Here is a 57,671-nt window from a genome sequence, read left to right as displayed (position 1 = left end):
AGGTGTATCCATTTCTACTGTAGATGGAAGATTTATTATTACTTTATTATCATTACTAGCTCCCCATGTATCTAATACAGCTTCACATACTTCAAGTGCATAGTCAACCTCTGTTCCTGTAAAACTTTCTGGTGAATATTCTAAGTATAACTTTCCATTAAAAGAGTTTGCATACTCTTTTACTAATTTTGTTCCCTCTACTGCTATAGACTTTATTTCATCTTTGCTCATATTAAATACAACATCTCTTTGTAATATAGATGTGGAATTATATATATGAACTATAGCTTCTTTTACTCCTTCTAAAGCTTCAAAAGTCTTTTGTATTAAATGTGGCCTAGCTTGTGTTAAAACTTGAACCTTTACCCCTTCAGGAATCAAGTTATTTTCTACTAAAGTTCTTAAAAAATCAAACTCTATTTGAGATGCTGATGGAAATCCAACTTCTATTTCTTTAAATCCTAATTCTATTAAAAGATTAAACATTTTTATTTTTTCTTCTACTGTCATAGGATTAATTAATGCTTGATTTCCGTCTCTTAAATCAACACTACACCATATAGGCGCTTTTTTAATTTCATTATCTGGCCATGTTCTTTCCTTTAACTTGATTGTTTGAAACCTTTTATACTTTTGATAATTCATTTTAATGCCCCCTTATTTATAAATACGGAAAGTTAAAAACCGCATAAACACACTCCTAATTGGAGCGATTTACGCGGTACCATCCAAGTTTTAACTTAATTGAAATAACGGCATAACAATGCCGACAAAACCTACTTCCCCATTCAGTCTTGTAGCTCCTGAGCGAGTTCAAAAGCGATAATATGCGGGCTCTCACCATCTCCCTACTCTCTTTAACATCTCTTACTTTCTACTATTCTCATTCTAAGCCTTTCAATATTGAGTTAATTAGTAATATACTATAATTTTATTTTTTTGTCAAATATTTCTAACTATAATTCTATTATATTTATAGTTCTACTCTTCCTCTTATTTCATCATTATAGAAAGCTCTAATATTTTTAATCACTTCTTCAAACAATCTTTCTCTTGCTTCTACACTTGCCCAAGCAATATGTGGTGTTAAAACTAAATTTTCTTTATTTTTCATAGATATTAATGGATTATCTTCTTTAATAGGTTCTACTTCAAATACATCTAAAGCAGCACCAGCAATAAACTCTTCATCCATTGCCTTTGCTAAATCTGCCTCAACCACTATTGGACCTCTCCCCATATTAACTAATATAGCCGACTTTTTCATTTTTTTAAGAGCATCATAGTTAATTAAACCTTGAGTATCTTTATTTAGTGGCGCATGAACAGAAACTATATCAGACTTATCTAATAATTCATCAAAGCTTACTCTATTATACTCACTATTTGAATTTTTTCCTGAAGTAGAATAGTAAATTACATTAACTCCAAAAGCTTCTGCTATCTTTGCTACTCTTTTTCCTATTGCTCCAAAACCTATAATTCCCCATGTTTTACCTTCTAATTCATAAAATGGCTTACTAACATTAGTGAAAAGACCAGACTTTGCATAATCTCCAGATTTAACATAATTATCATAATAAGATAATTTATCATATAAAGATAAAACTGTTGCAAAAGTATGTTGAGCTACTGTATTTGTTGAATATCCTGCAACATTTGTAACTGCAATATCATTCTTCTTTGCATATACTATATCAATATTATTAAAGCCTGTAGCAGTCTCACATATAAGTTCTAGGTTCTTAGCTTCTTTTAGATTATTTTCATTCAATACTACTTTATTAGTTAAAATTATATTAGCATCTTTTATTCTTTCTACTACCTCTTCTGGTCTCGTAGTATCATAATAAGCTAATTCTCCAAATTCTCTTAATTTAGTAAAATCTAGTTCCCCTAAAGTTTTTCCATCTAAAATTACTATTTTTTTCATTTTACCCTCCTAATTATAATAAAGTTAAAATCTCCATTGGCTTATCTATAAAATAATCTGGCTCAGATTCTTCTAATTTATCTATTCCTATAAAAGTATAATTTACTGCACACGTCTTGCATCCTGCTGATTTTCCACAATATATATCATAATGACTATCTCCAACCATAATAGCTTCATTTGGTTCTATCCCTAATTCACTACATGCTTTAAGTGCTGGATCTGGATTTGGTTTGTGAAGCTCTGTTGATTCTGGAGTTATAATTATATCCATAAAATCATATATTCCTGCTATCTTCATTCCTCTTATAGCAAGCTCAGCTCTTTTTGATGTTACTATACCTATCTTAATTTTCTTTTCCTTAAGACTAGTTAAAAGTTCTTTAACTCCATCAAAAGCAAAACACATAGTATCATGTATTGCTTCATTATACTCTCTATAATAAGCTACTAAATCTGCAACATCTTCTTCTTTAGCATGCTTTTTAAATGGCTCTCCTAGAGGCCTTCCAAAAAAGTCTACTATTTCTTCTCTTTTTAATTCTATTCCTAATCTATCTTTAAAAGTTTTATCAAATGAATTATATATTAATTCGTTTGTATCTAATAATGTTCCATCTAAATCAAATAATACTGCTTTAATCATGTTTATCCTCCTAAATTTAACCTTTATCATATGCTAATAAACTTTATAATTATAATAACATATAAAAGATGCTTGTACAAAATTAACTATATTAATTGAAATAAAAAGATGGACATATGTAAATTGGCTTATTACCTAGTGACTTAAACTAAGTACAAATTTACATATATCCACCCAAATATGAAGTAATGAAATTATAAATAAGGAATACATAATTAAAATACTTAAACCTTATATTTAAATATTAAATAAGCTTAATTGCTCATTATTATATTCCCTTTTATAGACATAAATTATATCCTCCATATTATAAAGTAACCCCAATCTTCTACATTCATTTGTAAAAACTTTATATAAGTTTCTAGCATTAGGGCTACTACATCTATACTCATTCCCAAAATTTCTTATATATTTGTCTTTAACTCCTGGGAAAGATTTATCTATCATATCAAAAAAGTAGTTTCTTTGATTAGATCTTAAAGTTACACCAAATGCAGGATATATAAATTTAGCTCCGTTTTCTTTTGCTAGCCTTACAATATTAATTATATTTTCTTCTCTATCATTAATAAATGGTAAAATCGGCATTAATAAAATTCCAGTATAAATGCCTTCTTGTGATAATTTTTTTATTGCTTCAAATCTCTTAGATGTAACTACTACATTAGGTTCAATTTTTCTGCACAAGTCATCATCTGCTGTTGTAATTGTAATTTTACAAAGCACAGGTGAATGCTTTTTAATTCTTTTTAAAACATCAATATCTCTTGTAATTAAATCACTTTTTGTTGCAATTGCTATCCCAAATCCATTATTATCAATGCTTTCTAATGCACTGCGTGTTAAAGAAAGCTTCTTTTCAAAAGGATTGTAAGGATCACTCATAGCCCCTGTTCCAACAACTCCTTTTTTCCTTTTAGATTTTAATTCTCTTCTTATTATTTCTGAAGAATTTTCTTTAATTCTAACAATATCAAAATTTTCTATTCCATAGCATTCACTTCTACTATCACAGTATATACATCCATGACTGCATCCCTTGTATATATTCATGTTATAATTAATCCCAAACCAATTATTACTTTCCCTATATCCTGATATAATACTTTTTGAAGCTATATAATCCATATAAATCTCTCCTAAACAAGCCCTTTCTCTATAATAAATTTATTAAACTTGCTTTCTGATAATATTTCATTTGTTATAAATTCTCCATTATAAAATAAGCTATAAGTTGTAGATAGACATGGAGAATTTTGTGCCTGTTCTTTAGTTTCAAACTTAATTACCTTTATATCAATTCCATTTTCTCTTGAAATCTTCTTTATTAAATCAACATATTTGCTTGTATAAGGACATTGATCCGAATAATATACTATTAGTCCATTCTCATCACATATTCCATACTTTGCATAACTTTTAAATTTAGGTACATTATATTCATCTGAAAATGGTAAATATAATAACTCATAATAAGGATTAGCTATATCACATACTTTAAAACCTTTATACTTTAGGTATTCTGGATCTGATAAAAATGGCATTTTCTTTTTTGATGAAAGAGTTATAATACCATTCTTTCCTTTTCTTTTTGAATCGTCAATGCATTCATTTAATAATCTGTTAGCATACCCTTTGCCCTTAAATTTTCCAGATATCCAAAAACAATTTATATACATATAATTATCGCCTTCAATAGGTACCCATGCATTTTCTATTGTAATATATTCAATAAATGCTTTACCCCTCACATTTATTTTATTAAATATCAATCCATCATTAAATCTTTCTTTTAACCATTCCTTCTTTAAATATACTCCACATTCACCTTTTTTATCTGATAAAGAGCAGCAAATATGTTCACAATCAATATTGTTATAACTTAATGTTATAATTTCCTCCATTACTTCCTCCTAACAGGATGTCTTATAATAGTTTTCATCTTTTCTTTATTAACTTTTCTTGGATCTGATAAATAAATTTCGTGGTGTCTTCTAATTTTACCCTCTCCGTCAATTCCACAAATATCATTAATTAAGTTATTTTCTTCAATATATTTATCAATTTTTTCAGTAGTTATGTGCTCTTGGTCAAATGGTCCAATATGCATACATTGAACACATAATCCTTCATTAAATATTTCTAATCTAGCTTTCGATACATCAATATTAGACTTTTTCTTTTTAAGTTCTTCACAAGCAAGATTAAATATTTCCTTTGTTACAAAATCCGGTTGTCTTATCATAGAAGTCCAAATATATTTATCCTTTTTACTAAAATCCATATCATCATCTTTTAACCACCATAGTCCTTCAAGAGGTAGTACAACATAATCGAAATAGTTCTCTATTTTATTTCTTATGTCTTTATTCATCTTTATTGTATAAGACAAAGAATATAATAATTCAATGGCAGCTTGGTATTCTCCATCTTTATCATTCGGATTTCCCTTTCCATCTACTATTATAAATGTCATTGCAGGTACAGTTATTTCCATAGGTTGTGTTTTAGGTAAGTATAAATCCTTAAAAGCTTTTTTATAATCTAATTTTTCCATTTCTATTCCCCCTAGCTTATCTTTTATAATATATCTAAGTATCAATTGATAAAGTAATTTTAGTAACTATAGTTATATTATATAAGCTTTAATATGACACCATTCTGTCATATTAATATTTATTTAAAGCAGATATTAGCCTTTTTTTTATTTCTTCTCTTATATGTAAAGGCTCAAGAACTTCTATATTTTCTCCAAAAGACATTAGATATCCAAATAGCCAATCCCCTGATGGATAATCTAAATCAACTATAAACTCACCATTATCATCTAAAGAATGATTTTGAAATTCATCATATATCCTAAAGCCTAGCTTCTTATTTACTCTTAATTTAAGATGTATTAATTTATTAGAATATCCTATATCTTCTTCTGAAAATAATTTATTAGGAGCAGTTCTAGTAAACTTCTCTGAACTAATCTTTACATTATTCATTCTTGTAAGCTTAAAGAATCTATTATCTTTTCTTTGCTTACAATAAGCATATAAATACCATCCTTGGCCTTTAAAAACTAATTTCAAAGGTTCAACACTTCGTTCTAGTGATTCTCCCTTTGAATTAAAATACTCAAAGGATATTAAATTTTTATTTATTATAGAATTCTTTATAGATGTGAATTTATCTCCTAAATCATTATTTTTATCCCAATTTGAAAAATCAACTTCTATCCAATTTTCATTATTACCGCCTAAAAATGAACTTAATTTAGATAATGCTCCATTAAACTCATTTTGGTTAACAGCATTAAGACCTTGCATAGCTGCTAATATCTCTTTCTTTTCTTCATGTGATAAAACTGTTTTATTTAATATAAAGTCAGATAAAAGACTTATTCCTCCACCTTTACCTTTAGCCATATAAATAGGAACCCCAGCCTGAGATAAATCTTCTATATCTCTATAAATAGTTCTTTGTGATACTTCAAAATACTCTGCTAACTCTTTTGCCTTAACATTCTTCTTATCTAGTAAAATATATATTATTTCAAATAGCCTATTTCCCTTCATATTATCACCCAAACACAATTTATTAATAATATATAGGTTCTATCCTTTCCCATATATTAAAAAGACTACACTCTATAATTAATTATTAGAAATGTAGTCTATAAAATTCATTTTTTATTTTTTCCATATTAAATATTATATTATAAATATAGTAATGTTCATATTATAAACTCTTAATATTTATAATATTTTAAAAATTATTATTAGATTTTACTACTGGTATCCAAATTTCACTTTTAAAATCCTTCTTACTTTTGTCTGGACCTCGTTCCAAAGAATTTTAGGACCGCCTGCTGATTCATAACCTTAAATATCAATCACTAAATAAATTATAGTATAAGTGATATAATTTGGAAATATATTTATATTTAATAATATATTTATATTAATTACTAATTAAAAAATTAATTTAACGTGGAGTTGTATTTGAGTGAAAAAAAAGATTTTAAAAGTTATTTTAATATTATTAGGAATAGTTGTTTTAATCGGAATAATAATATTTATCAACAAAATGTATCAATTAAGTCGGCTAGAAAAAATGAGTTCGAAGGATATGATAAAATATGTAACTAAAGATGATGATAATAGTAAAATTTCTGTTGCTATAATAAAAGATGGAACAATAGATTATGAAATTTATAATAAAGATGGAAAACAAGAAAAATATACAAAATATGATTATGAAATTGGCTCAATTAGTAAAACTTTCGTATCTCTAATTCTTTCAAATGCTATGAGTGAAAACAAAATAGACATTAACGATTCTATTAATGAATATTTAGAACTTGACAAAGATAAGTATTATCCTTCAATAAAAAGACTTATAACCCATACATCTGGCTATAAATCCTATTATTTTGATAAACAAATGATAAATAATCAGTTTAATGAAGATAACGACTTTTATGGTATTGGCAAAGAAAAAATACTAAACAAAGTAAAAAATATTGATTTAGAGGATAAAGATTATAAATTTCAATATTCAAACTTTGGCATATCTGTTATAGGACTTGTTTTAGAAAAAGTCTATAACAAAGACTTTGTAACTCTAATGAATGAATTTATTACCAACGAATTAAATCTTGAAAATACAAAAGTTGCTACTTGTACTGGAAATTTAAAAGGTTATTGGAATTGGAAGCAAGATGATGGATATATTCCAGCTGGAGCGATTATATCTGATATAGAAGATATGGCAAAATACTTGGAATTATATATGAATTCTGATACAGATTATATAAATAATACTAGTAAAGAATTAAAAGAAATAAATGCTAATAATTTTATGTATGAAAAAATGAATATAAAAATGGATAAGATAGGAATGGCTTGGATTATTGACACAAAAAATGATATTATTTGGCATAATGGAGGAACGAGTAATTTTAATAGTTATATTGCATTTAATAAAGAAAAAAATACTGGAGTAGTTATTTTATCTAATACGTCTCCAATGAAAAAAATACCTATGACTGCTATAGGTGCAAAAATAATGAACGAACTAAATTGCATTTACTAATTTAGGATAAAATTTTATGATTATCTGTTAAATTTATTATAGAAAGGTAGGGAGAATTTATAAAAATAAACATTTTATTTTTTATAATGTTTTTTATTGATGGGTTAGTTTTTTTATTGTTAGCACTAATTTTTAAGAATAGAGATACAAATATTCTTAAAAGATGTACTCAAGTTGCGAAAGGAAAAGTTGTTAAATATACATTATGGAGTAATAATGGAGTATATTTTCCTATTGTTGAATACATTGTAAATAATATAACCTATAATCAACGTTTAAGATATAGCTTCGTTATTAGCAAATCATCATCTTTTAAAAATGTGAATTCAGAGGTTGAAAATAACATTTCAGATACTAATTTAGTTATTAGTAAAAATGTTCACACTTCTACAAATGTATTAAAAGATAAATTTCCAATAGGAACTGAATTAGATGTTTACTATAATCCAAGCAATCCAAAAGAAAGTTATGTATTAAGATTTCTAAAAAGTCCTTGTATAAAAATATTTTTAATAGTAAGTATATTATTTATTGTCTTGTCATTTATTGGTTTAGTGTTTTTACCAACTGCTTTAATAAAGTAATACTAGTACAGAAAATAAAAAACTAGACGATAACGTCTAGTTTTTTATTAATCTCGAATAGAAAGTTCGAGCTTCCTATAAATCTGGTGCAGATGGCGGGACTTGAACCCGCACGAGGAATTCCCCGTCACCCCCTCAAGATGATGCGTCTGCCATTCCGCCACATCTGCATAATAATTACTTTACTTAAATACTATCAATTATAAATATAGTAAAGATAAATGTAGAATATTTACTACAACTTATATAGTCTATTTTAATTTATCTAATACAACTTTTCAATCATTTATTAAATTATTTAACTTATAAAATCCTTATATAAAAAATATAACAACCATGTATAAGAAAGATTAATATACTTTTTCATACATGGTTGTTCATTTATAAATATGTTTAAAACAACACTTATTTATTTAAAGAAACCACTATGCATCCATAAGGTGCTAAAAATATCTTATCTTCAACAATTTTATTCTCGTCTGAATTATTTAACATTACAGTAGTTTTTATATTTTCTATCTCCTTTAAAGATGCCATAGTCTTTTCTCCATAAAAATTACATGCAACTAAGATTTTCTCACCTTCATACTCTCTAATATAAGCCAGTATCTTTGAATGGTCCTCTAATACAGGGAGAAAACTTCCTTCAGATATTATTTCATTATTCTTTCTTAAATCTATTAAAGATTTATAATAATTTTATATCAAATCACTTCTAAAATTATTAATTGATATGTTCTACTAAACTCTAATAGAAATATAAGGAATTCAGATATTCTGAATTCCTTATATTTCTTTATTATTACTAATTATTAATGACCTACTAATCCACTTTCATTTAATTTTTCAATAAACTTTTTACTTATCTTATTTATAGGTCCCTTTAGGAATAATCCTATTATTACAGATATTACTCCATAAATAACTATCATAGTTATATCTCTAGTTAAATTTGACCTTACAATTCCTGCTACAGACTCCCTCATAGCTGAAATTGAATATGTAAATGGTAAAAATGGATTTACCTTTTTGAAAAAGCTAGGCATAACTTCAACTGGGAAAGTTCCTCCTGCTCCAGCAACTTGAATAACTAATAGTATAACTGCTATTGCCTTACCTACATTTCCAAATATAGAAACTAGAGTATAAACTATTAATATAAATACTAAGCTACTTAAAATACTTATTCCTATAAATAACCACTTATTTAACACATAACATTTTAACAAATATATATCTCCTAAGCTTAATATTAAAGATTGGCATATTCCTATAAATGCAAAAGTTAAAAACTTTCCAAAATATTTTTCGTAAGGTTTAAAATTTATTTCTTCATTAAATCCATGCGGATTTGTTGTTAATAAAGAAACTAAAATTAAGGCCCCCACCCATAAAGCAAGTGTTGAGTAAAACGGAGACATTGCAGAACCATAATTAGGAATAGAAAATAATATTTCTTCTTTTATTTCTACTGGACTACCTAAAAAATCACTTATCGCTTGCCAATCATTCTTCATTAAACTTAATATTTTATTTATTTCTTCTTCATTATTTATAGAAGACAATTTTGAAGATATATTAGCTAAACTTGATTTTATAGTTGGCATTTCTTCTTTTAGCTTTCCTATATCTTCTCTTCCTACTTTAAGTCCTTTATCTAACTTTTCTAATAAACTTGCTATATCAGGAATAGAAGTAGTAGCTTCTCCAACTAGTTTAATACTGTTATCAGCAATTGTATTCATTTGATCAATTGCTTTATTAATAGCAGGAATATATTGTGAATCATAATTATTTAAAATATTAGAAATTATATTTTTATTGCTTGTCACTAAATCCTTAATTTGCTGAAGTTTATTTTTATCAATCGGGTTATTGTTACCTACTGAGTTTTGAATTTCACCTATAATACTATTAATTGATTGCAATTTTGAGCTTGCTAAATTTAAATCATTTATCACAGCTTTTAAGTTATCATTAAATTTTGATAACGGCTCTAAAACCTTTATTATATTACTAATCTTATCGCTAACCTCTGTAATATGTAGACTCACATTATCAAGTCTCCTTATTATAGCATCCTTATCAATATTAATATTCATAAGACCATCAATACCAGCTTCTATTCCACTTAACGCATTATTTATAAATTCCAGATCTTCTTTTATTACTGGTGCAACTTCTTTTAAACCTTCTTTAGACTTTTCTAATGCATTTTTAGTGTCAGCTAATAAATCATTACTAGTCTTTAATGTATCTTGTAGCAAAGGCAAAGTATCCTTTACTTTATTAACTAAATCATCAGCTTTAGCACTGCCATCATAAGCTTGATTTATTATATTTTCTATTTCTGGCATTCTGCTATTAATATTTATTACACCATTTATTAGCTTTAATATTTTATCTCTTGATCCTTCAAGACTAACCCCAGCTTCATTTAATATTTTAAAGATAGTTCCATCTACAGTTTCAATTATATTACTATCAACTTGAGATTTAATTGTAGTTATACCTTTATCAGTTATCTTAGGTGCGATAGCATTACTTTTTTGATTTACCTTATATATTAAAGTAGGCCTTTTAATCTCTTTACTAATTATAGATAATGTTTCTTCTGTAAAGTTTTCAGGTATTATTATCGTTGCATAATACTTTCCTTTTTCTACGCCTTGATTCCCCTCTTCTTCGCTAACAAAATTCCATCCAAGACTACCATTTTCTTTAAGTTTATTTACTAATTCATCTCCTACATTTAAATTTTTTTCCTGAAGACTACCACCTTTATCTTTATTTACTATAGCTACTTTTATTCCTCCTGTATTTCCATAAGGATCCCAACTAGCTCTAATATTAAACCATGCATATAAAGATGGTAATATCATAAGTCCAACAATAATTATTAATGCAACCCAATTAGTTGCTATGCTTTTTATATCTCTTGAAAATATTCTAAATATGTTCTTCATTTGTAATCCTCCAATAATGTTATCTGCAACCAGTACTATTTTTCTCATTTTGCATTTAAATTATTATATAAGTACAAATAAAGATTTTTTATTTTGCTAAAATTTCTTTAGAAAATAAAAATTTCTCTAGACAATAATATATTAATAAAGTTATCTTCTTAATAAATAATATGAAAATTAAATAATATTATGGATTTATAATTAAAATTTTTTTACTTTTTATTTATTAAATTTTCTTCTAAATGCTAATAAAGCATTTAAATTATCATAAGAATAAACATCTTCTGTTTGTTCATTACCAAATGCTCCATATATATTACTTTTTTCATTTATTACTTGAAAATTTTTCATTTTGTTAATTGCCATATCATAAAGTTCTTCATCATTTATAACTTTTGCTATTTGCGCTATATTTGCATAAATTGATGTAGATTCTATTCTGCTTTCATCCATAGTATTTACATTATAAGATGTTGATATATAACCAATATACTTCAATCTTTCTTTAATCCAAGCAACACTTTTACTTATATCTTCATTAGCCTCAGCCTTATTAAGAATAACTAAAATTGATAGTAAAGTATCGATATTTTCTTCATTATCAAAACTTTCTACATTACCATCATAGTACTTTCTATATAGAGGTAATTTATCGCTTATATATCCCTCATTTATAATCTGAATTGATTTATTGTACACATCATTCCATTTATCATCAAATAAAGAAAATAACTTTAATGCATATAAATCTAAATAGCATAGTGTAGTTACATTACTTTTCCCATATCCATCATGAAAATCTATTAATCTATTTTCTTGAATTAAATTTTTATAAATTCCATTTGATATTTTTATTCCATAATATCTATATTTTAAATTGTCAAACTCCTCTGCTCCAATTATTAATGCTCTTGCTATTCTTAAATCATCTATAGTTGCAGATACTTCTGAACTTTTATTATTTTCTATTCTCCAACTAATAAGTCCATTTTTTAAAAACATATTTTCCTTTATGTATTTAAATGAATCATAAAACTCATCTTTATTATTTTTATATAAATAATAATTTAATATAAGTCCTTGAGATTCAGATAAAATATCATGGCCTTTAGTTAAATCTCCTTCTGTAGAAATATTATTATAATTAGTGTATATACCACCTAATTCACTCATTAACTTTTTGCTTATAAACTCATTTAATATATTTTCTTCTTTACTTACTTCTTCTCTTGATATAACTGAGTTTATTTCAATATTTTTTATATATTTAAATAAATATATATAACTTAAATAGATGCAGATTGTTACAAATAGTAATATTACTGCTACTATACTAATTAATTTGTTAGTTTTTTTCATATATCTTTTTCTCCTTATAAATGTTATTCTAATTAGTTCTTTTTATCTGATTTTAAAGTCTTTAATGTTTTATATATATTATCAAGTTCAGAGTCAGATAAAGAATCTAGGTTATCTATTTTGTATTTAATAAAATCTATAGTTTCAGTCTTAAAATCTTTTTTTCTCTTCTTTTTTCCATCATTATTTATTATATAGGCAGCTATGGTACTTGTCGTTACCCCTATAAACCCAATTCCAAAAACCATTAAAAAAATTGCAACTACTCTACCTAAATTGGTTGTAAGCAAAACATCCCCATATCCAACAGTTGTAAATGTAACAAAGCTCCACCAAATAGCATCAGCAAAACTCATATTTTCTAATAAGGAAATAATTACAGCTGCCAGTACTATTATAATAGTTGTTAGAATTAACATATGATTAAACTTATTTAATCTTATAGATTCCCTTATTTTATTTTTAAACTTAATTATTAGAATTATCAACATTATAACTTTTAATAACTTTAATAATAATTTTAAGTCTATGGCTCCTCCTATATTTAAAGCATAAATAAATTTACCTACTCCAATAATAGGTATTATAGAAATTAAATCTATGAAATTATTAACTATAAACTTAGTCTTATTCATAGATAAAACTAATCTTAATACATAATCTATAAAAAATATACAGCAAATTATTAAATTTATATAATAAAAGGTTTCTATTACACTAATTGGAAGCTTATACATAAGATCTAATATTATCATTATTGCACTCATTAGCGATAGTAAACCAATAAATATATCATAAGCTAATCTCTTTTGCATATAAATACCTCTCCCACAGTTATATACTTATATTTTATATAGTAACTTTAGAAAAAATGATATTTAACAAAAATATAACTAAAAAAATTAAGTAAACCACTATAGATTAAATTATTTTTTTCTTAATACCAAATATTTCTCTTTATAAAAAAAGACAATACTTTAATAGTACTGCCTTTTATCTTATTATATATTACAGTTTATATAATAGAGAATTTATATATTGTTTCTTTATTATATTCTTCACCTTTTCTTAAAATAGAGTATTTAGCAAAAGTATTATCTTCTCCTATAGGTGGACATTGAGTTTCTATAGCCAATGCACCTCTTCTACCTGGCTTTTTCCCACAATCTAAAAGCTCATTGTCAGGGAAGTTAAGTGAATATAGCACTACACTATTTTGATTTGTATAAACGTCCATTTGTCTACCAGATGCTTTATGATATAATCTAAGCTTTATATCATCTCCTCCATTTAAAACCCATGGATGATCGTATCCTTGTCCAATTTCAAGTTGATAATCATCATCTTCTATATCTCTTCCTATTGTCTTAGGGTTTGTAAAGTCAAATGGAGTTCCTTCAATATTTATAATTTCTCCAGTTGGAACTGAATTTTTATTAAGCTCAATTAAGAAATCACTATCTATATATAAATAATGACTTAGTATATCTTCCTTGCAATTTCCACTTAAATTAAAATAGCTGTGATTTGTTAAATTAACTAGCGTATCTGCATCACTTTTTGCTTTATATGATATTTTAAATTCATTATTTTCTGTAATAGTATATCTTACAGTTAAATTTAAATTTCCTGGATACCCTTCTTCACCAGATGGACTTAAGTAATAAAGTTCAACATATGCTTCATTTTCATTTGCATATGTTTCAATTTCAAAAAACTTCTTACTAAATCCTATATTTCCTCCATGCCCTTGATTTACTCCATAATTTTTATTAAAGTATAAAACGTTGTCATTTAGATGAACTTTTCCATTTGCTATTCTTCCAGCAGTCCTACCTATTAAAGCTCCATAATATGAAGGATTTTCCTCATACTTATTTAAATCTTGATATTTTAAAACTACATTTTCTATTACTCCATTTTTATCTGGCACCAATAAATCAGTTAATATCGCTCCATAATTCAATACATTTATGCCAAATCCTTTTGAGTTCCTTAGATTATAGCTTTCAACAGCTCTTCCATTAAATTCTCCAATTGATACCTTTAAAATTTCCATAGTTTCACTCCTAAAACTTAAACTTTTTAAATATTTTATTAAACTATATTCGATTTCTTACTCTTCATCTTTAATACTAAATTTGAAGGATTTATAATTTATTTCTATACCTAATTTTATTACCATATCCATAATATATACCCATAAAATAGAAGAGTCAATTAGTTAATTAATTTTTCAGTAAAGTTACTATATTCTCTTATTACTTTTTACTTCTTTCATAATAATTTAATTATCTACTATAGATATATTTTCTATATAGTAAATTATTACTATATTTTATATTATGTATATCAAATCCATATTTTAAATTAAATTATATAAAAATTTATTATATATTACTAATTTATCCTAATTTATAACTTCTTTGTTATGTTCTTCTTTTATCATTGTGTATTTAATTTGCACATATTATAATAAATTTGTAAATTATTTAAGCTATACTAATATTATAAACTTTTACTAAACATTTAGTATACACTTAAATGATTAACATAAAAAATAAAATATATGTTTCAATTTTGCACACTATTTAAATGCTATAATTTTTTATAATTTAAAATTAAACTTTATATCATTTTAAAATTGAATCATATATATTATACTGGGGGGTATAATAATATGGGATCTTGGTCCGAAAATTTTTCTGTAAACATAGAGGTTATCGATAGTCAACATAAAGAATTATTCGATATCCTTGATAATTGCTATGAACTATTACTTAAGAATCATGACGATGATAAATATGATAAGATAATAGCAATTTTAGAGCAACTAAAAGATTATACTATTTATCATTTTAAAACTGAGGAAGAATTTATGCTAAAAAATGGGTATTCCAAATTTTTATCTCATAAATTTGCTCATGATTCATTTATAGAACAAATTAATTCTTTTGATATTTATTCAATAGATATCGCTCAAAAACAGTATATTAATAATATACTAGATGTTGTTTCTAACTGGATAAAAGTACATATACTAGAGACAGATAAAAATATACATAAATATTTGAGTTTGTAACAAAAAATAGCTGATAGTAATCTTATTACAAGTACTATCAGCTATTTTTAATTAATATCTAAATAATTCAAATCTATACTCTTGATCTACATTTGGATATTTTTTTCTATCTACTTCACTTAAAAACATTTCAATAGGTCTTGCATATATTCCCTTATCATCATAAAGTGCTTTATATAATACCAATTCTTTTGAGTAATTTTCTAAGTGAAAATATAAATTTCCTTTTTTATAAATATCTATCGTTGAATTTAATTCGGTATGAAAAGCTTGAAGTATCTCACTATCATTAAGAATATTTTTATCTTCTTGAATATTACTAATTCCCATAACGGCATAATAATTATTTTTAAAATGCTTATAAATAGCTGGATATTTTAAATCTCTCATATCATTCTCCTTATTTATTTTGAATGCTTCTTGGAAAGCCTAACTCATATTGTTTAGGTAAATCAGTTTTCTTATTTAGTTTAACTGCTGCTTGCAATGCCCAATATGGATTTCTAAACATAGCTCTTCCAACTGCTACAAGATCTGCTTCTTCATTACCTATTACAGCATTTGCAAGATCTGGCTCGTCTAACTTTCCAACTGCAATTACTTCTGCGTTTAACGCTTCTTTTATGGCTCTTGCATATGGAACTTGATAAGCTGCATGAGTACCTGGTCTTCCTGCTGCTGCTATTGGACCTTCTCCACCTGCACTTATATGGAACATATCTGCTCCTGCTTTTTGATATGCTCTTGCAAGTTCTATTCCTGTTTCTATTCCATATCCACCTTCAACATACTCTCTTCCTGAAATACGCATTATTAGAGGCATGTTTTCTGGCATTTCACTTTTAGCTGCTTTTATAACTTCTGAACCAAACTTTGTTAAATCTTTTCCATATTCATCATTTCTTTTATTTGTTAATGGAGAATGGAATTGATGTATTAAGTACCCATGTGCTCCATGAATTTCTATAGCATCAAATCCAGCTTTAACAGCACGTCTAACAGCTAGTCTAAACTTTTCTACCATTTCCTTTACTTCCTCTGTAGATAATTCCCTTGGAGTTTTACAAGTATCATCAAATGGTATTGGTGAAGGTGCTACAGGGATTTCAGCATCTTCTGCTTTTCTTCCAGCATGAGCAATTTGAACTGCAACCTTTGCTCCGTATTTATGACATTCATCTATAATTCTCTTTAATGGTTCTATTTGCTCATCGCACCATAATCCTAAATCATAATCTGTAATACGTCCATCTGGTTCAACATCTGTCATTTCTACTATTATTAAACCAGTTCCACCTATTGCTCTGCTTACATAATGCATATAATGCCATTCTGTTGCTATTCCATCTTTCTTTTCAACTGAGTATTGACACATTGGTGGCATAACTATTCTATTTTTTAATTCTAAACCCATTATCTTATAGGGTGTAAATAAATCCTTCATCTCTAATCACCTTTCTTTATAAGTTTAATCTATATTTAGTATAAGAAATATACTTTTACAAATCAAGTACGCACTTTTAAGTTAGTATACTTCTAAAGTAATAGAACTCTCACTTAGAGAGTTCTATTACTTTAGAATTTTATAATAATTAAACTAATTAAATCTACATAACTCTTGATGGGAATATAGCATCTAATACTCCTATTACTACTGCAGCTATTAACGCTCCAATTATTGATACTCTCATATTTGGTACCAAAAATTGTGCTAAATATAAAATCACAGCTGCAATTACAAACCCTTTTACTCCTTTTCCAAATGGAGATGCATCTACACCCATAAATGCCTCTACTAAATAATCTAACACAGTTATAACAACTGCTGCTAATAAATAAGACCATAATCCATGAATACTAAATCCAGGAGTTAAAAATGATGTTATTCCTAAAATAACTGCTACTAATATTAATCTTCCAATCCATCCCAAGATGCTACTATTATTCTTTTCTTTTACATTATTATTTTGTCCCATAATAATTCCTCCTTCGTAAGATTTTATTAGTTATTTATAGTATTAACTAAATTAAAAAAATTATTTCTTAAATAAAAAACTTAAAATCTAATTTTAATATAAATTTATTAATATATATTTTTATTATTTAAATACACTTAATATAATAATTAAATTTGTTACTATATTTAATTCTAGATACTACTCCAAAAAAATTATTAAACTTCATATTATTCCTTATATAAAACTAGCTTCCATTTTTATTTATCTTTACTGTTCCTATAGTAACTAAAAGATCGTGTATAAAATTTGATCCTCTGCTTATTAATATTCCAGTCAGTATTATTCCCAGATATGGTATACTTGACTTTATAGTTAAAAGCTCTAACAAGTCTAATTTAGTTGAAAAAGTTATTACTAAAGCTATACAAAGCGCTCCTATTTTATCTATGGATAATTTACCATTTTGCCATATCATTTTTAAAGTTTCCCAAACACTTTCTGCTAATAAAGAAACAAAAATTAATATTATCAAATTTTCCATATTAAACTCACCTCTTTTTATATTCTTTAACTTATTTAATATTGCGAGTTATATTCTAATATTAGGTACCCTTCCTTTATAATTTATATATATTATTTAATACTATTTAAATGCACTTTTTATAACCATAATTTATTATTATTAAAACTAAAATTTCTTAATTTATTAAAGTTCTAATTGACATAAAACTTGTCTTTGATTTATTATCTATATCAAGTAGTTAATTATTTTCCAGGTAGATTTTTTTCATACTGCTTTCTACCTGGTATTCTAAGATACTTAAAGTTCAACTAAAAATAGCACCTAGGATATCAATCCTAAGTGCTATTTATTTTTATCAAGTCAAAATTAAATTTATATGCTAAATATTCACTTTTTCAACTGTCTATTTAAAAGAAAAATATTTTCTATTTCATTACCATTCTCATCATAATATTTCACATTTGCTCCTGCTATGTATCCTACTGTATCTCTATCAAGTACACTGCCTTGAATTTTTAATAATATATCTTCATTCATAGGCAAATCCACTTCTTTTGTTTCATTATCCCTATCACATACAATCTTTACTTTCACAAATATCATTCTCCTTTACATATCTCGTGTACAATTTTAATATGCTTAAACAAAAAACTAATATATTTCTAATAACGATAAATATTATGCTAGTAAAAATATACTCATTAATACTCTTAAGCGAATTAACACTTATCCTAATATAGCCTATGTAATTTGATATTTTTTTAATAAAAAAATATTATTTTTCTCTATTATTTTTATTAAAAATGAGATATCTAAAAATATAGATATCTCATAAAAATTGTTTAAACTATTATACTATCTCCTTAATACCTTTAAAGCTTCTGCAACCTTTCTAGCAAAATCCAATGGTCTATCTATTGATTCAAAATGAATATACATAAGTCTAGGATTATCAAATAGCCAATGATTATGCAATGCAGTTACTAGTATTCCTCTCGCTCTTAACGCAGATATAAAATCATTTATTTCACTTTGAAGTATAACTGTTTCTCCTAAATTAAGAGTTCTACCATTATTATCTGGAGACTCAAAAGAAAATAATGCTGACAAAGCTAATGGTGATCGTGTTCTTCTTCCTAATATTTCTGCTCTTATATTTCTCATAAATGTTACTGTACAGACATTATTATCTTTACTTAAAATATTAGCACCAAGTATCCTAGCAAATTCATTACAAGTTCTACAAAAATTCATCATAAGTTTCCCTCCATAATTAGATAAACTCCTTAATAACTAGAAGGATTCATCTATATAAACATAATATGATATTATGCTTATATTTGTTAAACATTATGGTGCATAAAAAAAGAAAAACACTAGACATCAACCTAGTGTTTTTCATGTTACGAGATAAGCCGTAAGCGGAGTTCTGTATTAAGCAATCATCTATCTAGGCTTATTGTTGCCAATAAGCTCAAGCGGTACACCCGGAAACGGAGCGGGCAACTCCTAATTGTTTCCCTATTCGACCTTGCTCCAGGTGGGGTTTACATAGCCATCATGTCACCATGATGCTGGTGAGCTCTTACCTCGCCTTTCCACCCTTACCTAAAAATTTAGGCGGTATCTCTCTGTTGCACTTTCCTTCAAGTCGCCTTGACTGGACGTTATCCAGCACCCTGCCCTATGGAGCTCCGACTTTCCTCTCCTAGATCTAGTCTAGCAGCGATTGCATGTCTTACTCGCGAAGATTATCTTAACATAATTTAATTAATAATGCAAATGATATTTTTTACAATTTACACAAATTGTAGTATTAATACTAACATAATTAATATAACCCAAGAGTAAAATCCTATTCCAGAAAGTAATAAAGTTAATAATATAAGTATGAATATACATAACCTAGCGCCTGGATTTACGCAGTTTTTAAAAAAGACTCCACCCTTTCCAATATTTTTACCTATACCATCACATATATCTTTAAAACCATCTTGAAATACTTTTGTCCATGATTTGTTTTTCTTTTTATAATATGATTTACTCATAGTTCATCTCCCAATAATATTCTTATTATTAATATTATGCTTAACCTCAAAATTTTGTGTATAAAAAAAGACCTTACACAAATGTGTAAGGATCTTCACTTTTAGTAGATATTAATATTTCTAAGTCTTGTAATTTATCTTTTATTTTGTTTATAACTTCTAAGAAAACAATCCATTCAGATGAAAAATGACCTGTATCTATTATAGATACTCCCATTTCTTTATAATCAGATGCATAATGATAAGTTGTGTCACCAGTTATTATGCAATCTGCTCCTTTTTGGTATGCTCTTTCAAAAAAGTCACTGCCACTTCCATTTATAACTGCAATATTTTTTACTTTTTCGCTACCTCTAACAACCTTTAAAGATTTTATGTTTAACTTTTCTTTAATATCTTTAATTAAATCTTCCAATTGAATATAATCTTCTAATCTAATAATTCTTCCTAGACCTTCATTACTATTTCTAGCCCTCTTATTAACCTCTAGAAGTTCTTTAGATTCATACCCTAATATATTTACTATAGTTTCATTCAACCCCTTCTCAGCTGAGTCTAGGTTAGTATGACTAGAATATAAACTGATATCATTTTTAATAAGTTCTATTATTTTTCTACCTATTAAAGTATCAGTAGTTATACTATTAGGTTTTCTAAATATAAGAGGATGATGAGTTATTATTAAATCTATCTTTTTTTCCTTCGCTTCTTCTATAACATCTAAGGTACAATCTAAAGCTAAAAGTATTTTTTCTACCTTCTTTTCTTTATCCCCTACCATTAATCCTACATTATCAAAATCTTCTTTTAATGTTTTAGGAGCAAAATCTTCCATTATCTTAATAATATCTTTAACGTTTTTCATAAGCATCTTCCTTATAGAAAATTAATCATATTAGTAATAACATCTATTTTTTCTTGTATAGATTTTCTTCTTTCACTTGCATTAACAGTACTTTCTGTAATAAAACTAATAATTCTTTTATAGTTTTCAACTTTTGAAATTAAGTATTCCTTCATTAAAGGATGTTTTTGCATTAAAAGTTTTGGACTTACTTCATAATATATTGAATCTAAACTAGTAGCTTCGCCCTCTTTTCGTCTTACCTTAAAAAGTTCATAATATATGTTTTCATCTAAACAAAGATCTTCACTTATTATTTCATAATTATTATTATAAAGATACTCTCTCAACACTTCCGGATTTTGTGCTGGTTGAAGTATTAAGTATTTCATAGAGTCAACTTTTTCAATTTGTGATTCAAGTATATCTCTAATCAAATTCCCACCCATACCTGCAATTACAGTTACTTCAACTTCATCTTTTTCTAATGCTTTAAGCCCATCACCTAGCCTAAACTCTAATTCATCTCCCATGCCTTCTAATATAGCATTTAATCTTGCTTTATCTAAAGGCTCCTTATTTATGTCTACTGCAATTGCTTTACTACAAATTCCATTTTTCAGTGCATATAAAGGAATATATCCATGATCTGTTCCTATATCTGCTAATACTGATGTGTTTTCAATGTGTTTAATTATAAAATTTAATCTTTCGCTTAGTTCCATAATTCTTCTCCTTGCTAAATTAAAATTAGCACCTTTTGGTGCTAATCTAAATAATCCTTTAATTTTTTACTTCTTGAAGGATGTCTTAACTTTCTAAGAGCTTTCGCTTCTATTTGTCTTATTCTTTCTCTTGTTACATTAAACTCTTTACCAACTTCTTCTAGAGTTCTTGCTCTTCCATCATCTAACCCAAATCTCAGTCTTAATACTTTCTCCTCTCTAGGAGTTAAAGTATCTAATACATTTATTAATTGTTCTTTAAGCATTGTAAATGCAGCTGCTTCTGCTGGTGCTAAAGCATCGTCATCTGGTATAAAGTCTCCAAGATGTGAATCTTCTTCCTCACCTATAGGAGTTTCTAGAGATACTGGTTCTTGAGCTATCTTTTGAATTTCTCTTACTTTATCTACTGGTAAATCCATAACCTTTGATATTTCTTCTGGGAATGGATCTCTTCCAAGTTCTTGTAACAATTGTCTTTGAACTCTTATTAGCTTATTTATAGTTTCTACCATATGTACAGGTATTCTAATAGTTCTTGCTTGGTCAGCAATAGCTCTTGTAATTGCCTGTCTTATCCACCATGTAGCATAAGTAGAAAATTTAAAGCCCTTTCTATAATCGAACTTTTCTACTGCTTTTATAAGCCCTAGATTTCCTTCTTGTATAAGGTCCAAAAATAGCATTCCTCTTCCAACATATCTTTTAGCAATACTTACAACAAGTCTTAAATTTGCTTCAGCTAATTTTTTCTTAGCTCTTTGGTCCCCTTGTTCTATTCTATTTGCTAATTCTATTTCTTCTTCAGAAGATAATAAAGGAACTTTTCCAATTTCTTTTAAGTACATTCTTACTGGGTCATCTATTGCAATTCCTTCTGGAATAGTTAAGTCTAAGTCTAATTCTTCTTCAACTTCATCTGCTCCATTAGGCTCACCTATAACTTCAATTCCCATTGATTCTAGCACTTCATAAATTTTTTCTATTTGTTCTGGACTTAAGTCAATATGCTCAACCTCATCCATTATTTCCTTATATGTTAAAGTACCACTTTTCCTTCCTTTATCTAGTAGATTTTTAACTATAGTCATTTTGCTATTTTTGTCCTCATTCTCTTTTTTGCCTTGTTTAGCTTTTGTTTTTTCATCTACCATTTTGTTACCTCCTTCCGTTATTGCCACCTACTACTTTGCACCTCTCTTTAACTGATCATTAACACTTTTTAATTCAATTGCGATTTGTATAGATTCTTCAATTTTCCCCTGTGATTCCAATACTTTTTGCTTGCGTTTTAATTCATTTAGTTTTTGATTCAATTTATAATTATCCAATTGCTTGATAAAATCCTGTATTAATTTTTTATTATCTTTACCTGTTAGTACATGATGTTCTTTTATTTTTACAATTTCTTCGATTGTCTTTACATTTGTACATTTTGATTCTAAAAAAGTAATTATATTATTTATATTTCCCTTTTTAGCTTCTTTAATAATAGAAAAAATCTCCTTATGTTCTGGAAGAATTAACTCATCTTGGCTTATTAATTGACTAATATAATCAAAATACTCCTCGTTTAAACATAATTTCATTAAAGATCTCTCAGCTTTTATAAACGCTGGCTCTAAATATAATTTTGTTCCATTTTCTTCCTTATTATTCATAAAATTATTTTCTTTTATATTTTTTGTCATTTCTTTTGATAATAAATCATATAATGTTTGCTCTCTTATACCTGTATTTTCAGATATTTTTTTAATATAAACATCCTTTTCTATAGAATTAACACTTGCTAATATCTCTGTAACTCTTTTTCCATATTTAATTAAATCGTTACTATCTTTAATGTTAATCCCTTCTTCTGCCTTCTTAAGCCTATAATCAATTAAGCCTTCAGCATTATTTATTAATTTTATAAATGCATCTTTTCCATTACTTCTTACATATTCGTCTGGATCTTTTCCCTGTGGAATACTTAAAACTCTAACGTCAAATCCTGCTTCTTTTAATATATCTAGACCTCTCATAGTTGCTGCTTGCCCTGCTATATCCGCATCATATGAGATTATTACCTTATCTGCATACCGTCTTAATAATCTTGCTTGATTTGTAGTTAAAGCTGTACCTAATGAAGCCACCACATTTGTTATTCCATACTGATGCAAAGTTATTAAGTCCATATATCCTTCGACAATAATGAAATATCTTTCTTGCATCTTGCTTTTTATTGCAAAGTTTAGTCCATAAAGATTAGTTCCTTTTTGAAAGACCAAGGTTTCAGGAGAATTTAAATATTTAGGTTTTGAATCATCTAAAACCCTTCCTCCAAAACCTATTACCTTCCCCCTGTAATCAAATACGGGAAATATAACCCGGTTTCTAAACCTATCATATTTATTGCCTGTTCTCTCAGATGTTGATATTAATCCAGCTTCAAGCAGTAAATCATCTTTAAAACCTAACTTTCTTAAATGAAACAATAAATTATTCCAACTATCCTTTGCAAATCCTAATCCAAATCTTTTTATTGTCTCTTCCTTAATACCCCTATTTAAAAAATATTCCTTTGCTTCTTTTGTTAATCTTAAGTTTGAATAAAAGAACCTTGCTGCTTCAACATTAACTTTATAGAGTAATTCTCTCTTTTTAGCAGCCGGACTTATTCTCCCTTTATCACTTTCTATTGTAATATTAACTCTATCAGCTAAATACTTAACTGCTTCAACAAAAGGCATATTTTTATTTTTCATAACAAAAGTAATTACATTTCCTGATTCTCCACACCCAAAACATTTATATATTTGTTTATCTTGTGATACTGAAAATGAAGGTGATTTTTCATTATGAAATGGACATAGTCCTGAAAAGTTTCTTCCAGATCGCTTTAGTCTAACCGACTCAGATATTACATCTACTATATCATTTTGTTCTTTTACCTTTTCTAGAATCTCTTCAGAAATCTGCAAGGAGATTCACCTCCTTACTAATAATTTTCGTCAACTTATATTCATTTCGACATTTTTTCTCTATTTCCTTCTTTAAAGGAAATTTTTTATGAAAATTTATTAAATCTTCTTTATTTATATTCTTTATCAAATTCAAAATTCCTTTTAAATCTACACTTTTTATTGTACCCATTTATTTAATATATTACTAATTTTGGTACAAATAGAGAGTTAAATTTATTTAAACAATAATCATCACTCATTCCAGCTATATAATCTGCAACTGCTCTTTTTAATCCTTCTTCTTTAGCTATTTCTTTATATATAGTTGGTAATTCATCCACATGAGTATAGTAATAATTTATAATATTTTCTAAAATAAATTTTGCTTTATTTCTCTCTACTTTTAAAATATCCCCTAAGTAAATATTTTTAAACATAAATCTTCTAAGCTCTGTCATAGCCTCCCAAACCTCAGTACTAAATTTTATATCAACTTCATTGTTATTTAACGCCTGTGTAGTATTTTCTATTACGTCTGTAACTAAGGTTTCAATCCTTTGAGAATGAGTTTTACCTAATACCTTTATTACTTCCTTTGGCAATACATCTTCACTTAAAAGTCCAGCCCTTATCGAATCATCGATATCATGATTTAGATATGCTATTTTATCACTTACCTTTACTACTCTTCCTTCTAATGTTTTAGCTTTATTATTTCCATTATCAAGACCACTATGATGTAATATTCCATCTATAACTTCTGTTGTTAAATTTAATCCTAAGCCGTTTTTTTCAAGTTTTTCAACTACTCTAACACTTTGTTCATTGTGTCTGAATCCACCTTCCAAAAACTCATTCAATACTTCTTCACCATTGTGTGCAAATGCTACATGCCCTAAATCATGTCCTAATGATATAGCTTCAATCAAATATTCATTTAAGCCAATTCCACTGCCTATTGTTCTTGCAATTTGAGATACTTCTAATGTATGGGTTAACCTTGTTCTATAATGATCACCAAAAGTCTTTATATAAACCTGAGTCTTGTGTTTCAATCTTCTAAAAGACTTGCTATGAATGATTCTATCTCTATCAACCATAAAGCAGGTTCTTATAGCATCACTTTTTTCATCTCTTTTTCTTCCTAAAGTTGAGGTACTAAAAGTAGCATGAGGAACTAATGTCAACCTTTCGAAATTCTCTATTTTTTCTCTTACATTCATATATCTCACCTCTATATTACATATTCTATATTTTTCTCTTTTTTCCTCTATTTAAACATATTTTATAATAATATATTTAATACCAATTATATTTTCTTTATATCAAGTATATTTTCCTTTTTTTACTAATATCTTAATAATGAATAATTATATAAGGAGATAGTAATGGAAAACCTATTATCAGATTTAAGAGAAGAACTGCTTCCTGTTAATGAAATAAAGAATAATATTTTATCTCATTATAACCTTCAGAAAGCATCTATATTCAGTATTAAATTTAAAGATACAGAAAAACAAAGGGCTGTATATAGAATAGATTTTAATAACAAAAGTTATTGTTTGAAAAAAGTTTATTATAATGAAGCAAATCTTTTATATGTATATTCTGCTATGGAATGGTGCTATAGGAATGGAATCAATGTTCCTAAATTATTACCTACTATTGATGGAAATAGATATGTTAAATATAAAGATATGCTATTTATATTGACACCTTGGCTTAAGGGTGAAAAATGTGATTTTGATAACTTAGACCATGTTTTATTATCATCGAAAACATTAGGCAAACTACATATAGCTTCTAAAAACTTTTCTCCAATAGCTGGCAGTAGCTTAAGAGAAGGTTTTGAAAATTATAACGAAACTATATCAAAACATTTTAACCAACTACTATTAAGCATTAATAATGCTCACAAATACAACGATAGATTTTCAAAAATATTCCTAGAAAATATTAATGAAAACTTAGAACTTGCCAAAATTTCATTTGAAGTATCATCATCAATTATTCCTAATGAACTTTCAAAATCTCTTTGTCATGGAGATTACGTAAATAAAAATATACTAATAGACAACAATAAAATATCTCTTATTGATTTTGATAAGTGTAAAATGGATTATTGTTCTAGAGATATATCATATTTTTTAAGAAGATTATTGAAAAGAGAAAGTACTAATTGGCAAATAAATTTAACTTTAGAAGTTCTTGATAAATATATGGAGGAAAATACTTTAACTAGTTCAGACCTAAAATATATCTTAGCCTATATTGCTTTTCCTCAAAAATTTTGGAAATTATCAAGAGATTATTATAAAAATATAAGGAAATGCAATAAAAATGCTTTTATTCAGCTTCTTGAAAAAGGTTTAGATAGGACAGCTAATCAATTAGAATTTATTTATGAGCTTATGAATTCATTTGAAAAACATTATAATGTAAAATTTTAAAGAGGAGGTTTAACACCTCCTCTTTTATAAATTATCTTTTATTTCTAACTTGTGCTTGTGCAGCTGCTAGTCTTGCTAATGGAACTCTAAATGGTGAGCATGATACATAATCTAATCCAATATTATGACAGAACTCTACTGATGATGGATCTCCACCATGTTCTCCACATATTCCAAGTTTAATATTTGGTCTAGTTGATTTACCCTTTTCAACTGCAATCTTAACTAATTCTCCAACTCCAGTTTGATCTAGCTTAGCAAATGGATCTTGTTCGTAAATTTTCTTTTCATAGTAATCCTTTAAGAATTTAGCAGCATCATCTCTTGAGAATCCAAATGTCATTTGAGTTAAATCATTTGTTCCAAATGAGAAGAACTCTGCTTCCTTAGCAATTGAATCAGCAGTTAATGCAGCTCTTGGTATTTCTATCATAGTACCAACTTTATACTCTAATTCAACACCTTTTTCTGCCATAACTTCTTTTGCTGTCTTAACAACTATATCTTTAACATATTTTAATTCCTTTATTTCTCCAACAAGTGGAATCATTATTTCTGGAACAATATCAAAGCCTTTTGAGTTTTTAACTTCTATTGCTGCTTCAATTACAGCTCTAGTTTGCATTTCAGCTATTTCTGGATAAGAAACTGCTAATCTACATCCTCTATGACCCATCATAGGATTAAACTCATGTAATTCTTGAACAGTTGATTTTAACTCTTCAAATGTTAATCCCATTTCCTTAGCTAATGATGTTATGTCTTCATCGTTATGTGGTAAGAATTCATGTAGTGGTGGATCTAAGAATCTTATAGTTGCTGGCATTCCACCTAAAGCTTCATATATTCCAATAAAGTCTTCTCTTTGCATTGGAAGTAATTTTTCAAGAGCTTTTCTTCTTTGCTCTTCATTCTTAGCAACAATCATTTCTCTAACTGCCATTATTCTATCTTCTGCAAAGAACATATGCTCAGTTCTACATAAACCTATACCTTCTGCTCCAAACTCTACTGCTTGCTTAGTATCTCTTGGAGTATCAGCGTTAGTTCTAACCTTTAATTTTCTAATTTCATCTGCCCATCCCATGAATGTAGCAAAATGTCCTGATATTTCTGGTGTAACTGTCTTAACAGCTTCTCCATATATATTTCCTGTTGAACCATCTATTGAAATATAATCATTATCAGTATAAACTTTTCCGTTAACCTCTAAAGTCTTAGCTTCTTCATCAACTTTTAAAGTTCCACAACCTGCAACACAGCAAGTTCCCATTCCTCTAGCAACAACCGCTGCATGAGATGTCATACCACCTCTAACAGTTAATATACCTTCTGCTGCTATCATACCTTCTATATCTTCTGGTGAAGTTTCTAATCTAACTAAAACAACATTTTCACCTTTTTCTTTTCTTTCCTTAGCTTCTTCAGCTGTGAAAGCTATTTTACCACAAGCAGCTCCTGGAGATGCAGGAAGTCCTTTTGCAATTGGTGTAGCTTTCTTTAAATCTTCTGTATGGAAAGCTGGGTGAAGTAAAGAATCTAATTGATTTGGCTCAACCTTTAATATTGCTTGTTCTTTAGTTAACATTCCTTCTTCAACTAAATCAACAGCTATCTTTAAAGCTGCTTGAGCTGTTCTCTTACCATTTCTAGTTTGTAAGAAATATAACTTTCCTTCTTCTATAGTTATTTCCATGTCTTGCATGTCTCTATAGTGATTTTCTAATGTATGAACTATATCAGTAAATTGTTTATATATTGCTGGATTTTGCTCTTCTAATTTAGCTATTGGAAGTGGTGTTCTTATACCTGCAACAACGTCTTCACCTTGTGCGTTCATTAAGTACTCACCATATATTTTGTTTTCTCCAGTAGCTGGGTCTCTTGAGAATACAACTCCTGTACCTGAAGTTTCTCCTTTATTACCAAATACCATTTCTTGTACGTTAACTGCTGTACCCCATTCCCCTGGAATATCGTTTAATCTTCTATAAACTATCGCTCTTGGATTATCCCATGATCTAAATACTGCTGTAATAGCTTCAATTAATTGAGTTTTTGGATCTTGTGGGAACTCTTCTCCCATTTCTTTTTTATAAAGCTCTTTATATCTTCCAACCAATACCTTTAAGTCATCAGCTGTTAAATCAGTGTCAAATTCAACACCTTTTTCTTCTTTTATCTCATCTATTAGATTTTCAAATAATCTCTTTTCAATACCCATAACAACATCTGAGAACATTTGAATGAATCTTCTATATGAATCATATGCAAATCTTGGGTTATTAGTTAAATCAGCCATTGCAACTACTGATTGATCATTTAGTCCAAGATTTAATACTGTATCCATCATACCTGGCATTGATACTCTTGCACCTGATCTTACAGATACTAATAATGGTTTTGTTAAACTACCAAACTCTTTTCCTGTTAGCTTTTCTAGTTCTGTAATTTTTTCGTGGATTTCTTCAATAACTTCTTGTGATATTATTTTTCCATCCTCGTAATATTTATTACAAGCCTCTGTTGTAACTGTGAATCCTTGTGGTACTGGAATTCCTAGTAAAATCATTTCTGATAAATTTGCCCCTTTACCTCCTAGAAGGTTCTTCATTGAACCATTTCCTTCACTAAAAAGGTAAACGTACTTCTTTTTCTCCATCTCAATACTCCTCCGTTCAATCAAATTGAATATATATACTAACAGTACTTTTGCACTGTAGTTACCCTAATAAATTACCCATAGTCTTCTCTTAATTGCCTTCTCCAAGCTTAACAAAAAGCTTTGTTATGTTAGTTTTTGATATTTTCCCAATTATTTTAAATTGACTTTTCTCATTAGCTGTTGTTTCTATTTTCTCTACTATTGGGATACTATCGATCTCATGCTCAATAATTTTCTTTGCTAAGCTATAAGCACTATCTTCCGCATATCCACATATGATATTTGGCATTCTAGTCATTATAACTCCAACAGGAACTTTATGAATATCGGTTCCCCCTATAGCATTTTTCAAGAAATCTTTTCTAGAAACTGCACCAACTAAAACTCCGTTACTTTCTACAAACAATGTTCCTACATCATTTAAGAATAAGAATACGATTGCATCATACACTGTAGTTTCTTCACTTACTGTAACCGGTTTAGACATAATTTCCCCAACTAAAACCTTAGAAATATTCTCTAATATTCTAGTATTTTGTGCCTCTCCTAAATATACATAACCAACCTTAGGTCTAGCATCAAGTATCCCTATCATTGTTAAAATAGCTAAATCTGCTCTTAACGCTGCTCTAGTTACACCAAGATGCTCTGCTAAAGATTCACTTGTAACAGGCTGTCCTTCTTTTACTATCCTTATGATTTCCTCTTGCCTTTGTGATAATTTCAAATTTATCCCTCTTTCTGCATTTACAAGGAATATTCAGATAATTTTGATTTGTTTGATTAGTGTGATATTTACACTATAATTATAACATTTTATAAAACTTTGACTATAGTTAATTTCCCGAAAAATTAGTCATATTAGCTGAATATTCCTTTTCTGTTTATTTTATTCTACTGTATCTCCTGTTTATCTCAATTTTGCTTCAATTTAGTCCTCATCTTCGAAATTTACAGTATATGTAAATACATTTTCATCTACTTGTTTATTTTTATCGTATTGCTTTTTCTCATTATTATTGTCACTAGCCTTATTAAATTTTTCATTTTTAACTTCACTTACTTTATCTTTAACCATACAAGCAACATCTGTAGCAGCATCCTTTATTTCATTTGCAGCCTTACTTATATATTTATTAACAACTTCAACACTACCATCAGCTTTAGTTATTTCTATAGTTATTTGCGTTACAACTGCTGCAATAACAACAAAAGCTAATATAGGTGGAATAATAATAGCAATTACCCCTGCTGCTATCCCTGCATTAACAGGAACATCTACAAGTTCTTTTCCGTCCTTGCTAACTCTAATTCTAGTGACATTTCCCTTATTTATTAAGTCTTTTAACCACTTTTTAAGTTCATCTATAGTTTCATATTTTTCTTTTCCTGGATTATCTTCTATATAATCCGGCTTAATTCCCTTTATTCCTTCAATATATATTATCGCTTCTAGTACATCTCCATTGCTTACTTCAAGAGCATATTTTGCCTCTGCATAGCTTACACCAGTTCTCTCTTTAACTTGATCTACCTTTTCTAAAGTTATTCCCATATTTATTCACTCCTTTATATAATTTAACATTTCTAAGCTTTTTGGCTTTTTAGAATAGTTTGAAGATATAATAAATGTCGTGACCTTACTTATATCCCTCTTTACGTCTGCATTTACATTTAATTTATATATTTTATCCATAGGAGTCTTCATCAAAAACCTTATAGCATTATATGCAGGCTTTGAAATATAAATTCCATGTTCTCTTGAACATTCCTCACAAACCCCACCATAATGTGATAAAGATATATAATTTGATACCGATATTTTTTTCCTACAACTTATACAACTTTCTAAGTTTAACCCATACCCAGTTGCTTTTAATAATTTAAGTTCAAAGGATCTAATAAGCATTTCATAATCTAATGCATCTGTATTAAGTAGATACATACAAGTTAGAAAATCTCTAAATAACTCTTCATTAGTTTCTCCTTCTTCTACACATATATCTATTAACTCACATATGTAGGATGAATAAGTCAATTTATCTAAATTATCTAATAAACCTTGAAAAGAATTAATTATTTTACCTTCTTGAAGATTAAATAAACTTTTTCCTTTAAATAAAACATATTCCCCATAGCATAGAGGTAAAGTAAGAGATAAAAGCTTACTCTTACTTTTTCTTGATCCTTTTGCTATAGCTGTTATTTTTCCCAATTTATTTGTATATAACCATACTAGTTTATCATTTTCTTTAAATTCTTTAGTTTTTATTACTACTGCATTTAACTTATGTAGTGACAGAAACACCATCCCCTTATTTTATTTAACCTTTTTATATCCTAATTCTTTTAATAGGTTTTGATTATCTCTCCACTCTTTTCTTACCTTTACCCAAATTTTCAGATTAACCTTAGCACCTAAAAATTTCTCTATCTCATATCTTGCACTTTCGCCTATTTTCTTTAAGCATTGACCATTCTTACCTATAATTATTCCTTTATGTGAATCCTTCTCACAAAGCATATCTACTTCAATATGCCATGTTCCACTTGGACTTTGTTTCATTTGAATTATATCAACTGCAATTCCATGTGGAATTTCTTCTCTTAATGTTCTTAAAGCCTTTTCTCTTACTATCTCTGATACAACAAACCTCTCTTGTACATCTGTTATCATATCATCCGGATAGTATTTAGGTCCTTCTGGCATTGTTTCAATCATTAACTCAACTAATTTATCAACATTCTTCCCTCTAAGTGCTGAAATAGGAATTATTTCTTTAAAATCTAATTCTGATGAATACATTTGAAGAGTCTTTGCAACTCTCTCTTGAGTAAATTCATCAATTTTATTTACTACTAAAAATACAGGAGCTTTTTGATTCTTTAAAGTCTCTATTATAAATTTATCTCCTCTTCCTATCTCCTCTTCAGGATTTATTAAGAATAATACAAGATCTACTTCTTTTATAGAATCTTTTGCTGAGTTAACCATGTATTCTCCTAATTTATGCTTAGGTTTATGTATTCCTGGTGTATCTACGAATACTAATTGATGATCTTTCCCTGTTAATATTGTTTGTATATTATTTCTAGTAGTTTGTGGTTTATTTGATACTATGGATAGTTTTTCTCCCATTATATGATTTAATAAAGTTGATTTTCCTACATTGGGTCTACCTACTATTGTTACAAATCCTGATTTAAACATTTTTCCTCCTAATTATCTAATTCTTTTAATCAATGCTTTTAGCATTACTTTTCAAAAGTTTTAATTAGATATTTATCCTTATTTTTATTAATATTATTTGCTCTTTGTATTTTCAAAATTATTGTATCTTTTATTATATCATTACTTTTACAAAATTAAAGCATTGTTAATAAGATTTATATAAGTACCGAGATACTATATTATATCTTAAATATAACAAATATCAATAATGTTAATAAAGTTCCAAATAGAGCACCAACAATAACCTCCCAGATAGAGTGAATGTTAGAATCTACTCTACTTTGCGCTGTTATTAATGCCATTAAATAACTTAATACTATACATATAGGTTCTTCTGTTATCAACGAAATTGCTGTTGCTATTGAAAATGAAAGAGCACTATGTCCACTAGGCATTCCACCTCTTAACGGCGTTCCTTCTCCAAAAATAGATTTTATTATTAAAGTAGCTAAAATTACGAATACTAATGCTATAAATATCATATAAGGTTCTGATTGCTTTACTTTGTGTATTACATCATAAGACAAATCAGATATCTTATCCCAAAATATTATATATCCTACAAGCAAAGCATTTATAGCCGTGACTAATACTGCTCCTGCTGATGCATTTTTTGCTATCTTTGCTAAAGGATGATAATGATTTGTAGACATATCTATAGTTGCTTCTATTGCTGTATTAATTATTTCAGCTCCGAGTACTAATGTGATTGTGATTGCTAAAATAAGAAATTCTATCTTCGATACATCGAATAAAAAACATGATAAAAGTACGCATAATGCTGCAAATATATGAATTTTCATATTCCTTTGTGTTCTCACAGTTTCTATAATCCCATTTATCGCATAGTTAAAGCTCTCCACCATCTTCTTTATTTTCATAAGCTACCCCCACTTATAGTATTATCTTCTAATTTGCAATTTATTTAATATTTCTTCCTCTCTTTTTCTCATTCTTTTTTTATCATCCTCTTCCATATGATCATAACCTAATAAGTGAAGAATTGAATGTACTACTAAATAGCCAACTTCTCTTTCATATGAATGACCATATTCCTCACTTTGTTCTAAAGCTCTTTCCAAAGATAAAACCATATCTCCTAAAATTAATTCATCTCCATCTTTGAAAGTCTCATCAAAATCATAGTTTAAATACATTTCATTAAAAACTTTCTTATCTTCAAAATCTAACATAGGAAAAGATAGTACATCTGTTGCTCTATCAATATTTCTTGTTTCATTATTAATTTCTCTTATTTCTTCATTATCAACAAACAATAAAGAAATTTGATATTGACATTCTACCCCTTCTTCTTTTAATGCAAAATCACATACATCACTTAATCTTTCTATAAAATCTTCTGTAACCTCTAATTTATCTTGTCTATTTTCAGTATATAACATTTTTATCTCCTTTATTATTTTCTAAAATTAAAGGGAAAGGTATGATACCCTCCCCTATCAAATCCCTTATAAAATTTAATTACTTAGTTATTTAACTTTCTTTTCAGTTGGATATTCAATTCTATGATGATATATTCCATCTAATGTCTTAAGAAAAGTCTTTCTTATTATCTCTATATCTTTTAATGTTAAATCACAATTCACAAGCTGTCTAGAGTTAAGTTTATCATTTATTATATTATTTACCATCTCTTCTATTTTACCCTTTGTAGGCTCATTAATGGACCTTACAGCAGCTTCTACACTATCTGAAAGCATCAAAATCCCTGATTCTTTAAAAGATGGAATCGGACCTGGATATCTAAAATCCTCTTCCTTGATCTCATCGGGCTTATCTGATGAATTCTTAAGTTTATAATAAAAGTATTTAACTAACGTAGTTCCATGATGCTGTTCTATCATATCCTGAATTACCTTAGGAATTTTATGCTCCCTAGCCATTTCTAAACCATCTTTTGTATGAGATAAGATAATTAATGTACTTAAATTAGGTGTTATCTTATTATGTGGATTTTCTTTTCCCATTTGATTTTCCCCAAAAAAGTATGGTCTTTTCGTTTTTCCAATATCATGATAATAAGCACCTACTCTAGCAACAACTGGGTTTCCTCCAACAGCCTCCGCAGCAGCTTCTGCTAAATTAGCAACCATCATACTATGGTGATATGTGCCTGGTGCCTCCATTAATAGTTTTTTCATTAATGGCTGATTTGGATTTGATAATTCTAATAACTTTATATTAGTAACTACATCAAATATTGACTCAAAGAAAGGTAATAATCCAACTGCTAGAATTCCTGAAAGCAAAATTCCTATTGCTGTATATCCAGTTTGAATCAATATCTCTTTTATATTATTGGATGAAATCATCCCTAAAGTAAATGAGAATAAGGCTAATATACCAGTTATATAAACAGTCGAATATATAATATCATTTCTTTGTTGAACTTTTTTAAGACCAGTTGATCCAAGAACAACACTTAATATAGATAAAACAACTACCGATGGATTAAATCCAACTATTATAGCTATAAATATTATGTTTAATAAGTTTATAACTAAAGATATCTTATAATCAATTAATATTGTCATAAGCATAGCACTACAAACTAATGGTATTAAATATGGAGAAATTACATTTAATCCAATTGAAATCAAAATTATTATAAGATTTATACTACTTATAAGTATTATCATTTTAGTATTTTTAAATACTTCAGGCTTTTCCTTAAAGATATATCTATACTGAATAGCTAATACTAAAGCAACTAATATTCCTAAAGAAATAAATGAAAATAAATAACTTTTTGTTGTACCATTATTTAAAAGACCTAATTCTTTTAAAACTTCTATTTGTCTTTCAGTTACAGGTTCACCTTCTTTTACTATTATTTGATTTTTCTTTATTATTTCTTTTGGAACGCTCTTTTGAGCTTCTTTAACAGCTTCCTCCATTTTATCATTATCAACAAACTTATTTGGTTTTATTTGCGTATGGCATATATTCTTCAAAACATCTTCTAATTCTCTGTCTATATTACTATTAAATAATTGGTTATCTGCTATTGATTTTGCTTCTAATAAATCTTCATATTTATTTTCTTCTATTTCTTCCTTATAAACTGTCTCTAGTACATCTACTACTAAATGTTGTATTTCAGATGCTTTTTCCTTTAATTCAACTAATATTTTATACTCATCATCAGTTAAACTAAATTCTTCGATTTTTTTTATTTCAGCTATCTTATCCTTTTCTTCCTTGTTAGAAGAATTTTCAGATACAATCTTATTGAATAGTTTATTAACATTTTCAATTGCTTGAGTCTTTACCTCACTTTTAACTATATACTGCTTATCTTCTCTCGCTTTGGCCATAGCCTCTTCTTCTTTTTGCTTAGTTGCAATTTCATCAACAGTATCAATAGGTGCTTTTATATCTACAGTTGCTATATCTCCTACTGAAAGATTATGCCTTTTAGGTGCAATCACTGTTAATAAAAGTAAGTATATTGCTAAGAATACAGTTAGATAAGTAAATCCTCTTTTGTATTTTATATCATCTTTTCTCTTTTCTTTATTCCAAAACAAGTCCATCACCCTCTAATCCCTTTTGTTTTTAATAATCTACTGGCTCATTATTTACTATATTTTGTTCTACAACAAATACTACATTTACTATTATATTCCCATCAGAACTGTCCTTTGTGCTTATTATTCTATCGACCACTTTAGCCTCTCTAGTTAAATTATTATAAAGAGATTCCTCTAATTGCTTTACTGCATTATCAATTGCCTCTTCTTTTGTGTATGTAACCGGAAACTCTTTCTTTTCAAAATAATTGTCCTTCTTTATAATTTTTCCACTCTCTTCTATTTTATCATACTCTTCAAAATCTTTTATAGCTTTTTTCAGATAAATTTTTTTTCCTAATATTTCTATATATATATCACTATCTTTCTCACCACTTCTTTTTAGTTCTGTTCCCTCTACTTTAGTAGTCATACTCTTTTCATAAAAAGTATTTGCCATCACTACACCTTCTGGTACAACTTCATATGGATCTTCCTCTTTACCGTTAATTCCTTCTATAACGACATCCCCAGCTTTAACCATATCTCCAACATGAACTGCTGATCTACCAGAAAAAGCGTAAACCCTACTTACTTCCCCATCCATCTTTGCAACTAAATTCCCTTGTTTTGCTTCTTTAACTTCTGGCGGATTTACCTTCTCTTCTATAAATATCTTAAGTGTTGAACCTTCTATTCTGGCTCTTAACCATAAAATATCTGAATTCACGTCCTCTAGTTTCTTCTCTACATCTTTAACATCTATTTTATCTTTGCTTATTCCTGGCTTTATTCCTATTTCATATAATTGTTGTCTTAACTCATAAGGTGATACATTCTTTTTAGTAGTTATTTCTATACTCCATACATAAGTAGAAAGATATAATAACATTACTATAAATATTCCTCCTCCTATGGCTAAAAACAATTTACTCTTTAATTTTCCTATAAAAAATAAGATACCAGTACTTCCTACAACTCTACTTTTTCCATTCAATCTTTTTACAGCATCCATTAAAACACTATAATCATTATAATCAATTGTTACTCTAATCGTTGCTATATCTATCCTCTTAACATTTATAACATTTATATTTTCGCTCCACAATATGTTTAAAAGTCTTTCTGGTTTTAATATGTTAACTTCAACTACTACTTTTCCACTATCAAAAACTCCTGTTGCCATATTACACCTCGTATGATATAGATTTAAATTTTCCGCTAATTGTTATTGTAGAGTCTCCAATATAAAGTATTTCAAAATTCTCACCTTCAATATTAATTGTCTTTACTTTTGTATTTACTTTTATAATATTTCTCTCAAATAGTATTATTCCTTTATGATTTTCTATTGTTATTTCATCATTTCCTATAATAGTTATTTTAGGAACATTTAAAACTATATCTTTAGGTAAGTCAAAAGTTTCTGCTATTATTTCTCTGCTCTTCTCCATTTTTCTTTGCATAATCTTCTCTCCTTATATCTTTCCTAATAGTACTTTATGATAAAGATATACAGAAAATTACTTATAATTTATTTGAGTTTATAAAGTCAGAATTTCAATGCCTTATAAAATATATTTCTGAATAAAAAAAAAGCAAAAGGAACTAAATAAGTTCCTTTTGCTTTATTTATTAGTTAATATTCTTATTATAAATTGACTTTAATTTGTCATAACTAAGCTAATTAAAACCTAGCTATATCTTAAATGTTATTAACACCTATGGTGTAGCCGTTCCTTTAATAATTTTATTTTTTCTTTTATAACTGCTGAGGAAGGTACTATAACAAGATCTACTTCTTTAGAATATCCAATTAATTAAATCCTGTTTATTCCCTTTAATTCAAGTATAATAATTCTTACACTTATTTTTGCTAAAATATATAACTATAGTCCTCAACCTTAATGTATTATAAATAATACATTCAGAGTTATTGGATAAATTGTAGCCTCCAATAATAGCTTCTAATTAAGTTCTATTAAAATTTCAAACCAAAATAGTTCCTACTTGAATTTTCTCTTTCTAGCAGCTTCTGATTTTTTCTTTCTCTTCACGCTTGGCTTTTCATAGTGTTCTCTCTTTCTAACTTCTGAAAGAACTCCAGCTCTAGCGCATTTTCTCTTGAATCTTCTTAATGCACTTTCAAGTGTTTCGTTTTCTCCAACTTTTATTTCTGACATCTATTATCCCTCCCTCCGCTAGCTCAAATTAATTAATTTAACTCAGCTACGGGCTTAATAACACACGCTATATTATACAATAGGCACATCTTAAAGTCAACCTCTGAGATAAAAAACTCTTTAGCCTGGTGGCCATTTTAATTCTCTTTGTCCTAGCACATGAAAATGAATATGGTCAACTGTCTGACCACCATCTTTTCCACAGTTATTAACAATTCTATATCCTGATTCAGCTATATTTAGCTCCTTTACTAGTTTATTAATAACTAAGAAAATGTGTGAAATAATATTTGAATTTTCTTCATTTAATTCATTTACACTTTGTATATGCTTCTTAGGTATAACTAAAAAATGCATAGGAGCTTCAGGACTTATATCATGAAAAGCTATGACCTTTTCATCCTCATAAATCTTTTTACTTGGTATTTCCCCATTTATAATTTTGCAAAAAATGCAATCCATAAATTCACCCCTTTCTTTAATTGATAATGATTAATTGACAATTGATAATTAATAATTTCGATATAATTTGATTATAAACTTATTTTTATATAAAATATAATAATTATTCCAATAATTTAACAAAGTTAAATTATCACCTTAATTATCCATTATGCATTGTAACCTATCAATTCTATAACAGTTTTGCTATTCCTATTTCATTTTCTACTTCTATAATTTCTATATCAACTATTTTACCAGTAACATCTGCACATGTACATGGTACTTGAACCTTTATATAGTTTCTTGTATATCCTTCATAGATACCATCTTTACCTTTTACTTCTGTTTCTATAAGTGCATCCATTTCTTTTCCTATGAATTTTTCTATGAATTCTTTTTCATTTTTATTGCTTAATTCTATTAATAACTTACTTCTTTTTTCCTTTATACTTCCATCAACTTGATCTTGCATATCTGCAGCTTTAGTCCCTTTTCTTGGGCTATATTTAAATACGTGAGTTTTAGTAAGCTTAATATTTTTTAAGAATTCATATGTTTCATTAAATTCCTCTTCTGTTTCTCCTGGGAACCCAACTATTACATCTGTTGTTATAGATACATCAGGCATAGTTTCTCTTAATAAATTTACTGAATCAGCATATTCTTGTGCTGTATATCTTCTATTCATTCTCTTAAGTGTAGCATCACATCCACTTTGTAGTGATAAATGGAAATGTGGGCATAACTTCTTAAACTTCTTTATCTTTTCTATAACTTCAGGAGTAAAGAATGCAGGCTCAATTGATCCTATTCTTATTCTTTCTATTCCTTCTACTTTTTCTATCTCTTCTATTATGTCTATTAAGTTTACACTTCCTTCTAAATCTAATCCATAAGAAGCTGTATGTATTCCAGATAATATTATTTCTTTAAATCCATGCTCCGCTAATTTATTAACTTCTTCTAATACTTTCTTAGGATCTTTTGAACATACTGATCCTCTTGAATATGGAATGATACAATATGTACAAAATCTATTACATCCATCTTGTATTTTTAAGAATGCTCTTGTTTTATCTTGATATTCTTCTATATTTAATTCTTCAAACTTTCTATTTTTAAGCACACCTTCAACATGAACTTGTGACTTTCCTTCATCTCTAGCCTTATTTACATAGTAAACAACATCGCCTTTATTTCTTGTTCCAAGAACTACATCTACTCCTGGTATTTCTGAAACTTCTTTAGGTGCAATTTGTGAATAACATCCTACAACTGCTACTGTAGCATTCTCATTCAATCTTCTTGCTCTACTTATAATTTGTCTTGATTTTTTATCACCCATATTAGTAACAGTACAAGTATTTATTACATATACATCAGCTGCTTCACTAGCATCCACAACTTCATAGCCTTCTCTTATAAACTTTTCAGCCATTGCTTCTGATTCATATACGTTAACTCTACATCCTAATGTAGAAAATGCAACTTTCATTATTAATTTCCTCCTAAATCTCCTAGCTCATATTGAACTAAAGAAGTAGCTACAAAACCTGCTGTCTCTGTTCTAAGGATTCTACTTCCTAAAGTTACTATATAAGCACCATTTTCTTTTAGTTTATTTATTTCATCTTCTTCAAATCCACCTTCAGGACCAACTAGTATTCCAACAGTTTTTATTTTAGTCTTATCAATATCAGTGCTATTAAATAAAGTTTTAATTCCAAAGTTTTCTGCGTTTTCATATGGAACTATAACTAAATCTAAATTCTTCATTTTATCTAAAGCTTCATTAAAAGTTATTGGCTCCACTACATTTGGAATTAAACTTCTTTTACTTTGCTTAGCTGCTTCTAAAGCTATTCTATTTAGTCTATCTAACTTTTTAAAATCGCCTTTTAGCTTTATATCAACTCTTTCTGTTAAAGTTGGTATAAACTCAGTAATTCCAAGCTCTGTACCTTTTTGTACTATTAAATCCATCTTTTGCGCCTTTGGCAATCCTTGAAATAAATATATCTTTACACTACTTTCATTGTTTATTTGAAGTTTTTCTTCTATTTCAACAAGTACTTCTTGCTTTGTTATAGATGAAATAGTAGCTAAAAATTCTTCACCAGCACAATTATTTAAGACTATTTTATCCCCTTCATTTAGCCTTAATACTTTATATAAATGTTTTACATCATCACCTAAGATTTTGGCTTTATTGTCTATAAAATTTTCTTTAGGAGTAAAAAATTTATGCATTGTTCATTCTCCTTAAAACTATTTTACTTTGGCAACTATACAGTTCCATTCCCCATCTTTATTTATCTCTACTACTTCAAAGCCAGTTTCTTCAAGCTTTTTAGTAACCATATCTACCCTATCATGTATTATTCCAGAAGTAATAAAGTATCCATTATCCTTTAAAACTCTTTTTACATCTTCTGTTAATATACATATAACTTCTGCAATTATATTAGCAACAACTATGTCTGCTTTCCCATCAATTACTTCTACTAAATTACCATATAGTATTTGTATATTATCTAAATTATTATATCCAACATTTTCTTTAGCAGATTCAACTGCAACTGGATCTAAATCAACTCCAACAGCCATTTTAGCACCAAGTTTTGCTGCTGCTATAGCAAGAATTCCTGATCCACATCCAACATCAAAAACAGTACTATCTTCCTTTACATACTTTTCTAAAGATTGCATACACATTCTTGTTGTTTCATGTGTACCTGTTCCAAATGCCATACCAGGATCAAGCTCTATTACTAGTTCCTCCCCCTTGGCATCATATTCTTCCCATATAGGCTTTACAACTATCTTTTCTCCAACCTTAGTTGGCTTATAATACTTTTTCCATGTATTAGCCCAGTCTTCTTCAAACATTTTTTCACTTTCTACTTTAGCTACTCCTGTATCAATTCCAAGTTCCTTAATTTCACTCATTTTTTCATTTACATAATTTATTATCTCATCTATATTATCTTCTTCTGAAAAATAAGCTTTAACTACTGCAACTTTTCCTTTATGTTCTAATACATTGATATCTGCAAAATCCCAAGTTAATGGTCCTTGTTCTCTTTCTAATATGTCATTTGGATCTTCAATTGCAACTCCTTTACAATCTAATCCATAAAATATTCCAGAAACAGGTTCTAGCGCCTCACTTTTAGTTATAACTCTAACCTCTATCCAAGTTCCTTGCATTTATTAAATCAGTCCTTTCAAACATACTTTGACTAATTTATTATTTTACACTTATGTTAACTTTCTGTCTATATTTAAAACTAAAGTAATTAATTCCTTTTAAATAAAATATAAAAATTAAAAGTATTTGGTAAACCCAAATACTTTTAATTTTTAATATATATTATTTTGCTGCTTTAGCTGCTTCTAAAACTTTATCATAACTTGGTTCACTTGTTATTTCATCAAGATATTCAACAAAAGTTACAATACCATTTGAATCTACAACAAATGATGCTCTTGTTAATAAACCTAATTCCTTAGCATAAGTTCCAGTAGCCTTAGCAAAGCTTCTATCCTTATAATCTGATAAAGTCTTAACTTTTTCTACTCCTTCTGATCCACACCATCTAGCTTGAGCAAATGGTAAATCCATTGAAACAGTATAACATGTTACTCCATCTAAACTATCTACTTCTTTATTAAATCTTTTTACTTCCATATCACAAACTGGTGTATCTATTGAAGGTACTGTTAAAAATACCCTAACACCATTTGTATCTTTAAGAGTAAATTCTCCTAAATCATTTGTTGTAACTGAAAAATCCGGTAGCTTATCTCCAACACTTAATGTGTTTCCTTCTAATGTTATTGGTGATCCTTGAAATTTTACTTGTTTCATTTTACCCTTCTCCTTACTTTAAGATTTCTATTTTATCTTTTCCAAAATCTCATATAATTATATATTTAAATTATACTCGATAATAATTATTTGTAAATATTTATTATCATAATTATTTTCTACTATAAGGCGAAGGTAGTTAATTAAATATCTATACTGCGTATTTATTTACTATTTCTTTAAAACTTTCTTCTTTTTCTTCTAGATATTCTTCAAATTTTAAATTGCTAGCTTCTATTTCTTTAGAAAGTTCATATAAAAGTTCTGGAATCCTATTTGCTGGAATATCACCATAAGGATTTCCTAAGTTTGTTTTTCCTACACCAAATGATCCACCAGCAGACATAGCAAAACACTCTTCTATCTTTTCTCCAACTCTCTTTTTCTTTCCTGTAAATCCTATAGCCCCAATTTGATGAACTCCACAAGAATTACCGCATCCTGATATGTAAACTTTTGGTAATACATCTGATTTGTATTCTTTTTCTTTAAAGTATTCCATTATTGAGTTTAAAGTTCCTTGGCTATTGCATATACCAATTTGACATGTTGGAACCCCTATGCAAGATACACTTTGTTCGAAATCAGTTTTAGCACCCATGTTTTCAGTTAATTCTAATAACTCTTTTGCTTCATTGCCGTTTAAGTTTCTAAAATAAACTCCTTCTGTCATAGCTAATCTAATTTCTACATCTTCAAAGTTTTTTATAGTATCTAAAATTGCTTTTAAATCACTAACAGGTAATTGTCCTCCAATTGGATGAAGATAAACACTATATAATCCTGTTTGTTTTTGTTTGATAATTCTTGGATTATTAATTGCTACTTCTATTCCTTCTTTATTATAAACCTTATCTTCAACTTGTATTTCTAAATTACCCTTTTCCATAACTTCTTCGATATGCTTTTTATAACATTCTAAGAAATCCTTTTCGCCCATTCTATCTAAAATATATCTAACACGCGCTTTATTTCTATTTTCATAATTTCCTTCAGCTTTAAATAAGCTTACCATTGCTTCTACATAATAAAGTACATCTTTTGCTTCAACTAAATCATAATATTTAACTGCTTTTCTAGGATTTTGTCCTAATCCTCCACCTAAATATATTTGAAAATATTTTTTTCCATCCTTATTTACCGCAACAAAACCTAAATCTTGAACTGTACAATGTGCTGCATCATATTCACTGCTTGAAAATGAAACCTTTAGTTTTCTAGGAAGCTTATAAGTATATATTCTTTCTAAAAAATAATTTCCTACAGCTATAGCATAAGGAGTTACATCAAATTCCTCTTCTGGATCAACACCTGATAATGGTGACATAGCAACATTTCTTGGATAATTACCACCTGCACCTCTAGTATATATATCATTATCTAAAGCTTCCTTCATTAAATCGCAAACTTCATCTATACTTAGTCCGTGTAATTGAATTGCTTGTCGTGTTGTAAAATGTATTTTATCTAATCCATACTTTTCCGCAAAGCCATAGACTTTATACATCTCATCAACATTAGTTATACCTGAAGGAATTCTAAGCCTTATCATAAATTCCTTACCACCCCTATGTGCATATACACCAAATCCTCCAGATGCATGTTTAAATTGCATTACATTTAATTCCCCATTTAAAAATTTGTGTCCTTCTTTTCTAAATTCTTCTATTTCTCCATATAGAACTTCTTTTAGTTTATTCATTTTTTACCACCTCTTTATTAAATTCATACTATTGTTAATTATATCACTAAATATAATCTGCATTTATTAGATATTCCTATAGTAATGATAGGGAAAACTTATAATGTAAGTATATCACTTTTAGTATTGTGTGCATATATTATAGATTTTATAAAAAAAGATTAGCATCACGCTAATCCTTTTATTTAAATAAATCTTTAAGTCCTTTTTTATGAGGAGTTACATCACCAACATTTTCTCCACATGCTTCCATAAATGCCTTTAACGCATCTTTTTGCTTGTCATTTAGGTTCTTAGGGATATCAACAATTACCTTAACGTATTGATCTCCTCTACCTGATGAATTTACTCTTGGAACACCTTTTCCTTTTAATCTAAATAAAGTACCTGATTGTGTTCCTGCTGGGATTGTATATTTTACATCTCCATCCACAGTTGCAACAGTTATTTCAGTTCCTAATGCTGCTTTTCCCATAGATATATGAGTATCTATATATATATCAGTTCCCTTTCTTGTAAATTTCTTAGATGGAGCAACATTTATTCTTACATATAAATCTCCTGGAGTGCCATCATTAGTTCCATGATCTCCTTGTCCTCTAAGCGGCATAACATTTCCTGTATCTACTCCAGCTGGAATATTAACAGTTATTTTTCTATTCTTTCTAACATTTCCTTTTCCATGACATGTATTACATGGTTCATCTATTACTTTACCACTACCACCACATGTATTACATGTTGAAGTACTAACAAAACTTCCTAAAGGTGTTTGTCTTTGTACTCTTACTTGACCTTGCCCATTACATGTTGGACAAGTCTTTGCTGAAGTTCCAGCTTTAGCTCCACTACCTTTACATGAATCACAAGTTTCACTTCTATTTATAGAAATTTCCTTTTCTACTCCAAATATTGCCTCTTCAAACGTTAAATTAACTGTATATTCTAAATCAGCACCTCTTTGTGGTCCATTTCGTCTTCTGCTGCCACCGCCGCCACCACCAAAGAAGCTATCAAATATATCTCCAAAACCTCCCATATCTGAGAAGTCAAAGCCACCAAATCCACCTGATCCAAATCCACTTCCATCAAAATCAGCCGTTCCAAACTGATCATATCTTGCTTTTTTCTCAGGATCTGAAAGCACTTGATAAGCTTCATTTATTTCTTTAAACTTATCCTCTGCTTCTTTGTCTCCTTGGTTTTTATCAGGATGATATTTTATAGCTAGCTTTCTAAAGGCCTTTTTTATTTCTTCATCTGAAGCTCCCTTTTCAAGCCCAAGGGATGCATAATAGTCTTTATTTGCCATCTATTTTCACCACCATTTTTTTACTTTATAAAAGGGAAGACGACTCTTGCCTTCCCTCATATATTATATCTATTAGACTAATAGGTTACAACTATTTATTGTCTCAAAGTATTATTTATCTTCTTTAACTTCAAAATCTGCATCTACAACATTATCATCGTGTGGAGTTTGGCTTGCACCTGCTCCTCCCATGTTGTTTGGATCAAATCCTGCTCCTGCTGCACCATTTGCATTAGCATCAGCATATATCTTAGATGATATTGCATAGAATTCTTGATTTAATTCATCCATTGCTTTCTTGATAGCTTCTAAATCTTCGCCATCTTTAACTTTATTTAATTCATCAAGTTTAGCTTCGATCTTAGCTTTATCGTCAGCTGTTACCTTATCACCAAGTTCTTCTAAAGTTTTAGTTGTTTGATATGCAACTTGATCTGCATTATTCTTAACTTCTATTTTTTCTTTTCTCTTCTTATCTTCTTCAGCAAATCTTTCTGCTTCTTTTACTGCTGCTTCTACTTCAGATTCGCTTAAGTTAGTTGAAGCTGTAATAGTTATATTAGCTTCTTTATTAGTTGCCTTATCAACTGCTGACACTTTAACTAATCCATTTGCATCTATATCAAATGTAACTTCAATTTGAGGAATTCCTCTTGGAGCTGGTGCAATACCTGATAATGTAAATCTACCTAAAGTCTTATTGTCAGCTGCCATTTGTCTTTCACCTTGAACCACGTGAATTTCAACTGATGTTTGACCATCTGCTGCAGTTGAGAATGTTTGACTCTTCTTAGCTGGAATTGTAGTATTTCTTTCAATAAGTGGTGTAGCAACTCCGCCTAATGTTTCAATTCCTAATGTTAATGGAGTAACATCTAGTAATAATACATCTTTAACTTCTCCAGTTAATACACCTGCTTGAATAGCTGCTCCAACTGCAACACATTCATCTGGGTTTACTCCCTTTGAAGGTTCTTTTCCTGTAAAGTTTTTAACTGCTTCTACAACAGCTGGAATTCTTGTTGATCCACCAACTAATATTACTTTATTGATGTCGCTTAATGAAAGGTTAGCATCTGATAAAGCTTTCTTCATTGGCTCAATTGATCTTTGAACTAAATCATGTGTAATTTCATTGAATTTAGCTCTAGTTAAGTTCATATCAATATGCTTTGGACCTGTTGCATCAGCTGTTATAAATGGTAAGTTAATGTTTGTTTGCATTGATGATGATAATTCAATCTTAGCTTTTTCAGCAGCTTCTTTTAATCTTTGAAGTGCCATTTTATCATTTCTTAAATCTATTCCATTTTCAGCTTTAAATGTTTCAGCTATATGATCCATTATTCTTTGGTCAAAGTCATCTCCACCTAATTTAGTATCTCCATTTGTTGATAAAACTTCGAATACTCCATCACCAAGTTCTAGGATAGATACGTCGAATGTACCACCACCTAAGTCATAAACAAAGATTTTTTGGTTTGTATCCATTTTATCTAAACCATAAGCTAAAGCTGCAGCTGTAGGTTCATTTATTATTCTTAATACTTCTAATCCAGCTATTTTACCAGCATCTTTAGTCGCTTGTCTTTCTGAATCATTAAAATATGCAGGAACTGTTATAACTGCTTGAGTTACTGATTCACCTAAATAAGCTTCTGCATCAGCCTTTATTTTTTGAAGTACCATTGCTGATATTTCTTGTGGTGAATGATCTTTACCATCTATATTAACTTTATAATTTGTACCCATATGTCTCTTTATTGATATTATTGTTTTATCTGGGTTTGTAATCGCTTGTCTTTTAGCTACTTGCCCTACTAATCTTTCTCCATTTGCTTGGAATGAAACTACTGAAGGAGTAGTTCTTGCCCCTTCTGAATTGCTGATTACTACTGGTTCTCCACCTTCCATAACAGCTACACATGAGTTAGTTGTTCCTAAATCAATTCCTATTATTTTTCCCATAATATATTTCCTCCTAAAAACTATCTTTTTAATATAAGTTTAGTTAATATCAATAATTAATTAGCTACTTTTACCATTGTATGTCTAATTATCTTTTCGCCTCTTTTATATCCCTTTTGGAATACTTCAACTACTGAGTTAGTACCAAGTGATTCATCTTGAACGTGCATGACTGCTTGATGAAGATTTGGATCAAATTCACCAGTTGCATCTATTTCTTCAACTCCTAATTTTTCAAAAGAGCCTTTAAATCCTTTTATAGTCATGTCTATTCCTTTTTTAAAGTCTTCCACACTTCCTTCAACAGCTATTGCTCTTTCTAATGTATCTAGTACTGGTATCATTTCTTTTAATACATCTGTACATGCATCTGTATAAATGCCTTCTTTTTCTTTAGTTGTTCTTTTTCTGTAATTGTCATATTCTGCTGATATTCTAAGTAATCTTTCTTTCAAAGCTTCAACTTCATTATTTAGCTTCTTATTTTCATCTTTTAATTTTCTCATAATATCTAGATCATTTTCCTTATCATTATTTTCTTCAACTATATCATCTGAAGATTGATCTGTTTCTTGTTCTACTTCTTCTGTAGTAGAATTTATATCTTCAACATTTTCTGCTTCAATTGTTTCTTCTAAGTCTTCTATTACTTCTTTGTTATCTTCCACAACAACACCTCATCTCTTTTATTCTATAATTTGATTTCTTAAGCTCTTATTTAACTCCTTCATAACTTGCCCCATAATAGCTATAACCTTAGAGTAATTTATCCTCTTTGGTCCAATTAATCCAATCTTACCAATCGGTCTTCCATCTAATGAATATTCCGCCGATATAATTGAGCACTCCTTAGCCTCTGGAAAATAATTTTCATCGCCTATTTTTATGGTTATATCACTACTAGGTTCTATCAAATCTATCAAATTGTCCTTATCATTAATTAAAGAAAGAATTTCCTTAGCCTTTTCGATATTATTATACTCAGGATAATTAAAAATATTTGTAGCACCTTCAACAAACACTTCTGTATTGTTAGCTTCTTTTAATGTTTCATATAGAGCTGGTAATATTCCATTAAATAGTTCATCATAGCCATTTAATTCTACTTTGAGCTTATTAATTACTTCCAAGTTAATTTCTTCAATCGTTAAATTTCTTAGCCTCATATTTAAGACTTCATTTATCATTTGAATAGTTTCAGGCTTTGGCATATTGTTTACTCTTATTCTATGATTCTTAATAATTCCACTATCTGCTACTATTACTGAAACCAAATTATGACTATCAATAGCGAGCAATTGAATAGATCTTATATAGCTACTTCTCACAGATGGAGTCTGTACTACAGTCGTTAAATTAGTAAGCTCTGATAACAATGAACAAGCTTGCTTTACTATCTTATCAACCTCATACATTGCTGAATTTATAATGTACTCCCTTATTTTGAGTTCCTCTTCTCGAGTTAATCTTCCAGTTTCCATTAACTTATCTACATATAGCCTATATCCTTTATTAGAAGGTATTCTACCTGCGGATGTATGTGGTTGTTCTAGATAACCCATTTCCTCTAGATCAGCCATTTCATTTCTTATTGTTGCTGATCCAACTCCTAAATCATATTTCTTAGCTATTGTTCTTGAACCTACTGGTTCCCCTGTCATGATATAGTCATTAATGATAGCCTGAAGTATTTTTATTTTTCTTTCATCAATAGCCATTACATCACCTCTATCTGTTAGCACTCATTATCGTCGAGTGCTAATGACTACAATATCAATATATTCCTTATTACCTTTTTTGTCAATTGGAATAACTGATAAATTAAATAATCTCATTTAATTTTATTAATTTATTTTTATTTTTCTTTTGTTTTCTAAAACACGCTCTCGTTTTCTACGTACCACATTTTACAGTATGAAGTCACTCATAACTAAATTAGATAACTCAATTCCCTTGTCAGTTAACCTTAAATTATCTTTTTCTAATACGAGTAATTTTTTATTTATATTTTTCTCTATAATATCTTTATATATACTATTTATATCTATTCCAAATCTTTTTTTGAATTCATTAAGGCTTATCCCCTTATTCATTCTAAGTCCCATAAATATAAACTCTTCTATATTATCTTCTTTAGAGTTTTTAATTATTTCTTCTATAATACTTTCATTATTATTAATTTTTTCTATATAGAGTTTCACATTTTCTATATTTTTTATTCTTTTACCATCAATAAACGAACTTGAAGCAGATCCAACTCCTAAATAATCATCACATTGCCAATAAACCTTATTATGATAGCATTCATATCCTGATTTCGCATAATTAGATATTTCATACTGCTCGTATCCATGCTCCTTAAGTATTTCCTTAGTAATTGAATACATCTCTCTTTCTTCATCTTCTGACGGTAATATTAGTTTATTTCTTTCCCATAATTTATAAAATGCCGTTCCTTCCTCTATTATTAGGCTATAAGCAGAAATATGCTCTGGATTTAACTTTGCAATTACTTCTAAAGATTCTTTCCATTCATCTACTTTTTGATTTGGTAATCCAAACATCAAATCAACATTTATATTTTTAAATCCAACCTCCCTAGCTAAATTGAAATTTTCTTCAAATTGCTTAAAACTATGTATTCTTCCTATATCTTTTAAAAGTGAATTTTGTACTGCTTGAAGTCCCATGCTTATTCTATTTACTCCACCTCTTAGCATAGTTTCTAATTTCTCTTTTTCCAAGGCTCCAGGATTACATTCCATTGTAAATTCCATATTTTCTGTTAAATTAAGTTTACTTATAGTTTTCAATAATTTATATATTTGATTAGTCTCTAAATATGATGGAGTTCCTCCACCTATAAATATGCTTTTAATTTTATAATCTATTACTTTTTCTTCTATCTCCTTACATAACGCATCCACATAATCATCTTTAAGATGATCTAATGAGGCATAAGATGGGAAATCACAATAAAAACATTTTTGCTTGCAAAATGGTATATGTATATAAAGTGCTACTTCTTTTAAATTTTTCATTTCTATAATCACTCTTTCTATCATTTAAATTTCTCTTTATTGCTATTATACAGAAATGCATTAAAATGAAAAGATAAAAATAGGAGAATAAATTATATAATATAATTTATTCTCCTATTTTTATACTTCTATAAGATCTATATTAATAATATTGTGTAACACTACATCCTTCTGAGCTCTTTCAATAATTGTGTCAATTATATCACCTTCAAAATTTATTTTCATTCTTGTTTTTAATCCATTTCTTGAAATATATGTTTCTAATTTATAACCAACCATTGATATTAATGATATTTCTCCATTTTTTCTTTTAATAGTTCCAGTTACTAAACCTAAATTTCTTAATACCTTTCCCTTCTTATTCACGTCTCTCAATTTTGCCTCTAACATAATATACACCCCACTTAAATATTTTATACAATTTAAGTATATTTTCCTTTATTAACTTTAATTACTAATATATTTGTTAAACAGCTAAATTTTAATGACTACTTATACTTTAGTTAAATATTAAATTTTTATTTTACTTTATATATCAATAACTCTTTTGTTGAATATATTATTTATAGATTACCACTAAAAATAGTTTATATAAGGAGATGTTTATTTTGAAAACATTTAAAATACTCGCCTTTGATGGTGGTGGAATTAAGGGTGCCTTAAGTGTAGAAATTTTAAGTAGAATTTGTTGTAAATATCCAAACTTTTTAGATAAAGTTGACTTATTTACTGGTACTTCAACTGGTTCAATAATTGCTTCCTTATTAGCAACAGAGGTTTCTATTAATGAAATAAATAATTTATATAGTAATCCTACTGCAAAAAAAATTTTTTCTCCCTCTCATTTTAATCTATTTCGTCCGAAGTTTAATAATATTAATTTAAAGAATATTATCTCGAATTATTTCGATGATAATCTAAAAATTGGAGACTTAAAAAAATTTATTTTTATTCCTGCATTTCATGTAAAGGGATTAACCGGAAATTCTTGGGAACCAGTATTTTTTAATAATTTATCTAAAAATTCAACATGTGATTTTAGTGTAAAAGATACTATTTTATCAAGTTCAGCTGCTCCTACATACTTTCCATCATATAAGGGTTTTATAGATGGTGGCGTTATTGCTAATTCTCCTACTGCTATTTCATTATTAACTGCTTTGGCCTCTCTTGGCCCCTCTTATAGCCTAGACCAAATAAGACTACTTTCAATAGGTACTGGTGATAGTCCTGAAAAAATCAATGGCAAAACGGAAAAATGGGGAATATTTCAATGGTCATTCCACCCATTAGCTAAAATGAAATCCCCATTATTAGCTCTTTTAATGGATGGGATGTCAGATTTAGAAGACATGTACTGCAAAGAAATTCTAAAATCTAAATATTTTAGAATAAATCCAAAAATATCTAAGTTTATTGAAATGGATGATTATAAATTTATTCCTTATTTAAAGTTAGTAGCTGATACCTATGACTTATCATCTTTATACAATTACATCGAAAACATTTATTTAAAATAATTCGCATTCACAATTTTAGATAAACTTGAATATAATAAACTATAATATTACCACCTTACTCTTACAGTTATCTATCAAAAAGGCTAAGTCTCCTTATGAAACTTAGCCTTTTTGATATTTAAATTTATTTATCTACTTTAAGAACTGCCATGAATGCTTCTTGTGGTATTTCAACTGATCCCACTTGTCTCATTCTCTTCTTTCCTTCTTTTTGCTTTTCTAACAGCTTCTTCTTTCTTGATATATCTCCACCATAACATTTAGCAAGAACGTCTTTTCTCATAGCCTTAACTGTTTCTCTTGCTATTATCTTTGAACCAACTGCTGCTTGAATTGGAACTTCAAACATTTGTCTAGGAATTATTTCTTTTAGCTTTTCAGCAATTCCTCTTCCTTTTTCGTAAGCTTTTTCTCTTGGTACTATCATAGATAAAGCATCTACAACATCTCCATTTAACATTATATCAAGCTTAACTAGCTCAGTTTGAGTATATCCCTTAAATTCATAATCTAATGATGCATATCCTCTTGTTCTAGATTTTAATGTATCAAAGAAATCATATACTATTTCATTTAATGGAATATCATAATTTATAGAAACTCTTGTTTCCTCTAAATATTGCATGTCAATAAAGGTTCCTCTTCTTTCTTGACATAATTCCATTACAGCTCCAACATAGTCAGAAGGTGCTATTATACTTGCCTTAACTATTGGCTCCTCCATATACTCTATCTCTGTTGCTTCTGGAAGGTTTGTAGGATTTGTAAGTTCTATTATATCACCATTAGTTTTTATTACCTTGTATATAACTGATGGTGCAGTTGTAATTATATCTAAATTAAATTCTCTTTCAATTCTTTCTTGAATTATTTCCATATGTAATAATCCTAAGAATCCACATCTAAATCCAAACCCTAAAGCTATAGATGTTTCTGGCTCAAAACTTAAAGCAGCATCGTTTATTTGAAGCTTTTCTAAAGCATCTTTAAGCTCTTGGTATTTTGCTCCATCTACAGGATAAATTCCTGAATATACCATTGGTACTGCTGGCTTATATCCTGGCATAGCTTCAGCTGTTGGTCTATCTGCTTCAGTTATAGTATCACCAACTCTTGCATCTCTTACATTTTTAATAGATGCAGCGATATATCCTACATCTCCTGCACGTAATTCACCTATCGGTAGTGTCTTAGGAGTAAATACACCTACTTCTGTAACTTCGCATACCTTATTTGTAGCCATTAACTTAATTTTAGTTCCTGGCTTAACTACACCATCGAATATTCTTACATATGAAACAACACCCTTATAACTATCATAATATGAATCAAATATTAAAGCTTTAAGAGGTGCATCTTCATCTCCATCTGGCGCAGGTATATTTTCTACTACTGTTTCTAAAACATCTCCTATATTTAACCCTGTTTTAGCAGAAATCATTGGAGCATCTTGTGCCTCTATTCCTATTATATCTTCTATTTCTTGTTTAACTTCATCTGGTCTTGCAGATTGTAAGTCAACTTTATTTATTACTGGAGCTATTTCCAAATCATTGTTTAATGCTAAATAACAATTAGCTAAAGTTTGTGCTTGAACACCTTGTGTAGCATCTACAACTAATATTGCACCTTCACATGCAGCTAAGCTTCTTGAAACTTCATATGTAAAATCTACGTGACCAGGAGTATCTATTAAGTTTAATATATACTCTTCTCCATCTGATCTTCTATATATAAGTCTTGCTGCTTGAGACTTAATAGTTATTCCTCTTTCTCTTTCTATTTCCATATTGTCAAGGATTTGCTCTTCCATTTCTCTTTGTGTTAGAGTTCCTGTGGCTTCTAATAATCTATCCGCTAGGGTTGACTTCCCATGATCTATATGGGCAACTATTGAAAAATTTCTAATATGTTTTTGTCTATTACTACTCATATATAAAACTACAACCGGATTTTTGGTTAATAGTCACTTCACCCCCATTATAATTAAATCAAAGTAAATTATATCACAATGCCTAGGATACATGTCAATATAAATATGAAGTTGTTAAACCCTGTAAAATACTATATTTAATTAGATTTCTCTAAAAAGTCATCAACTATTTTGTCTAATTTATCATTAGTTGTATTAGAGTTTGTATTTTTATCCTTATCACTAGATTCACTTTCTTTATCATTTACACCTTCTGTATCATTTGAACCTTCTTTACTATCTCCATTTTCTTCATTGCTTTCATTTATAGAGTTTATTTCTTCATCTTTATAATCACTCTTTATTTTCTCATTAATTTTATTCTTTATACTATTAAACCCATTATATATATTACTTCCTAACATATAAATTTTTTCTGTTATTGGATTATTAGCATTTATCATAAACTCTTTATCTGATACTTTTATAGTTGTATTTTCATTATTTTCATCAGTAGTATAAATTTTAACTTCTGCATTATCTCTTATAAATTCCTCAAAATCTTCTCCAAATTCTTCTTTTACTAATTGATAGTTATCTTCACCATTACCAATTGGTGATAATGCTCTAGTATTTACAATATTAATTTGGACAAAGCCAATGAAAACTAACAAGGAAAAAATTATTGTTCCTATTAAGACTTTTTTATTAAACAAAAAAGCACCCCCTAGTTTTTTTATTATCTAAAAGGATGCTCATAAATATCAACTTTTATTCAATTTAATTCCTATTTAAATGTTCTGCCAATACTCTTGCTATATATTTTGCAGTTAATTTTGCTTCTTGAGCAGTATTTACATTTGCTCCTACTTCTATAAGTACAAAATTATCACTTAAACTATAATTAATAGAAGTTGCTGCAATTTCATATTCATAAGTATTTCTAATTATTCCTGGAAATAGGGTATTAGCTGTATTATACAATTCATCAACTAAAGCTTTATTAGCTGAATATCTTGTACTGTTTTGTCCTGTAACAAACATCATCTTAGCTAAATTTTGGTTATTTAAATTAACTGTAACTGCATCTTTATTAGATACACTGTCTCTATGCAAATCTATGATTATTTTAAAATCTCCATATTTATCCAAGTACTTTCTTAAAGTTTCATTAGATCTTGTATAACTATCATTATAAGAAACACTATGATTTGTTTTATCATGCATTACTGATATTCCATATCCTTCTTCAAGCTCTTTTGCTAAAACATCACCAACACCTACAACGTTAAAATTACTATCTGTAGTATCTTTTCCCGCTTCAGCATAGTTTTCCGTTGTATGTGTATGGAATATAAGAATTTCTGGCTTTGAGTTATCTAATACTTTCTTTAAACTTGGATCATATGCTGCACTTACTTTATTTAATTCCGCAATATCCTCTGAAGTCATTTTAGCTATACTATCATTTTTTAATGAAAATGGTGTTAATTTTTTTATTGCTGATCCTAAAATAGAATCCCCTAAAGTACTATCTTTAAATAAACTTATTTCTCTTCCAACTATTCCATAAGTACTAAACCCTCTAAGACCTAAAGCTTCTAAAACTACATTTTTTACTGAAAGGTTATTTTCTACATATTCGCCTTCATCATATACTTGAGTTTTCACAACTGGCATAGTAAAGTTTAACATTTGAACATATGCATAACCACCTCGTTCATTGTACTTATTTATAACTCCCATTGCTCTTATAAAAAACACAATAACAGCAAGTATAATTATTGCATATCCAACATTAAAATTAGGTTTAGCAGAAGCTGGTTTTCCTCTAACACCTCTTGATTTTTGTTTAGGTATAGTTTGTCTTAATGAATACAACGGCAACTCCCCCTTCTCTCTATTATTTATATTAAGGGAGTTACATAATTATTAATACTTTTATCAAAATTTATTTGATTAATTCATAAATTTATTTATGTCTTCCATATCTAAGTTTGGTTGTACTGCCATATTTATTCCATTAGCAATTATTTTAGCTAAAGACTCTATAACTGCATCCACATCTTTAGGTGTTACCATTAAATCTCCAACAAAAGGATCTAGTATTTCCTTTATTAAAGCGCTTTTTTCTACTTTATCTACTGATTTTAGCATATTATAAAATTCTTTTCCACTTTCAGCCTTACTTATAAGTTCATCAAGTAGTAAATCAATAGTATCATTTGCTATTGTTGATGCATGAACCACAGTTGGAACTCCAATTGCAATAACCTTTACTCCTAATACTTCTTCGTTTATTTTCATCCTATGATTACCAACACCTGCTCCTGGAGAAATTCCAGTATCACTTATTTGAATAGTTCTATTAACTCTTTCTAACTTTCTAGAGCCTAATGCATCTATACATATAACTAAATCTGGTTTTATTCTATCTACTAAAGATTTCACTATTTCTCCTGTTTCTATTCCAGTAACACCTAGAACGCCTGGAGATATACAACAAACTGGTCTCACTGAATCATCTATCGCATCTGGCATAACTTGTTTTAAATGTCTAGTTACCATAATTTTTTCTGTTACCTTTGGACCAAGTGCATCAGGAGTTACATTCCAGTTTCCAAGTCCAACTACTAAAGCTGTCTTATCTTCTGATATATCAACCAATCTTTTTAATACATTGTCAACAACCTTAGAAACTTTATCCATAGATTCTCCATCATAATGTGTGAATTCCGGGAAATCTATAGTAATATAATTCCCTTTAGGTTTTCCAAGCTCCTTTCCTGCTTCGTCACTTTCTATAGTTACTGTAGTTATTTTTATATCATCTTCCTTCTCTTCTTCTACAATAACTCCATCAAGATCTCTTTTATTTTCTTTTGTATACATATCTCGTGCTTCTATAGCTAAATCTGTTCTTACATTTATCATAAAAATACCTCCTAAAAATCTTCCATCCCTCTTATTTTTCCTTAATGTTATAATTTAATACTTGAACTTATAAACTTTCAATGATATAATCTAGTATGTTAAAAACGAACTCGAACGCAGATTTCCCCAAAACTGCAAAGAGACCCTATAAAATTATTAAGGGGGTGAATTTAGAATGGCAAATATTAAATCAGCAAAAAAGAGAA

General features: G+C 28.3%; 57 protein-coding genes, 1 tRNA gene, 1 other RNA gene and 1 other annotated feature (2 of these 60 cut by a window edge). Of the genes, 6 read left to right on the top strand and 53 right to left on the bottom strand.

All coding sequences use genetic code 11. The features are described 5' to 3' along the window. From leuA to I2A75_RS04600, 7 genes are all read right to left on the bottom strand, one after another. A protein-coding gene (gene leuA, locus I2A75_RS04630; protein WP_195263302.1) for a 2-isopropylmalate synthase crosses the window boundary here: on the bottom strand, nt 1–645 show its start. It extends 1,026 nt beyond the left edge of the window; only the first 645 of its 1,671 coding nucleotides appear in the window; the start codon lies at nt 643–645; its stop codon lies off the left edge, out of view. Between the two features lie 57 nt (nt 646–702). Next, nucleotides 703–900 (bottom strand) — a binding site (T-box leader). A gap of 73 nt (nt 901–973) precedes the next feature. Beyond that, nucleotides 974–1,933: a D-2-hydroxyacid dehydrogenase gene (locus tag I2A75_RS04625; RefSeq protein ID WP_195263301.1), complete on the bottom strand. Its 960-nt coding sequence runs from the start codon at nt 1,931–1,933 to the stop codon at nt 974–976. A gap of 13 nt (nt 1,934–1,946) precedes the next feature. Then, nucleotides 1,947–2,579, bottom strand: coding sequence for a pyrophosphatase PpaX (ppaX, locus tag I2A75_RS04620; RefSeq protein WP_195263300.1), 633 nt, complete (start codon nt 2,577–2,579; stop codon nt 1,947–1,949). 237 nt (nt 2,580–2,816) lie between these two features. Next, on the bottom strand, nt 2,817–3,707 hold the full coding sequence (locus I2A75_RS04615; RefSeq protein WP_195263299.1) for a radical SAM protein: 891 nt from the start codon (nt 3,705–3,707) through the stop codon (nt 2,817–2,819). An 11-nt stretch (nt 3,708–3,718) separates the two neighbouring features. Continuing rightward, a complete protein-coding gene (locus I2A75_RS04610) occupies nt 3,719–4,483 on the bottom strand; it encodes a GNAT family N-acetyltransferase (protein WP_195263298.1) in 765 nt (254 codons plus the stop codon). Next, a complete protein-coding gene (locus I2A75_RS04605) occupies nt 4,483–5,136 on the bottom strand; it encodes a GyrI-like domain-containing protein (RefSeq protein ID WP_195263297.1) in 654 nt (217 codons plus the stop codon). The genes I2A75_RS04610 and I2A75_RS04605 overlap by 1 nt, the downstream gene beginning before the upstream one ends. Nucleotides 5,137–5,248: 112 nt before the next feature. Further along, a complete protein-coding gene (locus I2A75_RS04600) occupies nt 5,249–6,157 on the bottom strand; it encodes a YafY family protein (RefSeq protein WP_243242010.1) in 909 nt (302 codons plus the stop codon). A gap of 418 nt (nt 6,158–6,575) precedes the next feature. On the opposite strand from I2A75_RS04600, the gene I2A75_RS04595 reads away from it, so the two are divergent. Continuing rightward, nucleotides 6,576–7,664 carry a serine hydrolase domain-containing protein gene (locus I2A75_RS04595; protein ID WP_195263296.1) on the top strand — a complete coding sequence of 363 codons (1,089 nt, stop codon included), beginning with the start codon at nt 6,576–6,578 and terminating at the stop codon, nt 7,662–7,664. Nucleotides 7,665–7,723: 59 nt separating this feature from the next. Then, nucleotides 7,724–8,248: a DUF3592 domain-containing protein gene (locus I2A75_RS04590; RefSeq protein ID WP_308463904.1), complete on the top strand. Its 525-nt coding sequence runs from the start codon at nt 7,724–7,726 to the stop codon at nt 8,246–8,248. Nucleotides 8,249–8,332: 84 nt separating this feature from the next. On the opposite strand, the gene I2A75_RS04585 is transcribed toward I2A75_RS04590, so the two are convergent. The 6 genes from I2A75_RS04585 to I2A75_RS04560 all read right to left on the bottom strand — a co-directional run bounded on the left by I2A75_RS04585 (nt 8,333) and on the right by I2A75_RS04560 (nt 14,632). Further along, nucleotides 8,333–8,418: transfer RNA gene (locus I2A75_RS04585), tRNA-Leu, on the bottom strand. A gap of 235 nt (nt 8,419–8,653) precedes the next feature. Then, entirely contained in the window at nt 8,654–8,845 is a 192-nt protein-coding gene (locus I2A75_RS04580) for an alpha-glucosidase C-terminal domain-containing protein (RefSeq protein ID WP_347707753.1), read from the bottom strand. A gap of 215 nt (nt 8,846–9,060) precedes the next feature. Continuing rightward, the gene (locus I2A75_RS04575; RefSeq protein WP_195263294.1) at nt 9,061–11,214 is read right to left on the bottom strand and encodes a YhgE/Pip domain-containing protein; all 2,154 of its coding nucleotides are present in this window, start codon (nt 11,212–11,214) and stop codon (nt 9,061–9,063) included. A 219-nt stretch (nt 11,215–11,433) separates the two neighbouring features. Next, a complete protein-coding gene (locus I2A75_RS04570) occupies nt 11,434–12,573 on the bottom strand; it encodes a glycosyl hydrolase family 8 (protein WP_195263293.1) in 1,140 nt (379 codons plus the stop codon). Between the two features lie 32 nt (nt 12,574–12,605). Beyond that, nucleotides 12,606–13,388 (bottom strand): potassium channel family protein, encoded by a 783-nt coding sequence (locus I2A75_RS04565; protein ID WP_195263292.1) that lies wholly within the window; start codon nt 13,386–13,388, stop codon nt 12,606–12,608. A gap of 200 nt (nt 13,389–13,588) precedes the next feature. Further along, nucleotides 13,589–14,632, bottom strand: coding sequence for an aldose epimerase family protein (locus tag I2A75_RS04560; RefSeq protein WP_195263291.1), 1,044 nt, complete (start codon nt 14,630–14,632; stop codon nt 13,589–13,591). 621 nt (nt 14,633–15,253) lie between these two features. Here I2A75_RS04560 and I2A75_RS04555 point away from each other — a divergent pair. After that, entirely contained in the window at nt 15,254–15,655 is a 402-nt protein-coding gene (locus tag I2A75_RS04555) for a bacteriohemerythrin (RefSeq protein WP_195263290.1), read from the top strand. 51 nt (nt 15,656–15,706) lie between these two features. Here the strand turns inward: I2A75_RS04555 and I2A75_RS04550 are convergent, their stop codons facing one another. The 13 genes from I2A75_RS04550 to I2A75_RS04490 form a co-directional block, all read right to left on the bottom strand. Then, nucleotides 15,707–16,045, bottom strand: coding sequence for a DUF1653 domain-containing protein (locus tag I2A75_RS04550; protein ID WP_195263289.1), 339 nt, complete (start codon nt 16,043–16,045; stop codon nt 15,707–15,709). A gap of 10 nt (nt 16,046–16,055) precedes the next feature. Continuing rightward, nucleotides 16,056–17,099: an NADH:flavin oxidoreductase/NADH oxidase gene (locus I2A75_RS04545; protein ID WP_195263288.1), complete on the bottom strand. Its 1,044-nt coding sequence runs from the start codon at nt 17,097–17,099 to the stop codon at nt 16,056–16,058. A gap of 163 nt (nt 17,100–17,262) precedes the next feature. Beyond that, nucleotides 17,263–17,631: a phage holin family protein gene (locus tag I2A75_RS04540; protein ID WP_195263287.1), complete on the bottom strand. Its 369-nt coding sequence runs from the start codon at nt 17,629–17,631 to the stop codon at nt 17,263–17,265. Nucleotides 17,632–17,857: 226 nt separating this feature from the next. Beyond that, complete coding sequence (locus tag I2A75_RS04535; RefSeq protein WP_195263286.1) at nt 17,858–18,154, bottom strand: hypothetical protein; 297 nt, start codon at nt 18,152–18,154, stop codon at nt 17,858–17,860. 369 nt (nt 18,155–18,523) lie between these two features. After that, the gene (locus I2A75_RS04530) at nt 18,524–18,730 is read right to left on the bottom strand and encodes a hypothetical protein (RefSeq protein WP_195263285.1); all 207 of its coding nucleotides are present in this window, start codon (nt 18,728–18,730) and stop codon (nt 18,524–18,526) included. A gap of 261 nt (nt 18,731–18,991) precedes the next feature. Continuing rightward, on the bottom strand, nt 18,992–19,393 hold the full coding sequence (locus I2A75_RS04525; protein WP_195263284.1) for a DUF1259 domain-containing protein: 402 nt from the start codon (nt 19,391–19,393) through the stop codon (nt 18,992–18,994). A 145-nt stretch (nt 19,394–19,538) separates the two neighbouring features. Beyond that, nucleotides 19,539–19,881: RNase P RNA component class A (rnpB, locus tag I2A75_RS04520), an RNA gene on the bottom strand. Between the two features lie 54 nt (nt 19,882–19,935). After that, nucleotides 19,936–20,184 carry a hypothetical protein gene (locus tag I2A75_RS04515; protein WP_195263283.1) on the bottom strand — a complete coding sequence of 83 codons (249 nt, stop codon included), beginning with the start codon at nt 20,182–20,184 and terminating at the stop codon, nt 19,936–19,938. Nucleotides 20,185–20,257: 73 nt separating this feature from the next. Beyond that, the gene (locus tag I2A75_RS04510; RefSeq protein ID WP_195263282.1) at nt 20,258–21,049 is read right to left on the bottom strand and encodes a Nif3-like dinuclear metal center hexameric protein; all 792 of its coding nucleotides are present in this window, start codon (nt 21,047–21,049) and stop codon (nt 20,258–20,260) included. A gap of 11 nt (nt 21,050–21,060) precedes the next feature. Then, nucleotides 21,061–21,753: a class I SAM-dependent methyltransferase gene (locus tag I2A75_RS04505; protein WP_195263281.1), complete on the bottom strand. Its 693-nt coding sequence runs from the start codon at nt 21,751–21,753 to the stop codon at nt 21,061–21,063. A 41-nt stretch (nt 21,754–21,794) separates the two neighbouring features. Further along, nucleotides 21,795–22,907: an RNA polymerase sigma factor RpoD gene (rpoD, locus tag I2A75_RS04500; RefSeq protein WP_195263280.1), complete on the bottom strand. Its 1,113-nt coding sequence runs from the start codon at nt 22,905–22,907 to the stop codon at nt 21,795–21,797. 30 nt (nt 22,908–22,937) lie between these two features. Next, nucleotides 22,938–24,716, bottom strand: a complete 1,779-nt coding sequence (gene dnaG, locus I2A75_RS04495) for a DNA primase (protein ID WP_195263279.1) — start codon at nt 24,714–24,716, stop codon at nt 22,938–22,940. 176 nt (nt 24,717–24,892) lie between these two features. Continuing rightward, nucleotides 24,893–25,921, bottom strand: coding sequence for a deoxyguanosinetriphosphate triphosphohydrolase (locus I2A75_RS04490; protein WP_195263278.1), 1,029 nt, complete (start codon nt 25,919–25,921; stop codon nt 24,893–24,895). Nucleotides 25,922–26,086: 165 nt separating this feature from the next. Between I2A75_RS04490 and I2A75_RS04485 the strand changes: the two genes are divergently transcribed. Next, a complete protein-coding gene (locus tag I2A75_RS04485; RefSeq protein ID WP_195263277.1) occupies nt 26,087–27,148 on the top strand; it encodes a CotS family spore coat protein in 1,062 nt (353 codons plus the stop codon). Between the two features lie 31 nt (nt 27,149–27,179). On the opposite strand, the gene ppdK is transcribed toward I2A75_RS04485, so the two are convergent. The 23 genes from ppdK to I2A75_RS04370 all read right to left on the bottom strand — a co-directional run bounded on the left by ppdK (nt 27,180) and on the right by I2A75_RS04370 (nt 51,489). After that, nucleotides 27,180–29,810 (bottom strand): pyruvate, phosphate dikinase, encoded by a 2,631-nt coding sequence (gene ppdK, locus I2A75_RS04480; RefSeq protein WP_195263276.1) that lies wholly within the window; start codon nt 29,808–29,810, stop codon nt 27,180–27,182. 91 nt (nt 29,811–29,901) lie between these two features. Beyond that, the gene (locus tag I2A75_RS04475; RefSeq protein ID WP_195263275.1) at nt 29,902–30,540 is read right to left on the bottom strand and encodes a helix-turn-helix transcriptional regulator; all 639 of its coding nucleotides are present in this window, start codon (nt 30,538–30,540) and stop codon (nt 29,902–29,904) included. Nucleotides 30,541–30,744: 204 nt separating this feature from the next. Then, nucleotides 30,745–31,368 (bottom strand): DUF4342 domain-containing protein, encoded by a 624-nt coding sequence (locus tag I2A75_RS04470; protein ID WP_195263274.1) that lies wholly within the window; start codon nt 31,366–31,368, stop codon nt 30,745–30,747. 6 nt (nt 31,369–31,374) lie between these two features. Further along, a complete protein-coding gene (gene recO, locus I2A75_RS04465; protein WP_195263273.1) occupies nt 31,375–32,124 on the bottom strand; it encodes a DNA repair protein RecO in 750 nt (249 codons plus the stop codon). Between the two features lie 9 nt (nt 32,125–32,133). Next, the gene (gene era, locus I2A75_RS04460) at nt 32,134–33,024 is read right to left on the bottom strand and encodes a GTPase Era (protein WP_195263272.1); all 891 of its coding nucleotides are present in this window, start codon (nt 33,022–33,024) and stop codon (nt 32,134–32,136) included. A 200-nt stretch (nt 33,025–33,224) separates the two neighbouring features. Next, nucleotides 33,225–33,926, bottom strand: a complete 702-nt coding sequence (locus I2A75_RS04455) for a diacylglycerol kinase (protein WP_195263271.1) — start codon at nt 33,924–33,926, stop codon at nt 33,225–33,227. 21 nt (nt 33,927–33,947) lie between these two features. Beyond that, the gene (gene ybeY, locus I2A75_RS04450; RefSeq protein ID WP_195263270.1) at nt 33,948–34,448 is read right to left on the bottom strand and encodes an rRNA maturation RNase YbeY; all 501 of its coding nucleotides are present in this window, start codon (nt 34,446–34,448) and stop codon (nt 33,948–33,950) included. An 87-nt stretch (nt 34,449–34,535) separates the two neighbouring features. Continuing rightward, the gene (locus tag I2A75_RS04445) at nt 34,536–36,602 is read right to left on the bottom strand and encodes an HDIG domain-containing metalloprotein (protein ID WP_195263383.1); all 2,067 of its coding nucleotides are present in this window, start codon (nt 36,600–36,602) and stop codon (nt 34,536–34,538) included. Nucleotides 36,603–36,624: 22 nt separating this feature from the next. Next, the gene (gene yqfD, locus I2A75_RS04440) at nt 36,625–37,764 is read right to left on the bottom strand and encodes a sporulation protein YqfD (protein WP_195263269.1); all 1,140 of its coding nucleotides are present in this window, start codon (nt 37,762–37,764) and stop codon (nt 36,625–36,627) included. A 1-nt stretch (nt 37,765) separates the two neighbouring features. Next, nucleotides 37,766–38,044 carry a sporulation protein YqfC gene (gene yqfC, locus I2A75_RS04435; protein WP_195263268.1) on the bottom strand — a complete coding sequence of 93 codons (279 nt, stop codon included), beginning with the start codon at nt 38,042–38,044 and terminating at the stop codon, nt 37,766–37,768. A 540-nt stretch (nt 38,045–38,584) separates the two neighbouring features. Beyond that, on the bottom strand, nt 38,585–38,761 hold the full coding sequence (gene rpsU, locus I2A75_RS04430; RefSeq protein WP_003441547.1) for a 30S ribosomal protein S21: 177 nt from the start codon (nt 38,759–38,761) through the stop codon (nt 38,585–38,587). A 120-nt stretch (nt 38,762–38,881) separates the two neighbouring features. Further along, complete coding sequence (locus I2A75_RS04425; protein WP_195263267.1) at nt 38,882–39,223, bottom strand: histidine triad nucleotide-binding protein; 342 nt, start codon at nt 39,221–39,223, stop codon at nt 38,882–38,884. A 172-nt stretch (nt 39,224–39,395) separates the two neighbouring features. Further along, complete coding sequence (gene mtaB, locus I2A75_RS04420) at nt 39,396–40,700, bottom strand: tRNA (N(6)-L-threonylcarbamoyladenosine(37)-C(2))-methylthiotransferase MtaB (protein ID WP_195263266.1); 1,305 nt, start codon at nt 40,698–40,700, stop codon at nt 39,396–39,398. 2 nt (nt 40,701–40,702) lie between these two features. Next, complete coding sequence (locus I2A75_RS04415) at nt 40,703–41,455, bottom strand: 16S rRNA (uracil(1498)-N(3))-methyltransferase (protein WP_195263265.1); 753 nt, start codon at nt 41,453–41,455, stop codon at nt 40,703–40,705. An 18-nt stretch (nt 41,456–41,473) separates the two neighbouring features. After that, entirely contained in the window at nt 41,474–42,415 is a 942-nt protein-coding gene (gene prmA, locus I2A75_RS04410) for a 50S ribosomal protein L11 methyltransferase (protein WP_195263264.1), read from the bottom strand. A gap of 163 nt (nt 42,416–42,578) precedes the next feature. Next, entirely contained in the window at nt 42,579–43,076 is a 498-nt protein-coding gene (tpx, locus tag I2A75_RS04405) for a thiol peroxidase (RefSeq protein ID WP_195263263.1), read from the bottom strand. Between the two features lie 151 nt (nt 43,077–43,227). Beyond that, entirely contained in the window at nt 43,228–44,778 is a 1,551-nt protein-coding gene (locus I2A75_RS04400) for a nitrite/sulfite reductase (RefSeq protein WP_195263262.1), read from the bottom strand. A gap of 181 nt (nt 44,779–44,959) precedes the next feature. Further along, nucleotides 44,960–46,090 carry a molecular chaperone DnaJ gene (dnaJ, locus tag I2A75_RS04395; protein WP_195263261.1) on the bottom strand — a complete coding sequence of 377 codons (1,131 nt, stop codon included), beginning with the start codon at nt 46,088–46,090 and terminating at the stop codon, nt 44,960–44,962. Nucleotides 46,091–46,201: 111 nt separating this feature from the next. After that, nucleotides 46,202–48,058 (bottom strand): molecular chaperone DnaK, encoded by a 1,857-nt coding sequence (gene dnaK / locus I2A75_RS04390; protein WP_195263260.1) that lies wholly within the window; start codon nt 48,056–48,058, stop codon nt 46,202–46,204. A gap of 56 nt (nt 48,059–48,114) precedes the next feature. Beyond that, nucleotides 48,115–48,726: a nucleotide exchange factor GrpE gene (gene grpE, locus I2A75_RS04385; protein ID WP_195263259.1), complete on the bottom strand. Its 612-nt coding sequence runs from the start codon at nt 48,724–48,726 to the stop codon at nt 48,115–48,117. An 18-nt stretch (nt 48,727–48,744) separates the two neighbouring features. Then, the gene (gene hrcA, locus I2A75_RS04380) at nt 48,745–49,776 is read right to left on the bottom strand and encodes a heat-inducible transcriptional repressor HrcA (RefSeq protein WP_195263382.1); all 1,032 of its coding nucleotides are present in this window, start codon (nt 49,774–49,776) and stop codon (nt 48,745–48,747) included. 189 nt (nt 49,777–49,965) lie between these two features. Next, nucleotides 49,966–51,099, bottom strand: coding sequence for a radical SAM family heme chaperone HemW (gene hemW, locus I2A75_RS04375; RefSeq protein ID WP_195263381.1), 1,134 nt, complete (start codon nt 51,097–51,099; stop codon nt 49,966–49,968). 120 nt (nt 51,100–51,219) lie between these two features. After that, nucleotides 51,220–51,489, bottom strand: a complete 270-nt coding sequence (locus I2A75_RS04370) for a hypothetical protein (RefSeq protein WP_195263258.1) — start codon at nt 51,487–51,489, stop codon at nt 51,220–51,222. 218 nt (nt 51,490–51,707) lie between these two features. Between I2A75_RS04370 and I2A75_RS04365 the strand changes: the two genes are divergently transcribed. Continuing rightward, nucleotides 51,708–52,619: a patatin-like phospholipase family protein gene (locus tag I2A75_RS04365; RefSeq protein WP_195263257.1), complete on the top strand. Its 912-nt coding sequence runs from the start codon at nt 51,708–51,710 to the stop codon at nt 52,617–52,619. A gap of 124 nt (nt 52,620–52,743) precedes the next feature. Here the strand turns inward: I2A75_RS04365 and lepA are convergent, their stop codons facing one another. The 4 genes from lepA to gpr all read right to left on the bottom strand — a co-directional run bounded on the left by lepA (nt 52,744) and on the right by gpr (nt 57,465). Next, on the bottom strand, nt 52,744–54,552 hold the full coding sequence (gene lepA / locus I2A75_RS04360) for a translation elongation factor 4 (RefSeq protein ID WP_195263256.1): 1,809 nt from the start codon (nt 54,550–54,552) through the stop codon (nt 52,744–52,746). 137 nt (nt 54,553–54,689) lie between these two features. Further along, complete coding sequence (locus I2A75_RS04355) at nt 54,690–55,247, bottom strand: hypothetical protein (protein WP_195263255.1); 558 nt, start codon at nt 55,245–55,247, stop codon at nt 54,690–54,692. Nucleotides 55,248–55,311: 64 nt separating this feature from the next. Next, a complete protein-coding gene (locus I2A75_RS04350) occupies nt 55,312–56,412 on the bottom strand; it encodes a stage II sporulation protein P (protein WP_195263254.1) in 1,101 nt (366 codons plus the stop codon). Nucleotides 56,413–56,490: 78 nt separating this feature from the next. Beyond that, nucleotides 56,491–57,465 (bottom strand): GPR endopeptidase, encoded by a 975-nt coding sequence (gpr, locus tag I2A75_RS04345; RefSeq protein WP_195263253.1) that lies wholly within the window; start codon nt 57,463–57,465, stop codon nt 56,491–56,493. 175 nt (nt 57,466–57,640) lie between these two features. Here gpr and rpsT point away from each other — a divergent pair, with 175 nt between their 5' ends. Continuing rightward, a protein-coding gene (rpsT, locus tag I2A75_RS04340; RefSeq protein WP_008677290.1) for a 30S ribosomal protein S20 crosses the window boundary here: on the top strand, nt 57,641–57,671 show its start. Its footprint extends 233 nt past the window's final position; 31 of the gene's 264 nt are visible here — the first part of the coding sequence; the start codon lies at nt 57,641–57,643; the stop codon falls past the right edge of the window.

The sequence above is a fragment of the Clostridium sp. 1001275B_160808_H3 genome (genome assembly GCF_015550425.1).
Lineage (GTDB): Bacteria > Bacillota > Clostridia > Clostridiales > Clostridiaceae > Clostridium.
Note: the sequence above shows the minus strand (reverse complement) of the source record. Positions and strands in the feature narration are given on the sequence as shown.

Bases quoted from the DNA above. Each gene is read 5' to 3' on its own strand.
- I2A75_RS04625 (WP_195263301.1), bottom strand. From the start codon at position 1,933: ATGAAAAAAATAGTAATTTTAGATGGAAAAACTTTAGGGGAACTAGAT.
- ppaX (WP_195263300.1), bottom strand. From the start codon at position 2,579: ATGATTAAAGCAGTATTATTTGATTTAGATGGAACATTATTAGATACA.
- I2A75_RS04615 (WP_195263299.1), bottom strand. From the start codon at position 3,707: ATGGATTATATAGCTTCAAAAAGTATTATATCAGGATATAGGGAAAGT.
- I2A75_RS04610 (WP_195263298.1), bottom strand. From the start codon at position 4,483: ATGGAGGAAATTATAACATTAAGTTATAACAATATTGATTGTGAACAT.
- I2A75_RS04605 (WP_195263297.1), bottom strand. From the start codon at position 5,136: ATGGAAAAATTAGATTATAAAAAAGCTTTTAAGGATTTATACTTACCT.
- I2A75_RS04575 (WP_195263294.1), bottom strand. From the start codon at position 11,214: ATGAAGAACATATTTAGAATATTTTCAAGAGATATAAAAAGCATAGCA.
- I2A75_RS04570 (WP_195263293.1), bottom strand. From the start codon at position 12,573: ATGAAAAAAACTAACAAATTAATTAGTATAGTAGCAGTAATATTACTA.
- I2A75_RS04565 (WP_195263292.1), bottom strand. From the start codon at position 13,388: ATGCAAAAGAGATTAGCTTATGATATATTTATTGGTTTACTATCGCTA.
- I2A75_RS04560 (WP_195263291.1), bottom strand. From the start codon at position 14,632: ATGGAAATTTTAAAGGTATCAATTGGAGAATTTAATGGAAGAGCTGTT.
- I2A75_RS04555 (WP_195263290.1), top strand. From the start codon at position 15,254: ATGGGATCTTGGTCCGAAAATTTTTCTGTAAACATAGAGGTTATCGAT.
- I2A75_RS04550 (WP_195263289.1), bottom strand. From the start codon at position 16,045: ATGAGAGATTTAAAATATCCAGCTATTTATAAGCATTTTAAAAATAAT.
- I2A75_RS04545 (WP_195263288.1), bottom strand. From the start codon at position 17,099: ATGAAGGATTTATTTACACCCTATAAGATAATGGGTTTAGAATTAAAA.
- I2A75_RS04540 (WP_195263287.1), bottom strand. From the start codon at position 17,631: ATGGGACAAAATAATAATGTAAAAGAAAAGAATAATAGTAGCATCTTG.
- I2A75_RS04535 (WP_195263286.1), bottom strand. From the start codon at position 18,154: ATGGAAAATTTGATAATATTAATTTTTGTTTCTTTATTAGCAGAAAGT.
- I2A75_RS04525 (WP_195263284.1), bottom strand. From the start codon at position 19,393: ATGATGAATTTTTGTAGAACTTGTAATGAATTTGCTAGGATACTTGGT.
- I2A75_RS04515 (WP_195263283.1), bottom strand. From the start codon at position 20,184: ATGAGTAAATCATATTATAAAAAGAAAAACAAATCATGGACAAAAGTA.
- I2A75_RS04510 (WP_195263282.1), bottom strand. From the start codon at position 21,049: ATGAAAAACGTTAAAGATATTATTAAGATAATGGAAGATTTTGCTCCT.
- I2A75_RS04505 (WP_195263281.1), bottom strand. From the start codon at position 21,753: ATGGAACTAAGCGAAAGATTAAATTTTATAATTAAACACATTGAAAAC.
- rpoD (WP_195263280.1), bottom strand. From the start codon at position 22,907: ATGGTAGATGAAAAAACAAAAGCTAAACAAGGCAAAAAAGAGAATGAG.
- I2A75_RS04490 (WP_195263278.1), bottom strand. From the start codon at position 25,921: ATGAATGTAAGAGAAAAAATAGAGAATTTCGAAAGGTTGACATTAGTT.
- I2A75_RS04485 (WP_195263277.1), top strand. From the start codon at position 26,087: ATGGAAAACCTATTATCAGATTTAAGAGAAGAACTGCTTCCTGTTAAT.
- ppdK (WP_195263276.1), bottom strand. From the start codon at position 29,810: ATGGAGAAAAAGAAGTACGTTTACCTTTTTAGTGAAGGAAATGGTTCA.
- I2A75_RS04470 (WP_195263274.1), bottom strand. From the start codon at position 31,368: ATGGGAATAACTTTAGAAAAGGTAGATCAAGTTAAAGAGAGAACTGGT.
- recO (WP_195263273.1), bottom strand. From the start codon at position 32,124: ATGGTGTTTCTGTCACTACATAAGTTAAATGCAGTAGTAATAAAAACT.
- era (WP_195263272.1), bottom strand. From the start codon at position 33,024: ATGTTTAAATCAGGATTTGTAACAATAGTAGGTAGACCCAATGTAGGA.
- I2A75_RS04455 (WP_195263271.1), bottom strand. From the start codon at position 33,926: ATGAAAATAAAGAAGATGGTGGAGAGCTTTAACTATGCGATAAATGGG.
- ybeY (WP_195263270.1), bottom strand. From the start codon at position 34,448: ATGTTATATACTGAAAATAGACAAGATAAATTAGAGGTTACAGAAGAT.
- I2A75_RS04445 (WP_195263383.1), bottom strand. From the start codon at position 36,602: ATGGACTTGTTTTGGAATAAAGAAAAGAGAAAAGATGATATAAAATAC.
- yqfD (WP_195263269.1), bottom strand. From the start codon at position 37,764: ATGGCAACAGGAGTTTTTGATAGTGGAAAAGTAGTAGTTGAAGTTAAC.
- yqfC (WP_195263268.1), bottom strand. From the start codon at position 38,044: ATGCAAAGAAAAATGGAGAAGAGCAGAGAAATAATAGCAGAAACTTTT.
- rpsU (WP_003441547.1), bottom strand. From the start codon at position 38,761: ATGTCAGAAATAAAAGTTGGAGAAAACGAAACACTTGAAAGTGCATTA.
- I2A75_RS04425 (WP_195263267.1), bottom strand. From the start codon at position 39,223: ATGGATTGCATTTTTTGCAAAATTATAAATGGGGAAATACCAAGTAAA.
- mtaB (WP_195263266.1), bottom strand. From the start codon at position 40,700: ATGAAAGTTGCATTTTCTACATTAGGATGTAGAGTTAACGTATATGAA.
- I2A75_RS04415 (WP_195263265.1), bottom strand. From the start codon at position 41,455: ATGCATAAATTTTTTACTCCTAAAGAAAATTTTATAGACAATAAAGCC.
- prmA (WP_195263264.1), bottom strand. From the start codon at position 42,415: ATGCAAGGAACTTGGATAGAGGTTAGAGTTATAACTAAAAGTGAGGCG.
- tpx (WP_195263263.1), bottom strand. From the start codon at position 43,076: ATGAAACAAGTAAAATTTCAAGGATCACCAATAACATTAGAAGGAAAC.
- I2A75_RS04400 (WP_195263262.1), bottom strand. From the start codon at position 44,778: ATGAATAAACTAAAAGAAGTTCTATATGGAGAAATAGAAGAATTTAGA.
- dnaJ (WP_195263261.1), bottom strand. From the start codon at position 46,090: ATGGCAAATAAAGACTATTATGCATCCCTTGGGCTTGAAAAGGGAGCT.
- dnaK (WP_195263260.1), bottom strand. From the start codon at position 48,058: ATGGGAAAAATAATAGGAATTGATTTAGGAACAACTAACTCATGTGTA.
- hrcA (WP_195263382.1), bottom strand. From the start codon at position 49,776: ATGGCTATTGATGAAAGAAAAATAAAAATACTTCAGGCTATCATTAAT.
- hemW (WP_195263381.1), bottom strand. From the start codon at position 51,099: ATGAAAAATTTAAAAGAAGTAGCACTTTATATACATATACCATTTTGC.
- I2A75_RS04370 (WP_195263258.1), bottom strand. From the start codon at position 51,489: ATGTTAGAGGCAAAATTGAGAGACGTGAATAAGAAGGGAAAGGTATTA.
- lepA (WP_195263256.1), bottom strand. From the start codon at position 54,552: ATGAGTAGTAATAGACAAAAACATATTAGAAATTTTTCAATAGTTGCC.
- gpr (WP_195263253.1), bottom strand. From the start codon at position 57,465: ATGATAAATGTAAGAACAGATTTAGCTATAGAAGCACGAGATATGTAT.